Below are 56724 nucleotides of genomic sequence, written 5' to 3'. Positions count from 1 at the left end.
CGCTGCGGCGCGAGCTGGCGGCGCACGGCTTCGCCAACATCCGCGACTGGACCCGCGGCGTCGACGTCGGGCTGTTCCACCCGCGCCCGTCGATCCTCGACTTGCCGCGGCCGGTGCTGATGTATGTCGGCCGGGTGGCGGTCGAGAAGAACGTCGGGGCGTTCCTGGCGCTCGACCGGCCCGGCACCAAGGTGGTGGTCGGCGACGGCCCGCAGCGCGCCGAGCTGGAGCGCCGGCACCCGGAAGCGGTGTTCCTGGGCGCCAGGCAGGGGGAGGATCTCGCCGCCCACTACGCGTCGGCCGACGTGTTCGTGTTCCCGAGCCGGACCGACACCTTCGGCCTCGTGCTGATCGAGGCGCTGGCCAGCGGGGTGCCGGTCGCCGCCTACCCGGTGCCGGGGCCGCTCGACGTGATCGGCGACTCCGGGGCGGGCGCGCTGGACGAGGATCTGGGCCTGGCGGTCGACCGCGCGCTCGGCATCGACCGGGAACTGGCGCGGGCGCACGCCCTGAACTTCACCTGGCGGCGCTGCGCCGAGGCGTTCGTGCACAACCTGCAGCCGTTCGACAGCGACCTCGCCGGCACCGTCGCGGCCTGAGGCCCGCGGGGGCGGTCGCGCGCGTACCCATGCCGGATGCGGCGTGATAGGTTCCGGCCGTCCGAAACCTGCCGACCGCTTCCGGTGACCGTCCAGACCGCGCGTCCATGCTGAAACGACTGCTCAAGAGCGATGCCGGGCTGTGGGTCGCCGGGGTTCTCGCCGGACTGATCGTGCGGGCGGTCAGCGCGACCACGCGCTGGGAGTGGGTCGCCGATCCGGAGTCGCTGGCGCTGCTGCGCGGCAAGGACCAGATCATCGGCGCGTTCTGGCACAACCGGCTGATGCTGATCCTGGTCACCTGGCCGAAGCCCAAGCCGATGGCCATGGTGATGTCGGAGCACGGCGACAGCCGGCTGCTCGGCATCGCGGTCCGCGACTACATCACCCGGCCGATCTGGGGCTCGACCCGGCGCAACCCGACGGCGGCGCTGAAGGGCATGCTGCGGGCCCTGAACGACGGCATGAGCGTGGCGATCACCCCGGACGGCCCGCGCGGGCCGCGCATGCGGTGCCGGCCCGGGCTGGTCGAGGCGGCGAAACAGAGCGGCGCGCCGATCCTGCCGGCGGCCTGGAGCGTGACCCGACGCAGGGTGCTGCGGTCGTGGGACCGGTTCATCGTCGCCTGGCCGTTCGGCCGCGGCGTGGTCGTGCTGGGGCCGCCGATCCGGGTGCCGCCGGACGCCGACGACGCGGCCCTGGAGGCGAGCCGGCTGGCGGTCGAGGCGGCCCTCAACGCGGTCGCCGCCGAGGCCGACCGACTGACCGGCCACGCGCCGATCGAGCCGGCGCCCGAGCGAGCGGAGAAGCGGTGATGCTCGCCCTGTATCGCGGCGCCGCGACCGCCCTCGGTCCGCTGATCGACGCCTATCTGCGCCGCCGCATCGGCCGCGGCAAGGAGGACCCGGCCCGGCTGGAGGAGCGCCGCGGGGTGCCCGGCCGGGCGCGCCCGAACGCCCCGCTGGTCTGGCTGCACGCCGCCAGCGTCGGCGAGTCGGTGGCGCTGCTGCCGCTGATCGAGCGGCTGCGGACCGAGCGGCCGGGCCTCGCGGTCCTGGTGACCACCGGCACCGTCACCTCGGCGGCGACCATGGCCCGGCGGCTGCCGGACGGCGCGATCCACCAGTTCGTGCCGGTCGACCGGCCGGCCTGGGTCCGGCGGTTCCTGGCGCATTGGCGGCCGGAGGTCGGGATCTGGGTGGAGTCCGATCTGTGGCCGAGCCTGGTGACCGAGGCGGCGGCCGCCGGCGTGCGGCTGGCGCTGGTCGACGCCCGCATGTCGGACGGGGCGTTCCGGCGCTGGCACCGGTTCCGCCGGCTGGCCCGGCCGCTGTTCGCGGCGTTCGAGCGGGTGCTGGCCTCGAGCCCGGCCCAGGCCGAGCGGTTCCGGGCGCTCGGCTTTCGCGACGTCCGGTTCGTCGGCAACCTGAAGGCGGCAGGCGCGCCGCCGCCGGTCGACGCGACTGTGGTCGCAGCACTGACCGGGGCGATCGCCGGCCGGCCGGTCTGGCTCGCCGCCAACACCCACCCCGGCGAGGACGAGGTGGTGTTCGACGCCCATTCCCGGCTGGCGGCGTCGCGGCCCCGGTTGCTAACCGTCGTCGCCCCGCGCCACCCGGACCGCGGCAAGGCGATCGCGGAACTCGCCGCCGGCCGCGGCCTGGCGGTGGCGCGGCGCTCGCTCGATGAGCTGCCGAGCCCCGACACCGCGGTCTACGTGGCCGACACGCTGGGCGAGATGGGGGCGCTGTACGCCAGCGTGCCGATCACCTTCCTGGCCGGCTCGCTGGTGCCGGTCGGCGGTCACAACCCGATCGAGCCGGCGCATGCCGGCACCGCCCTGCTGCTCGGCCCGCTGATGCCGAACAACCGCGACTCGGCCGACGCGCTGATCGCCGCCGGAGCGGCCCGGCCGGTCGCGGACGCGGCCTCCATCGCCGCCGCCGTCGGCGCCCTGCTGGACGACCCCGACGCGGTCCGGGCGATGGCAGAGGCGGCCCGCCGGGTCGCCGTCGAGGGCCGCCGCGGGCTGGACCACATCGTCGACGCCCTGGCGCCCTTGCTCCCTGGAGGGCCGGACCGGTGAGGGCGCCCGGCTTCTGGGCGGTCGACGGCCGGATGGCCCGCCTGCTGGCGCCGTTGTCGACCGTGTGGACGGCGGCCGGGCGGGCTCGCCGGCGATATGCGTCGCCGTACCGGCCGGCGGTGCCGCTGATCTGCGTCGGCAACGCGGTCGCCGGCGGTGCCGGCAAGACCCCGGTGGCCCTGGCGCTCGCCGCCGAGCTCAAGGATCTCGGCCTCAGGGTCGGCTTCCTGTCGCGCGGTCACGGCGGGTCGGAGCGCGGTCCGTTGCGGGTCGACCCGGCCGTGCACGACGCCGCGGCCGTCGGCGACGAGCCGCTGCTGTTGGCCCGCTCGGCGGTGACGGTGATCGCGCGCGACCGCGCTGTCGGCGCCCGGTTCCTGGAAGGCGAGGGGGCGGACGTCATCGTCATGGACGACGGCCTGCAGAACCCGACGGTGGCGCCGACCGCGTCGCTGCTGGTGGTCGACGGCGGGGCCGGGTTCGGCAACGGCCGGGTGATGCCGGCCGGGCCGCTGCGCGAGCCGCTGGACGACGCGCTGGCGCGGGTCGACGCGGTCGCCGTGGTCGGTGAGGACCGGGCCGGGGTGGCGGATGCGCTGGCCGGTGCCCGGCCGGTGATGCGCGGTCTGCTGGAGCCGCTGCCCGGCACCGAGCGGTTCGCCGGCACCCGGGTGCTCGGCTTCGCCGGGATCGGCCGGCCGGCGAAGTTCGCCGAGACCCTGCGCGAGGTCGGGGCCGAGGTGGTCGAGTTCGTCGAGTTCCCCGACCATCACCGCTGGGACGCCGACGAGGTCATGGAGCTGGTCGAGCGCGCCCGCGAACTGGACGCGACGCCGGTCACCACCGAGAAGGACGCGGTCCGGCTGCCGGCCGCTGCCCGCGACATGGTCGAGGTGTTCCCGGTGGCGCTGGTCTGGCGCGACCCGGCGCCGGTGACGGCATGGTTGCGGCGGGTGGTGGGGCTTTAGCTCCCCGGCATCGGCGGCACCAGCAGCTGCGGGTCGATGCGTTCCTCGAACCAGTTCATCCGCCAGTCCAGGTGCGGGCCTGTGGCCCGGCCGGTGGCGCCGAGCTTGCCGAGCACCTCGCCCTGGCGCAGCCGGTCGCCGACCTTCACGGTCACCGCGCTCAGGTGCAGGAAGGCGCTGGACAGGCCGTGGCCGTGGTCGAGGATCACGGTGCCGCCGGTGTAGTACAGGTCGTTCGCGGCCAGCACGACGACGCCGTCGGCCGGCGCCTTGACCGGGGTGCCGACCGGGGCGGCGATGTCGACGCCGTAGTGCGGCTGCCTGGGTTCGCCGTTGAGGATGCGCTGGCTGCCGTACACCCCGCTGATCCGGCCGGTCGCCGGCCAGGCGAAGCCGGAGCGGAACAGCGCTTCCGGCCGGTCGATCCTGCGCACCGCGGCGATCTCGGCGTTCTCCCGGCGGATCCGCTCCAGCACCTCGGGTGGCGGCGTCACCATCGTCTTCGGCAGGCCGTCGATCCGCTGGATGTTCCATTCGCGCGGCGCGATCGCCAAGGTCCGGCGCTCGACCTTGCCGTCCGGCCCGGTGACCGTCAGCTCGGCGGTCGCCGCGGCGTCGCGGTGGAAACCGAGGACGAACAGCCCGTCGGCGTCGACCCGGACGGTGCGGCCGTCGAGCACCACGGTCGAGCCGGGCTCGGCATGGCCGATCACCAGCCCGCCCTGGACGAGATTGCCGTCCAGGCTGGTCTTCGCATGGGCATGGGACAGGCCGGCGAGAAGCGTCAGAAGGAACGCGAGGCCGCGCATCAGAACAGGCTTTCCTGGGTGGGAGGGGGTGTTGCCGGCCTCGGCTTCGGCCGGGAGCCGCCGGACCCTGCCGAGGCGGAGCCGATCATCGCCGCCCGCTCGCCGTCGCGGAAGCGCAACGAGACCGGCTGGCCGTCGCTGGTGTCCGCGGCCGCGGTGACCGGCGCGCCGTCGGCGTCGCGGACCAGCACGAAGCCGCGGTCCAGCACGCGCTCGAAGGAGTTGGCCTCCAGCACCCGCTCGAGCCCCTTCAGGCGGTCGGTCTCCAGCTTGATGACACGGTCGATCGCGGAGTCGGCGGCCCTGGCCAGGCGGTCCATGTCGCGCCCGCCCTGGTCCATGCGCTGGACGATCGGCTCGATCCGCAGGCCGCGCAGCAGGGCGGTCAGCCGGCCCTCGGTCCGGGCCAGCATCTCCGACGGGGTCGGCAGCCGCCGGGCGACCCGGTCGGACAGCCGCTCCAGGGTCCGCCGCAGGCTGGAATCGCCGGTCTGGGCGGCGTAGTCGAGCCGCTGCTGGGCCTGCTCGATGCGGGCCGCCGGATCGCCGAGGCCGCGGGCCAGGCCGGTCAGGTGATTGCTGCCGTCGGTCAGCCGCCGCGCCATGGCGTGGGCGAGCCGGGCGGTGTCCTCGGCGATCCGGGCGACCAGATCGGCGCGCACCGGCACCGCCATCTCCGCCGCCGCCGTCGGGGTCGGGGCGCGGCGGTCGCTGGCGAAGTCGATGAGGGTGGTGTCGGTCTCGTGCCCGACCGCCGAGATCAGCGGGATGTCCGAGGCGGCGGCGGCCCGCACCACGATCTCCTCGTTGAACGCCCACAGATCCTCCAGGCTGCCGCCGCCGCGGGCCACGATCAGAAGGTCCGGGCGCGCCACCTTGCCGCCGGACGCCGGCAGGGCGTTGAACCCCTGGATCGCCCGGGCTATCTGCTCCTTGGCACCCTCGCCCTGGACCAGCACCGGCCAGACGATCACGTGCACCGGGAAGCGGTCGGTCAGGCGGTGCAGGATGTCCCGGATCACCGCCCCGGTCGGCGAGGTGACGACACCGATGACCTTCGGCAGGAACGGGATCGGCCGCTTGCGCTCGGCGTCGAACAGGCCCTCGGCGGCGAGCCGGCGGCGTCGGTCCTCCAGCAGCTTCAGCAGCGCGCCCTCGCCGGCCAGCTCGAGCTGCTCGATCACCATCTGGTACTTCGAGCGCCCGGGATAGGTGGTCAGCTTGCCGGTGGCGATGACTTCCATGCCCTCCTCGGGCTGGACCGACAGCCGTTGCGCGGTGCCGCGCCAGCACACCGCCTCCAGCACCGCCTGCTCGTCCTTCAGGCTGAGATAGACGTGACCGGAGCCGGCGCGGGTCGGGCGCGAGACCTCGCCGCGCACGCGCACCCGCTCGAACGACGATTCAATGGTGCGCTTCACCGCCCCGGAGATCTCGGTGACGGTGAACTCGGGGAGGTTGCCGGGGGCGGCGATGTCGGGGGAAGCGGCGTCTTGCATGACGCCAATCTATGCTACACACCGGCAGCTGTGAACGGCCGCGCCGGACAAGAATCGCCCGGGCGCGTGCGGTACCGGAGGCAGGAGGACTGGCATGCGGGTTCTGGTCGTCGGATCGGGCGGGCGCGAGCACGCGCTGTGCTGGGCGATCGCCGCCTCGCCGCTGGTCGACGCGCTGTACTGCGCGCCGGGCAATGCCGGAATCGCCCGCGAGGCGACCTGCGTGCCGATCCCGGTCGACGACCTCGACGGCATCGTCGGCTTCGCCCGCGACCAGCGCATCGACTTCGTCGTCGTCGGCCCCGAGGGACCGCTGGTCGCCGGCCTTGTCGACAAGCTCGATGCCGCCGGCATCAAGGCGTTCGGCCCGAACGCGGCGGCCGCGGTGCTGGAGGGTTCCAAGGCCTTCACCAAGGATTTCTGCGCCCGCCACGGCATTCCGACCGCGGCCTACGGCCGGTTCACCGAGGCCGAGGCCGCCAAGGCCTACATCCGCCGGCAGGGCGCGCCGATCGTCGTGAAGGCCGACGGGCTGGCCGCCGGCAAGGGCGTGATCATCGCCGAGACGGTGGACGACGCGCTTGCCGCGGTCGACGCGATGATGGCCGACAAGGCGTTCGGCGACGCCGGCGCCGAGATCGTGGTCGAGGAGTTCATGACCGGCGAGGAGGCCAGCTTCTTCGCGCTGACCGACGGCTCGACGGTGCTGGCCCTGGCCGGCGCCCAGGACCACAAGCGGGTCGGCGACGGCGATACCGGGCCGAACACCGGCGGCATGGGCGCGTACTCGCCGGCGCCGGTGGTCGACGACGCGATGGCCGACCGGATCATGGCCGAGATCGTCGAGCCGACGGTCGCCGGCATGAAGGCCGAGGGCCGCCCCTTCAGGGGCGTGCTGTTCGCCGGGCTGATGATCACGGCCGAGGGGCCGAAGCTGATCGAGTACAACGTCCGCTTCGGCGACCCGGAGACCCAGGCGCTGATGCTGCGGCTGAAGAGCGACCTGCTGCCGGCGCTGATCGCGGTCGCCGACGGTCAGCTCGCCCATGTCGACCTGCGCTGGCGCGACGAGTTCGCCCTGTGCGTCGTCATGGCGGCCGCCGGCTATCCGGGCAGCTACGCCAAGAACACCGAGATCCGGGGTGCGGACGCGGCGGAAACCGACGATGTCGTGGTGTTCCACGCCGGCACCGCGCGGGACGGCGACGGCCGGCTGCTGGCGACCGGCGGCCGGGTGCTCGGGGTCACCGCCCTCGGCGCCGGCGCGGCCGAGGCCCGGGACCGCGCCTATGCCGCGGTCGACCGGATCGACTGGCCGGACGGCTTCTGCCGGCGCGACATCGGGTGGCGGGCAGTGGATCGCGGATAGGCCGGTGGCGGCGCGGCTACATCACCAGCTTCTTGAGGGCACCCCAGTCCCAGCCCACCACCGCCGACTTGTGCAGCCCTTGCGGCAGCTGGGTGTGGGCGGTCGAGCCGGCGATCAGCAGGCCGGCGACATGCAGGTTGGCGTGCTTGGCATACCGGACCTCCTCGACGACGTTGCGGCTGGTCGACGCCATCGGCGTGACCAGAACCAGGGCTACCTGGGCCCGACGCATGGTCTCGACCATGACCAGCTCGCGGTGCGCCGCGTCCAGGTCCTGGCGCTTGGAGGCGCCGGTCACCTGCACCGGCCAGTTCTGCTCCGAGAGCTCGCGCAGGAAGTCGCGGGCCACCAGGCGGCCGCGTTCCAGGTCGAAGATCAGATGCAGCCGGCGGACGGTGGCGGGGGCGGAATCGGTCATGAAAACTTCATCGTGCATTAAGATCCGGGTAGGAGTTGTGGGCGAGGCTTGCGCCCGAGGTCAAGGTCTGCGGGTGGGGCTCGCGTGACGAAGGACAAGGACGCGACCGTCGTCCGCCTGGACGATGCACGGTCCGGCGCGTTCGCGTCGCTCGAGAGCTTTCTGGCCGCCGTCGATTCCGCGACCGCCTACGCGTTCCAGCCGATCGTCCATGTCGACACCGGCATCGCCCATGGCTACGAGGCGCTGCTGCGCGGGGTCGACCGGCTCGGCCTGACCCCGATCGGGGCGCTGTTCGACCTCGCCCATCACCGCGGCTGGCTCGGCCCGCTGGAGCGCCTGCTGCAGGGCAAGGCGATCGACGCGTTCGCCGAAATCCCGTCCGACACCGCCCGGCTGTTCCTGAACGTCGACGCCCGCCGGGTGGCGGCGGCCGAAGCGGTGGCCGAGGAGATCGCCGAGCGCCTCGACGCCCGCGGCATCGCCCGCGACCGGTTCTGCCTGGAGATCCCGGAGACCCAGGACCTGGCGACCGGCGACGGCGCGCTCGGGGTGTTCCGGCGCCTGAAAGAGGCCGGCGGGCACCTGGCGCTCGACGATTTCGGGCAGGGCTATTCCCGGCTGCGTCTGCTGCACGAGCACCAGCCGGACTACGTGAAGATCGACCGCTACTTCATCTCCGGGGTCTCGGCGGAGCCGAAGAAGCGGCTGTTCCTGTCGCGCATCCTCGACGTCATGCACGTGTTCGGCATCCGCATGGTCGCTGAGGGCGTGGAGACCGAGGCCGAGTTCCGGACCTGCAAGGACCTCGGCTTCGACCTGGCGCAGGGCTTCCTGATCCAGCACCCGACCACCGACCGCTCGGCCCTGCGCACCGTCTATCCGGTGGTCGAACGCATCGTGCAGACCGAGCGCCGCAACCGCTCCGGCGACGTCGGGCTGGTGCGCGAGCAGATCGACCGGCTGCCGCCGCTGTTCGCCGACATCGACATGGTCGAGGTGTTCGAGGCGTTCCGGCGGCATGGCGAGCTGACGCTGTTCCCGGTGGTCGATCGCGACGGGGTGCCGCTGGGGGTGATCCGCGAGGTCGACCTGAAGACCTACGTCTACTCGCCGTTCGGCCGCGACCTGATGGCCAACAAGACCTACGGCAAGCAGCTCCGCGACCTGGTCCGGCCGTGCCCGGTGGCGGCGGTCGAGACCCCGGTCGAGAAGATCCTGGAGCTGTTCGCCCACCACGCCGAGACCCCCGGCGTGCTGATGGTCGAGCAGGGGCGCTATGCCGGCTTCATGGGCTCGATCGCGATCCTGCGGGCGGTCCACGAGAAGAACCTGGCGGCGGCCCGCGACCAGAACCCGCTGACCCGGCTACCGGGCAACCTGTCGATCGGCGACTGGGTGGCCGAGGCGCTGGCCGACACCGGTACCGGCCGCGTCCTGGCGTATTTCGACTTCGACAACTTCAAGCCGTTCAACGACTCCTACGGCTTCCGCCAGGGCGACCGGGCGATCCAGCTGTTCGCCGAGCTGATGCAGAAGGCGTTCGGCGGTGGCGACACCTTCCTCGGCCATGTCGGCGGCGACGACTTCTTCGCCGGGTTCACCGGGCCCGCCGCGGCCGACGTCCAGGCCGAGGTGGGCGCGTTGCTCGACCGGTTCCGCCACGAGGTCGAGAGCTTCTACGAGCCGGAGGCGCGGCGGCGCGGCTTCCTCGAGGCGACCGGACGCGACGGGCTGGCCCGCCGCTTCGGTCTGCTGACCTGCAGCGCCGGCCTGCTGGTGCTGCCGGCCGGCCGCCCGGCGGTCGCGGTCGACCGGGCGATGGCCGAGATCGCCCGGCTCAAGAAGACCGCCAAGGCGGGCGGGCGCCGGCTGGCGGTGTCGGAGCTGGCGGGGTAGGGGCCCCGAGCCGTCACCCCGAGCCGTCACCCCGGGCCGTCACCCCGGGCCGTCGGCGGCTTGCTCGGCGGAGCCCGGCTCAGGGCGTCGGCCGGCCGTGGGTCGTGCGACCGGCGCCCGCCTGGGGGCCGCCCCTGCGCATATAGGCCTTGGCGACGAGATTCGCCGAGACCGGCGCGGTGAGGAACAGGAACAACGTGATCAGCAGTTCGTGGATCGACAGCGTGCCCTCGGCCAGCAGGAAGTAGAGCATCGAGGCGATCAGCACGCCGCCGATGCCGAGCGTCGTCGACTTCGTCGGCCCGTGCAGGCGCTGCATCGTGTCGGGCAGCCTGGCCAGCGCGTAGGAGCCGACCAGCAGAAAGATCCCGCCGGCCACGAGCAGGGCGCTGACCGCCAGTTCGGCAACCAGATTCATCTCAGCGGGGGTCATCGCCTCACTCCATGACGTTGCCGCGCATGAGGTACTTGCAGAACGCCACGGTGGTCAGAAACCCGACCATGGCGAACAGCATCGCCGCCTCGAAGTACAGCGGCGTCGACCAGAGAATGCCTGCCAGGACGATCATCGCGATGGCGTTGATCGCCAGCGTGTCGAGCGCCAGGATCCGGTCGACCGCGGCGGGCCCGAGGACAAGGCGCCAGAGGGTGAGCATGGTGGCGGCGGCGGCCGCCGCCAGAGCGAATGCCAGGGCGTATCCGATCATCTGAAGATGCTCCGCAGGCGGCGCTCGTACCGCTCCTTGATGGTGGCGACTACCTCGTCCGGGTCCGGCGCGTGCAGGCAGTGCACCTTCAGCGTGTGACCGTCCGGGTCGTAGTCGGCGGTCAGGGTGCCCGGCGTCATGGTGATGGTGCCGGCCAGCACGGTGATGGCCTCCGGCGAATCCAGGTCGAGGGCGATGGTGACGAAGCGGGAGCGCAGCGTCTCCGGCCGCCGGAACAGCACCAGCCGCGCCACCTGGACATTGGACACGACGATGTCCCACAGCACGATCAGCGTATACTCGACGATCATCCGCGGGTTCCGCACGCGGGGCCGGCCGGGCCAGTAGACGCTGGTGAACTTGGGGATCGCCACGCCGACGATCGCGGCGAGCACGATCGCCCCGGGCGTGGGCTCGTTGGCCAGCAGGATCCAGACGGTCGCTATGGCGGCACTCAGCAGCGGATGCGGGAACAGCGCGGCGGTCACGTCACGACTCCGGAGGGAACGCGGCGGGGGCTACCGCGCGGATATAGAGCTGGCGGTCGAGAAGCTCGGCGGCGGTCGCGTCGGTGGCCTCCAGCACCGGGCCGCCGAAAGCGCTGAGGACGGCGGTGCCGGCGAGCAGCAGTGCGACCACCAGGCCGGCCCGCCGTGGCGCCGGTCGCATCGCTTCGGGCCGTCCGCCGGCAGACCGCAATGCCATGGTCCCGGCCTTCCAGAACACCGTGCTGCCGGCGCGGGCGAAGCCGACGAGCAGCAGCAGGCTGGCAGCCAGGATGACGGTCCAGGCCAGCACCGCATTCTCGCTGCCGCGCAGGCCGTCGAGGATCGCCACCTTGCCGACGAAACCGGACAGCGGCGGCATGCCGACCATCGCCATGCCGCACAGGAAGAATAGGCCCCCCAGCATCAGCGCCTGCGGCACCGGCACCTCGGGCAGCAGGCGGTCGGCGACCGGACCGCGGCCAGCGGCCACCAGGTCGACGAGCAGGAACAGGGCGGCGCCGATCAGGCAGCTGTGCAGCAGGTAGTACAGCGCGGCGGAGATCTGTGCCGCACCGAGCCCGGCCGCCGCCAGCAGCAGCGTCCCCATCGACGCGACCGTCGAGTAGGACGCGAGCTGCAGCATGCTGCGGCTGCCGAACACCCCGACGGCCCCGAGGGCGAGCGTGACCGCCGCCGCCGGTACCAGAAGCTCCTGCAAGGTTCCGGAGATGCCCGCGGCGTCGTCGGCGAATACCAGGGTGTGCATGCGGATGATGGCGTATGCGCCGACCTTGGTCAGCACCGCGAACAGCGCCACCGCCGGCGCCGAGCCCGCCGAATACGCGCTCGGCAGCCACCAGTGGAACGGCACCAGGGCGCACTTCACCGCGAAGACGATGAACAGCAGCAGCGCGGCGACTCGCAGCAGCGCGTGGTCGGCGGCCGGCAGCGCCGCCACCCGGACCGCGAGGTCGGCCATGTTGAGGGTGCCGGTGACGCCGTACAGCAGGCCCACCGCGAACAGAAAGATGGTCGACGCGATCAGGTTGACCGCGGCGTACTGGAAGCCGCTCTTGAGGCGCCAGGCACCGCCGCCGTGCAGCACCAGGCCGTAGGAGGCGATCAGCAGGACCTCGAAGAACACGAACAGGTTGAAGACGTCACCGGTCAGGAACGCACCGTTGATCCCGAGCAGCTGGAAGTGGAAGAGCGTATGGAAGTGCGCGCCGCGACGATCCCATCCGATGATCGCGTAGAGGACGGCGGCGAGGCCGATGGCGGCGGCGGCCAGCAGCATGAGGGCGGACAGCCGGTCGAGCACCACCACGATGCCGAACGGCGCCGGCCAGTCGCCGACGGCATAGGCCTGCGGCCCGTTCTGCGCCATGCCCCAGAGCACGACGCAGATCGCCGACAGCGCCACCACCGAAGCGACCGAGACCGCGCGCCGCGCCTGCATCCAGCCGCGCGGCACGAACAGCAGGGCGACGGCCGTCATGGCCGGCAGCACCACCGGCGCGATGATCCAGTGGTTCACCATGCGTCCCTCCGCGCCTGCGGATCGAGCGGGTGGTGGCCGAGGTTCTGCGGCCCGAAGTCGCGCACCATGTCGGACTGCCGGATGGCGACATCGTCGGTTCCGGTGTCGAGGTAGCCGCGCAGGGCCAGGACCACCACGAGGGCGGTCATGCCGAAGGAGATGACGATCGCGGTCAGGACCAGTGCCTGCGGCAGCGGGTCGGTGTAGGCCGCGACGCCGTCGCCGAGGATCGGCGGGCGGTCGAGCGTGAGCCGGCCCATGGCGAACAGGAACAGGTTGACGCCGTAGGACAGCAGCGTCAGGCCGACGATCACCGGCAACGTGCGCCGCCGCAGCAGCAGGTAGACCCCCGCGCCGGTAAGAATGCCGATCCCGGAGGCGACGAGCGACTCCATCAGACGTGCTCCTCCTGCTCGATCCGGACCCGGCTTGCGGGGCTCGGCTTGGGTTCGTCGGCCGGGGTGCGGGCGTCAGCCGGCTTCTGGTCGCCAATGCTCTCGACGGCGGCGATCGTGGCGAGCGCCAGCAGCACCGTCCCGACGACCACCAGGAACACGCCGAGATCGAAGAGGATGACCGATGCGAGTTCGACGTCGCCGATCAGCGGGATGTCGATGTGCCCGTGCGTGCTGGTCAGGAAGGGATAGCCGAAGGCCCAGGAACCGATCCCGGTCAGTCCGGCCAGCAGCACCCCGGCCCCGATCATGCGTTGCGGGTCGAAGCGGAAGCGTTCGTCGGCCCAGGAATACCCGCTGGCGATGTACTGCATGATGAAGGCGATGCCGACCATGATGCCGGCGATGAAGCCGCCGCCCGGCAGGTTGTGGCCACGCAGGAAGATGTAGACCCCGGCCGTCAGGGCCAACGGCAGGAGCAGCCGGGTGGTGACGACCAGCATGATCGGATGGGCGTCACCGGTCCGGAAGGCGGGCGCGCGCGCCGCCCGGCCCGCCGCCTGGCGTGCCCGGGCGCTCAACTCCAGCAGCGCGAAGATCACCAGGGCCGCGATGCCGAGCACGATGATCTCCCCGAACGTGTCGTAGCCGCGGAAGTCGACCAGGATGACGTTGACGACGTTGGTCCCGCCGCCCCCCGGCTTGGCCTGCGCGATGTGGTAGCCGGAGATCGGCAGGTAGTCGCGCGTCAGCACCGCGAAGGCGAGCAGCCCGGCCCCCAGGCCGGATGCCCCGGCGAGGGCCGCCTGCGCGAAGCGCAGAGGCCTGGCCGTCTCGCGCGGCGACGTCTTCGGCAGCAGGTTCAGGGCCAGCAGCATCAGGATCGTCGCCACCACCTCCACGGAGATCTGGGTCAGCGCCAGGTCCGGGGCCGAGAAATGCAGGAAGGCGAGCGAGACCATGAGGCCGACGACGGCGGTGACCAGGAGCAGCAGCAGCCGGTCCTGGTGGCGGAGCACGGCGATGACGCAGGCGACCGCGAGGGCCCCCCAGCCGACGACCGCGGGAAGGCTGGCCTCGAGGGTGGCGCGCGTGCCGGGCGCGTGCGAGCCCGTGACGAAGCCGAACGTGCCGATGCCGACGGTGGCGAGCACAATGACCAGGGCGTAGCGGGTCAGATCCTCGGTGTGCAGCGCGCGCACCACAGCGTGCGCGGCCGCCGCGCCGCCGCGCACGGCAGCCTCGTACATCGCCTTTGCATCGGGCCGCGGCAGCGCGTCGCGGATGCGCTCGATCGGTGCGAAGACCAGCAGCATGGCGAGGCCGCCGGCCATCGCCGCCAGGCTCATTCCGAGGGCCGGGGTGAGCCCGTGCCAGAGCGCCAGCTGGAACTCCGGCAGGGCGCTCCCGACCACCGCCGCGGCCACCACCTCCACCAGCGGCTGCGCCAACCCCGGCAGCAGTCCGATGGCGATGACCGGCGCCACCAGCACGGCGACCGGCGCCCACATGCCGGCGGGCGGGTCATGGGGGTGCGATCCGGTCGGATGGGTCTCTTTGCCGAAGAACACGACCGCGGCGAGCCGGGCCGAGTAGGCGACGGAGAACAGGGCGCCGGCGGTGGCCAGCAGCGGGAACAGCCAGGGCTGGCCGGCATAGGTGGCGTGCCACGCCGACTCCAGCATCATCTCCTTGGAGACGAAGCCGTTCAGCAGCGGCACCCCGGCCATCGCCGCCGTGGCGGTGAGCGCCAGAGCGGCGGTGATCGGCATTGCGCGCCGCAGGCCGCCGAGCCGCGCCATGCTGCGGGTGCCGGTCTCGTGATCGACGATGCCGGCGCTCATGAACAGGGCGGCCTTGAACAGGGCGTGGTTGAGGATGTGGAGCACGGCGGCCACGGCGGCCATCTTGGTGCCGAGGCCGAGCAGCATGGTGATCAGCCCGAGATGGCTGACCGTCGAGTACGCCAGAACGGCCTTGAGGTCGTCCTTGAAGATCGCGATCCAGGCGCCGATGACCATGGTGGCGAGGCCGATCGGGGCGACCGTCAGGAACCACGCCTCGGTCGCGCCGAACACCGGCCAGAGCCGGGCCAGCAGGAAGATCCCGGCCTTCACCATGGTCGCGGAATGCAGGTAGGCGGAAACCGGTGTCGGCGCCGCCATGGCGTGCGGCAGCCAGAAGTGGAACGGGAACTGCGCCGACTTGGTGAACGCGCCGAGCAGGATCAGCGCCAGGGTCGGGCCGAACAGCGGCGAGGCCTGCACGACCTCGGCGCGCCGGATGATCGTGCTGAGCTCGTAGCTGCCGGCGATGTCGCCGAGCAGCAGGGCACCGGCGAACAGGGCGAGGCCGCCCCCGCCGGTGATCGCGAGCGCCATCCGCGCGCCTTGCCGGGACTCCGCGAGGTGGCTCCAGTAGCCGATCAGCAGGAACGACGACAGGCTCGTCAGTTCCCAGAACACCAGCATCAGGATGATGTTGTCGCTCAGCACGATGCCGAGCATCGCGCCCTGGAACAGCAGCAGGGAGGCGAAGAACCGGCCGGGCGGGTCGGCCGGAGCGAGGTAGTACCGTGCGTAGACGATGACCAGCAGGCCCATCGCCAGGATCAACCCGGCGAAGAACAGGCCGAGGCCGTCGACAAAGAACGAGAAGGCGAGCCCGAGCCCGGGGATCCAGGGCAGATGCAAAGCGACGGGCTCGCCGCGCAGCACCGCCGGTGCCAGCGACAGCAGCACCGCCAGGGCGGAAAGGCTGACCGCCGCGGCAACGGCCGCGCAGCCTGCCCGGCCCAGTCGGCCGGCGAGCGCCGGGGCAATCGCCCCGAGCGTCGGGATCAACACGACCAGTGGCACATACATGCGTTTTGCTGCTCGCCCTGTGGAAATCCACACTCACCCGGGCACCCCGACCCTGCACCGCTGCCGGCCGCCGGCGCGGTCTCGGATCTATTGGAGTGCCGAGATCAGAAAGATGGCGCCCAGTACGAGGGCCGCCGGGAATGTCCAGTTTCGTTCCAGTCGATCGATGAGCGTAAGAACAACAGGGGATTCCTCGTCAGCCTGTCTGTCTTGGTCCGCAACGCCGGCACCAGTCCCGGCCGATCTGTCCCGATACCGGGGGGCATCTGACGCGTATCTCGCTTGATCCACCATTCCAGATCATCCGCCGGTCATGTCGTGACGACCGCCTGGCTTGCGATCAACCTTCAAAGTCAGTTCGAAGACGGTGGCGGACAAGCTGTGGCGGCCACCCACGTAGACGGGCCTCGGTGGGGAAACGACGGGGCTACCCCCTCCGTAGAAACCCGATAGTGAATTACCTTCGGGATCGTCCGATATGCGGGGGGAACGAGTTGCTGAAGTGGGACCGGGATTTCGTGCGAATGGCCATCGCCTGGCCGCTGTGGATCGCGGCGTACGTGGCGCTCGACTATGTCAGCTTCATCGACTCCTATCGCGGGCTGGCGATCACGCCCTGGAACCCGTCGGCCGGACTGGCGGTCGCCCTGGTGATGCTGCGCGGGCTCCCGAGCGCACCGGTCGTCCTGGTGGCTCCGGTGCTGGCCGGGATCCTGGTGCGCGGCGGCATGGTGCCGGCCTCGGTGCATCTCGTGGAGGGGGTGCTGTTCGGCGGCAGCTACCTGGTCGTGGGGCTCCTGGCGCGGCGCAGCGTGGCGTTCGACAGCCGTCTCCTGACGCCGCGTCACACGTTGCTGCTCATGGCGGCGGCGTTCGGCGCCAGCGCGATGGCGGCGTTCAGCTACGACGCGGTGCTGATCCTGGCCGGCATCCTGCAGCCCGCGGAGATCCCCGATGCGTTTCTGCGCTTCTTCGTCGGCGATCTGATCGGCATGCTCATCGTCACCCCGGCGCTGCTCCTGCTGTGGCACAGGCGGATGCCGGCTCCCGGCTGGGAGATGATCCCGCAGGTCGCGACGATGGTGCTGGCGTTCGGTGCGATCTTCGCGCTGCCGCATGCCCGCGAGTTCCAGCTCTTCTACCTGCTGTTCGTGCCGTTGCTGTGGTTCTCCTTCCGCGGCGGCGTCGCCGGAGCGGCGGCGGCGCTGTGCCTGATCCAGGTCGGCCTGGTGGTTGCGGTCTCCCTGCGCCAGGACGCGCTCGCCGACCTCGTCTCCTTCCAGATGCTGATGGTCTCCCTGGCGGCGACCGGCCTGGTCTTCGGCAGCCTCATCGATCAGCAGCGCGCCGCGTCCCTGCGGCTGCGTCAGCAGCAGGTGGCGCTCGGACGGGCGCTGCGCCTGCGGTCGATGGGCGAGATCGCGACATCGATCGCGCACCAGATCAACCAGCCGATCACCTCGATCAGGACCTACGCCGGCATCGCCCGCGAGGCGCTGCAGGCCGGCAAGGTCGACGACGCCGTCGCGACCGTCGTTCGGATCCGCTCCGAGTGCGACCGCGCGAGCGCCATCATCCGCGCGACCCGGGACGTCGTGCGCCAGGAGGCCGTCCGCCCCCAGCCGGTGCGCGCGGAGGAACTGCTGGAGAACGTGCGCGAGCTGCTGGTCGACCGGCTCGGCAGCGTGCAGTTCGTGGTCGGTGTGGCTCCGGACGTCAGGACCGTGGTGTGCGACCCGGTCCAGGTGGAGCAGGCCCTCTACAACATCCTCGACAACGCCATCGATGCGATCGAGACGACCGGGTCGCCCGGTACCGTTTCCATCGACGTGGCGAGCGACGGGCAGTCCGTCGAGTTCACGGTCACCGATTCCGGTCCGGGATTCGCACCGGAAATGCTTGACTATGGGGTGACCCCCCTGGTCACCACAAAGGCCAAGGGTACCGGCATCGGCCTGTCGATCGCGCGATCCGTGGCGGAAGTGCACGGCGGGTCGCTGTCGATCGCGAGCGATGCCGGAGGAACGACTGTGAAGCTTAGGATCGCCCAAACCGGAACGACGGCAGATGAGCACGGTAGCACTGGTTGACGACGACCCCGGCGTATTGGATGCGGTGGGCCAGCTGCTTGCCAGTAGAGGCTATGCCGTGGAGCGCTATGCCAGCGCGGCCGAGTTCCTGTCGGCGCCGGCGGCTGGCGGATGCGTCGTCAGCGACCTCCGCATGCCCGGGATGAACGGGCTCGCCCTGGTGGCGGCGCTGCAGGAAGCCCACGACCCGCGGCCGGTGATCCTGCTGACCGCGCATGGCGATGTCGAACTGGCGGTCCGCGCACTCAAGCAGGGGGCGTTCGACTTCATCGAGAAGCCCTTCGAGGAGGAGCGCTTGCTCTCCGCCGTCGCCCAGGCCGTCGAGGTCGGACAGGCCACGGTGGTTCGGTTGACCGAGCTTACGGATCTGCGTCAGCGCTACGCGAGCCTCTCGGTTCGTCAGCGTGAGGTGATGTGGCTGGTGGTCGCCGGCTGCGCCAACAAGGAGATATCCGCCCGACTTGGGATCAGCATCCGCACCGTCGAGACCTATCGTGCCTGGGTGTTCGAGAAGATGGGGGCCAAGACCTTGGCCGAACTGGTCCGTCACGGCATCCTTCTGAAGGAGGCGTTGGACACTCAGGAAGAACCCTGAGGAGAGGCCGGAAGGCAAGGGATCCCCGGGGGGCGAGGCCCGGGCCGAAGCCCGGCCTCCCTCTGGGCGCCGGCCTCCCTCTGGGCGACGGTCGCGCGCCCACGCATGGGCCGCAGGGCCGACCGCTCCCGCCGGTGAGGCCAGTTCGTTCCGCGCCGCCGCTTGCGCCCCGTCCGACGCACAAATTCCGGTCCCCGCCCGTCGCGTGCTCGGCTAGGCTCGCTTCCGCCAATTGAACGGGAGCCCTCCCGGCCATGCCGAACTTCAAGCAGATCCACAACGCCGAGGACCTCCGTCGGGCGGCGGCGCGCTACCTGCCGAAACCGGTGTTCGACTTCATCGACGGCGGCGCCGAGGACGAGGTCGCACTGCGCAACAATCGCGCGGTGTTCGAGCGGGTGCGGTTCCGGCCGCGCACCATGGCGGACGTATCGAGCCGCAGCCTGGCCACCACCCTGCTAGGCCAGCCCTCGGCCGCGCCGATCGCCATCGCGCCGATGGGCGGGCTGTCGAACTTCGCGCCCGCCGCCGAGCTGGCGATGGCGCGGGCCTGCGCCGCCGCCGGCATCCCGTACTGCCTCAGCACCGCCGCCGGCATCTCGATCGAGGACCTGCGCGCCGCCGTGCCGGACGCCCGGCTGTGGTACCAGCTCTACGTCTTCAAGGACGACCGGGTGAACGAGGGCATCGTGCGGCGCGCCCAGGCGGCGGGCTACGAGGCCCTGATGGTCACCACCGACACCCATGTCGGCCCGAAGCGCGAGCGCGACCGCCGCAATGGCTTCACGCTGACCCTGGAGCGCACGCCGCGCAACGTCGCCCGGGTGCTGGCCCGGCCGCGCTGGGTGTGGGACGTGCTGATTCGCGCCGGGCTGCCGAGCATGCCGAACCTGACGCCCTACGCCCCGGAGGTCGTCGACAGCCTGTCGGCCACCAAATACTTCATCGAGAACCGCCGCTACGCCTTCGACTACGACCACCTGCGGGCGGTGCGGAAACTCTGGAACGGCAAGCTGCTGGTCAAAGGGGTGCTGCGCCCGGACGAGGCGGTGCGGATCATGGAGTGCGGCGGCGACGGGGTCGTGCTGTCGAACCACGGTGGGCGCAACCTGGAGAGTTCGGCGGCGCCGCTGGAGATGCTGCCCGAGGTTGTCGACGCGGTCGGCAGGAAAATGCACGTGCTGATCGACAGCGGCTTCCGGCGCGGCACCGACGTGGTCAAGGCGCTGGCGCTCGGCGCCGAGGGCGTGCTGATGGGCCGGCCCGCGGCGTTCGCGGCCGCCGCCGGCGGCGAGGCCGGGGTGGCGCACCTGATCGGGCTGATGAAGGACGAGATCGACCGCACCCTCGGCTATCTCGGCTGCACCGCGATCGACCAGATCGAGCGCGACCACGTGCTGATCGACCACGGCTTCCCGGGCCGCAACGCGCCGGGGCTCTAGGTCGCACTCAGCGCCGCTCGGCGAAGAAGTCCCTGAGCAGCGCCCCGGCCTGGGTCTCCTCGACGCCGCCGACGACCTCGGGCCGGTGGTGGCAGGTCGGCTGCTCGAACACCCGGGATCCGTGCTCGACGCCGCCGCCCTTGGGGTCGTAGGCGCCGAACACCAGCCGGCGGATGCGGGCGTGGGCGATCGCCTGGGCGCACATCGCGCACGGCTCGAGCGTGACGTACAGGTCGCAGTCGACCAGCCGCGGCGCGCCGATCGCGCGCGCCGCCGCCCGGATCGCCAGCATCTCGGCATGGGCGGTCGGGTCGCGGTCGGTCTCGACCCGGTTGCCGGCCTCGGCCAGCACCCGGCCGGTCGGGGCGTGCACCACAACCGCGCCGACCGGCACCTCGCCGGCCTCGGCCGCCTTGCGCGCCGCCGCCAGCGCCCGCGCCATGTAACCCGATCCAGCCATGGCGCGGGCATACGCCGTCGCACGGCGATTGTCACGCCGGGCGGCGCGCGGTACATCGCATCGCCATGGCCCCTCGATCCAAAGCGCCCCGCCGCACGCCCACCGACCTCGCTCCGCTGTTCGAGGAGAGCCGCGGCCCCGAGCGCATCGCCAAGCGCCTGGCACGGGCCGGCCTGTGCTCGCGCCGCGACGCCGAGCGCTGGGTCGCCGACGGCCGGGTCAAGGTCGACGGCACGGTGCTGACCTCGCCGGCGGTCAACGTCGACGACGCCAGCGTCATCCTGGTCGACGACAAGCCGTTGCCGGTCATCGAGCCGCCGCGGCTGTGGCGCTACCACAAGCCGGCCGGGCTGGTGACCAGCAACCGCGACCCCGAGGGCCGGCCGACGGTGTTCGAGAGGCTGCCGAAGGACCTGCCGCGGGTGGTTACGGTCGGCCGCCTCGACCTGGATTCCGAGGGCCTGCTGCTGCTGACCAACGACGGCGCGCTGGCCCGTTATCTGGAACTGCCGGCGACCGGCTGGGTGCGCCGCTACCGGGTCCGGGTGTTCGGCCCGCTCGACGAGGCAAGGCTGGCGAACCTCAGGAAGGGCGTCACGGTCGACGGCGTCGAGTACGGGCCGATCGAGGTGACCATCGACAAGGCGTCGCGCACCAACTCCTGGCTGACCGTCGGCCTGCGCGAGGGCAAGAACCGCGAGATCCGCCGGGTCATGGAGCACCTCGGGCTCACCGTCAGCCGGCTGATCCGGATCACCTACGGCCCGTTCCAGCTCGGCGATATCGAGCCGGGCGGGGTCGAGGAGGTCAAGCGCCGGGTGCTGAAGGACCAGCTCGGCCTCGAGAAGGGCGACGACAGCGGCTACGCCAGGGCCAAGCCGAAGCGCACCGGCACGCCGCCGCCGTCGCGCAAGCCGGCTCCCCGGTCCGGGGCAAAGCAGCCGACCAGGGCCGGTGGCGACCAGCCGACCCGGCCCGGAACCCTGCGGTTGAAGCCGAAGTCCGCCGGCGGGGATGCTCCCGGCCCACGCAGCAAGGGGGGGAGTGCCGGTGCGGATCGTCGCCGGAAAGCACCGCGGGGCTAAGCTCACCGCGCCGGAAGGGCTGGAGGTCCGCCCGACGTCGGAGCGGGCGCGCGAGGCGCTGTTCAACATCCTGGAGGGCGGCCGGTTCGGTCTGACCCTGCGCGGGGCGCGGGTGCTCGACCTGTTCGCCGGCTCCGGCGCGCTCGGCCTGGAGGCGCTGTCGCGCGGCGCCGCCCAGGTGGTGTTCGTGGAGAACGCGCCGACGGCGCTGGCCGCCCTGCGCGCCAACATCGCCAAGCTGCGGGCCGCCGGCCTCACCCACATCCGCGAGACCGACGCCACCCGGTTCCTGGAGCGCAGCCCGATGCCGGCCGACCTGGTGCTGATGGACCCGCCCTACGGCTCCGGCCTGTGGGCCGAGTCGCTCGACACCATCACCCGCGGCGGCTGGGTCGGACCGGAGACGGTGGTCGCGGTCGAGGTCGGCAAGAAGGAGAAGGTGGCGGCCCCGACCGGCTACGCCCTGGTCGACGACCGCCGCTACGGCGCCGCCCGGCTGATCCTGCTGCAGAAGGCGCCGGCCGAGGGCTGACCGTTCTATCCGGTCAGCGCCCTTCCATGTCGGCGTGCGCCTTCTCGAACTCCCAGACCTGCTGGAAGCCCATGGCCTTGGAGAATTCCATGAAGTCGGCCAGCGGCGCGGTCACGCCGGTCGAGGCGCCGGTCTGCTTGAGCGTGCCGTAGACCGAGTCGAGGGCGGCGCCCATGGCCAGGAACCCGACCGCCGGGAAGATCGCGATCTGGTAACCCAGCGCGACGTACTCCTCGGCGCTCAGCACCGGGGTCTTGCCGCCCTCGACCACGTTGACCAGCAGCGGCAGGTCGAAGCTGCGGCCGATCTTCTCCATCTCCTCGACGGTCTCGGGCGACTCCACGAACAGGATGTCGGCGCCTGCCTCGGCGAACGCCTCGGCCCGGCGCAGCGCTTCGTCCAGGCCGTGGGCGGTGCGGGCGTCGGTGCGGGCGACGATCAGGAAGTCGCGGCTGTCGCGGGCCTCGGCGGCGACCCTGATCTTGGCGGCGGCCTGCTCGATCGGGATCACCCGGCGGCCGGGCGTGTGGCCGCATTTCTTCGGGAACTCCTGGTCCTCGAGCTGGATCGCGGCGGCGCCGGCGGCCTCGTAGCCGCGGACCGTGTGCTCGACGTTCAGCAGCCCGCCATAGCCGGTGTCGCCGTCCGCGAACAGCGGCGTGGTGGCGAGTCCGGCGAAGGTGCGGACCCGCTCGACCATGTCGCGGTACGAGGCCAGCCCGGCGTCCGGCAGCCCGAGATGCGAGGCGACGGTGCCGTAGCCGGTCATGTACAGGCACTCGAACCCCATGCGGTCGGCCAGCCGCAGCGAGATGCCGTCGAACACGCCGGGCGCGGTCAGCAGCTTGCCGGGACGCAGCTTGTCACGCAGGGATGCCATGGGGTTCCTCCGGGTCGGGGTCGTTGTCCGGCCGGAGAGTGGCACAGCCCGTAGCCATCTGTCGCCAGGGCAGCGTGGGTCCCGGATCGCCGCTGACGCGCCGTCCGGGATGAGGGAGGGTGAATAACCTCCCCACCTCACCTCATCCCGGCCGAACCCTCGACCAGATCGAGGGGAAGAGCCGGGACCTATCGGGTACACCCTGGAGAGTCGCCCTGGCCCTGCCTTATGACGTGCATGCCCGAACCGATCCGACCCTGCGTGTACATCCTCGCGTCTCGACCCCGGGGTACGCTCTACGTCGGAGTCACTCGCGACCTCTTCCGTCGGATGCACATGCACCGGACGCAGCCGTCGGGCTTCTGCGCCCGCTACAGTGTGACCAGGCTGGTGTGGTTCGGCCCGTATGCTGGGATGGCGGAAGCGATCGAGCAGGAGAAACGCCTGAAGCGCTGGCGTCGGCAGTGGAAGATCGAACTGATCGAAGCGGCAAACCCGGAGTGGATTGACCTCTACCCCGGGCTGAATCACGCAACGGACGCTGCTGGGTCCCGGCTCTGCGCTTCGCTACGGCCGGGATGAGGAAGGACAATATGTCCCCACCCCAACTCCCTCATCCCGGACGACCCTCGACTTGATCGAGGGGAGATCCGGGACCCAGGCCGCAGCCGCGAAGGATCAGAAATCCGTGCAGCGGCCCTTGTGCTCCCAGTCGCCGAAGCGGGTCGGCTCGGGGCCGGCGTAGCCGCCGCGCTCGGGCGGCAGGTCGGCGGCGGCGGCGCGCGGGTCCAGGCGTGGCGGGACCGCGAGCGGCTTCGGGGCGGTCGCCGGCGACGCCGTGTCGGCCTTCGACTGCGGGGTGCGGACGTCGCGGAACGGGCTGCGCGGCTGGCTCATGACCACAGCATATAGGCCGGCCGCGCGCCTGCCGCCAGTCCTTGAACGCGGCCGCGTCGCGGGCCATTTCTGCGAGGTTCCCGGGATTCCTCGGACAACGGAGACATGAACACTTTCCGCACGGGATTGCTGCTGGCGGCGCTGGTCGCGCTGTTCGGCGTCGCCGGTTACGCGATGGGCGGCGAGGGCGGCATGCTGATCGCGCTGGCGATCGCCGTCGCCATGAACTTCTTCGCCTACTGGAACGCCGACTCGATCGTGCTGCGGATGTACGGCGCGCGCGAGATCGGGCGCGGCGACCTGCCGTGGTTCCACGACATGATAGCCCAGCTGGCGCAGCGCGCCGAGCTGCCGATGCCGCGGGTCTACCTGATCGACCAGGACCAGCCGAACGCCTTCGCCACCGGCCGCAACCCGGAGAACGCCGCGGTTGCCGCTACCACCGGCCTGCTGCGCCGGCTGAGCCCGGAGGAGGTCGCCGGGGTCATGGCCCACGAGCTGGCGCACGTGAAGAACCGCGACACCCTGATCATGACGATCACCGCGACCATCGCCGGTGCAATGTCGATGCTGGCCAACCTAGCGATGTTCTCGGCGATGTTCGGCGGCTCGAACGACAGGAACAACCCGCTCGGCGGCATCGGCCTGCTGCTGATGGCGATCATCGCGCCGCTGGCCGCCACGGTCGTGCAGCTGGCGATCAGCCGGACCCGCGAGTACGGGGCCGACGCGCTCGGCGCGCAGATCTGCGGCCGGCCGTTGTGGCTGGCCTCGGCGCTGGAGCGGCTGGAAACCGCGGCGCACCGGATCGACAACGACGCCGCCGAGGCCAACCCGGCGACCGCGCACCTGTTCATCGTCAACCCGCTGCACGCGCGCTCGGTCGACTCGCTGTTCTCCACCCACCCGCCGATGCGCGAGCGCATCGCGCGGCTGCGCGCGATGGCCGGCGAGCCGGATTCGCGGCGCGGTCCCTGGGGTTAACGAGAGGGCTTGAGGACCGGGCCGGCGCGTGGTCAAACGGCGCCATTATGGCCGATACCCGCACCGCCCCCGAAGCCAAGGTCTCCGCGTCGCGCAGCGTCGCGTTCGACCTGTTGCGCGGCGTCCTCGCCAAGCGCACCCCCCTGGACGAGGCGCTGGCCGCCCATGACGGGCTGGCCAAGCTGCCCGACCGCGACCGCGGGTTCGCCCGGCTGCTGGTCGCCACGACCTTGCGTCGCCTCGGCCATGTCGACCGGCTGATCGACAAGTGCCTGGACAAGCCGCTGCCGACCAAGGCCGCGGTGGTCCGCGACATCCTGCGGCTGGCCGCCACCGAGCTGCTGGTGCTGGGCGTGGCGCCGCACGCCGCGGTCGACAGCGCGGTCACCCTTGTGCGATCGCGCGGTTTCGAGCCGTTCGTGAAGCTGACCAACGCCGTGCTGCGCCGGCTCGACCGCGAAGGCCGCGGCGAGATCATCAGCATGCCCGCGCTCGCCGCGCTGCCGGACTGGCTGGCCGACGGCTGGCGGGCGGCCTATGGCGAGGCGACGGCCGAGGCGATGGCGGCGGCCGGCTTCGTCGAGCCGCCGCTCGACATCTCGGTAAAGGCGGATCCTGAGGGCTGGGCCGGCAAGCTCGGCGCGACGGTGCTGCCGACCGGCACCCTGCGGCGCGGCTTCGACGGCCGGGTCGAGGCGCTTGCCGGGTTCTCTGAAGGGGCATGGTGGGTGCAGGACATGGCGGCGGCGCTGCCGGCCCGGCTGTTCGGCCCGGTCGCCGGCCGGCGCATCGTCGACCTGTGCGCGGCGCCCGGCGGCAAGACGGCGCAGCTCGTGGCGGCCGGCGCGCAGGTGCTGGCGGTCGACCGCTCGAAGCCGCGCCTGCAGCGCCTGGAGCGCAACCTCGGCCGACTCGGACTGAGCGCCGCCACCCGGGTCGCCGACGCCGCCGAGATGAGCCTGGAGAACCCGGCCGAGGCGATCCTGCTGGACGCCCCGTGCTCGGCCACCGGCACGATCCGCCGGCATCCCGACGTGCCGTGGCTGAAGCACCCGGAGGACCCGGCAAAGCTCGCCGTCCTGCAGGACCGGCTGATCGCCAACGCCGTGCGCCTGCTCGCCCCGGGCGGGACCCTGATGTTCTGCACCTGCTCGCTGGAGCCGGTCGAGGGGCCGGAGCGGGTGGCGGCGGCGCTGGCGTCGATTCCGGGGCTGCGGCGCGAGCCGATTCGGCCGGAGGAGGTCGGCGGGCTGGCCGAGCTGATCAGCGCCGACGGCGATCTGCGCAGCCGGCCCGACCAGCTCGCGAACCTCGGCGGGATCGACGGGTTCTACGCCTGCCGCCTCGTCCGAACCTGAGGCTGGGATCGCCGCCGCTTGAAGCCGTCCGAGCAACCTGATAACGACCGGTCCATGTCCCGCGACATCCTGATTGCTCCGTCGATCCTGTCCGCCGATTTCGCGCGGCTGGGCGAGGAAGTCCGTGCCGTCGACGCCGCCGGCGCCGACTGGATCCACATCGACGTCATGGACGGGCACTTCGTCCCGAACCTGACGATCGGCCCGGCGGTGGTGCAGGCCCTGCGCCCGCATACCGAACGCACCTTCGACGTGCACCTGATGATCGCCCCGGTCGACCCGTTCGTGGCGGCATTCGTCGAGGCCGGGGCCGAAGTGGTGACCGTGCATCCGGAGGCCGGGCCGCACGTCCACCGCACCTTGCAGCTCATCCGGTCGCTCGGCGCCAAGGCCGGCGTGGCCCTGAACCCCGGGACCCCGGTGGAGGCGCTCGACAACCTGATGGACATGGTCGACCTGATCCTGGTGATGACGGTCAACCCGGGCTTCGGCGGCCAGGCCTTCATCGAGAGCCAGCTCGCCAAGATCGCCGCCGCCCGGGCCCGCATCGACGCCACCGGGCGCGACATCCGCCTGCAGGTCGACGGCGGCGTCAGCGTCGAGACCGCACCGCGGGTGGCGGCGGCCGGCGCGGACGTGCTGGTGGCCGGCACCGCGACCTTCCGCGGCGGCCCGTCGGCTTACGCCGACAACATCGCCCGACTCAAGGCAGCGGCCCGGCAGAAGGCACCGGCATGACCGGAGACGGCGGTATCGGCCGGCGGCTCCGCGAGGCCTGGTACGCGTCTCCCCTGCACGCCTGGCGGATCAGTGGCGAGGCGCCCCAGGGGCTGGCGGTCGCTCTCACCGACCCGTGGCCGGGCGACGCCGATTCCGGCCGCGAGATCCTGGAGGGCGCGTTCCCGGTCGCCGGACAGCTGGTTCACGTCGGCGCCGACCCCTGGCGCAACGACGGCCTGACCGACGGGGCCACCGAGATCCTGCACCGCTTCGAGTGGCTGCGCGACCTGCGCGACCTCGGCGGCGACGCCGCCCGCCGCAAGGCCCGCGACCTGGTCGGCGGCTGGATCGAGAGCTTCGACCGCTGGGACCGGCTGGCCTGGCGGGCGGATGTGCTGGCCGCGCGCCTGGCGGCCTGGGTCGCGACCTTCGGTTTCTTCGCCGAGTCCGCCGAGGAGGGCTTCCGGGACGCCGTGCTCGCCAGCCTGGCCCGCCAGCACCGCCACCTGCTGGGCGCGCTGTCGAGCGGGCCGACCGGGATCGCCCGCATCGAGGCGCTGCGCGGGGCGATCGTCACCAGCGTGGCGCTCGGCCAGGACGGCGACCGGCTGCAGTCCCTGCTGGACCGGCTGGAAGCCGCCCTGCGCGACCAGGTGCTGGCCGACGGCGGCCACCGGGCGCGCTCGCCGCGGGCCCAGATGGCGGTGCTGGCGTGCCTGGTGGACTCGCGGGCGGCGCTGCGGGCGGCCGGGCGGGAATCCACCGGCGGGCTCGACGACGCGATCGGCCGGATGACCGGCGTGCTGCGGATGCTGCGGCACGGCGACGGCGGGCTGGCGCTGTTCAACGGCGCAACCGAGGGCGCGGTGTGGCGGATCGACTCGCTGCTGGCGCGCACCGAGTCGAAGGTGCGGGCGGTGGCGTCGGCGTCGGACACCGGGTTCGAGCGGCTGTCGGCCGGGCGGGCGGTGGCGATCATGGACACCGGGGTACCGACCGAGAGCGAAGGCCTGGTGCATGCCGGCACGCTGTCCTTCGAGCTGTCGGTCGGCAAGGAGCGCCTGATCGTCAACTGCGGGGCGGCGCCGGCCGATCCGCGCTGGGAGGGCGCGCTGCGGGCGACGGCGGCGCACTCCACCCTGATCATCGACGACACCAACTCGACCGAGATCGACGCCCGCGGTGCGATCGGCCGCTGCCCGAGCCGGGTCCGGGTCGAGCGCTGGGAAGCCGACGGCGCCGTCTGGGTCGAGGCCGAGCACGACGGCTATGCCGAGAGCCACGGCGTCTCGCACCGGCGGCGGCTGTACATGGCGGCCGGCGGCGACGATCTGCGCGGCGAGGACGTGCTGACCTATTCCGGCGGACCGGGCGTGCGGCCGTCCGAGGCGGTCATCCGCTTCCACCTGCACCCGCGGGTCGCAGCCTCGGTGGTCCAGAACGGTGGGGCGGCGCTGCTGCGGACCGCGTCGGGCGCCGGCTGGCGGCTGCGCTCGGCCGGCGGGGCCCTGCAGTTGCACGAAAGCGTCTATTTCGGCGACCGCGGGATCCTGCAGCGCTGCCGGCAGCTGGTGCTGACCGTGCCGGCCGGCGCGGTCCGCGACGACGGCACGCTCACCATCAAGTGGGCGTTGCGGCGCGAGGACCGGCGGGCCGCGTAGCGTGCGCCGGCGCTGATCCCTATCTACCGTCCGGCCACTTCGGTATAAGCGCGATCATGGTCGACCTACCCGCCCTCGCGGCGCCAGCCCTGGCGTTCCTGCTCGCCTGTCTCGGGACCCGCGTGCTGGTCGGCGTGCTGACCCGGCGGGCGATCCTCGACCGGCCGAACGAGCGCTCCAGCCACAGCGTGCCGGTGCCGCGCGGCGGCGGCCTGGCGGTGGTCGCGGCGATCGCCGCCGGCTGGATCTGGCTGCTGGCGGTCGACGGGGCGGGCCACGGGGCGGGCGACGCCGATCCGGGAGCCGATCTCTGGCGCCGGCTGGTGCCGTTGGCGGCGGCCCTGGCGCTCGGCGCGATCTCGTTCGTCGACGACCTGCGCAGCCTCGGCGCCGGGGTCCGGCTCGGCGTGCAGGCCCTGGCGGTCGCGGCCGGGTTGTGGGCGCTCGACGGCCGTGGCGCGCTGGCGGCGGTGGCGCCGGCCTGGATCGATCTGCCGCTGACCGCGCTCGGCTGGTTGTGGTTCGTCAACCTGTACAACTTCATGGACGGCATCGACGGCATCACCGGCACCGAGACGGTGTCGATCGGGGTCGGGCTGGTCGGGCTGGCGCTGCTCGGCATCGCGCCGGCTAGCGTCGCGCCGGTGGCGGCGCTGCTGGTGGCCGCCGCCCTCGGCTTCCTGGTGTGGAACTGGCACCCGGCGCGGATTTTCCTCGGCGACGTCGGCAGCGTGCCGCTCGGCTATCTGCTCGGCTTCCTGCTGGTCGGTCTGGCCGGCACCGGGATCGTCGGGCTGGCCGCCGCCCTGCTGCTGCCGCTGGTCTACGTGGTCGACGCCACCCTGACCCTCGGCCGGCGCGTCGCCCGCGGCGAGAACCCGGCGCAGGCGCACCGCGAGCACGTCTACCAGCGCGCGGTGATCGGCGGCGCCAGCCATTCGGCGGTGTGCCTGCGGATCGCGGTCGCGAACGCCGCCCTGGTTGCGCTCGCCTGGCTCGCCGCTCCGCGGGAGCCGGTGATCGCGCTGGCCGCCGGCGCGGTGGTGGTGGCCCTGCTGTTCGTGGTGCTGCGGCCGGCCCCGGCGCCCCGCAGGGTGAAACGGGCATGAAGGTCCTGGTGACCGGCGCCAACGGCTATGTCGGGCGGGCCGCCCGGCTGGCGCTGGAGAGTGCCGGCCACCGGGTGGTGGCGGCGGTCCGGTCGCTCGACCGGCTGCCGACGCATCGCCGGGCCGGCGCGCTGGCGGTCGGGGAGGTCGACGCCGGGACCGGCTGGGACGCCGCGCTCGATGGCGTGGAAGCGGTACTGCACACGGTGTCGCCGCCGTTGAGCGAGGGCGACGAGGCGTCCCGGCGGGCCGAGGCCAGGCGGGTGATCGTCGAGGGCACCGGCCGGCTGATCGACCGGGCGCGGACCGCCGGCGTGCGCCGGTTCGTCTACGTCAGTTCGCTGAAGGCGATGGGCGAGGAGTCCGGCGCCCGGCCGCTGACCGAGGCCGACGAACCGCACCCCAACGACGCCTATGCCGAGGCCAAGCTGGCGGCCGAGCGTCTGGTGCTCGCCGACGCGCCAGGACCGATCGTGGTGCGCAGCCCGGCGGTCTACGGCCGGGCCAGCGGCGGCAACGTCCGGCAGATGATCGAGTTCCTGCGGCGTGCCCCGGCGGTGCTGCCGCTCGGGTATTCGGGCAACCGGCGGTCGTTCATCCACCGCGACAACCTGGTGTCGGCGCTGGTCCGCTGCGTCGAGGCGCCGGACGACGTTGCCGGGACTTTCCTGGTGTCCGATGGCGAGGCGGTCTCGACGGCCGAGCTGGTCCGGCGCGTGCTGCGGGCGCTGGAGCGCCGGGCCCTGGTGCTGCCGGTGCCGCGGGCGGTGCTGTCGGCCCTGGTCTCGGCCCGGCTCGGCCCGGAGGCGGCGCGCCGGCTGGTGCAGTCCTACGCGGTCGACGACCGGGCGATCCGCGCCGCCCTCGGCTGGGCGCCCCCGCTTGATCCGGAGCGGGCGATGGCAGACGCCGTGGCCGAGGGGCCGGACCCATGCCTGTGAGCGAGATGAGCGCCCGTCGCATGGTGGGTCCCGGATGCACGCCGCCTGTGGCGACGCGCTCCGGGATGACGACAGAAGAGGGACGCCGCGTCCCGGTGTATTCTCCCCGCCGTCATCCCGAACTTGATCCGGGACCCACCCATCACTCCGCGTTCATTCGGAGGAGGCAGCCGTGACCGGACGGGCGCTTCGACGATCGGCCGCGATCCTGGTCCACGACGTCGCCATGGCGGCGGTCTCGTTCCTGCTGTCGCTTTACCTGCGGCTGGGCGAGGGCATCTGGTGGTGGCCGCGGCAGGTGGTCGAGACCGGGCTGGCCGCCTTCACCCTGACCGCGCTGGCGGTGCTGCTGGTGGTCCGGCTCGACACCGCGGTGTGGCGCTACACCTCGATCGGCGACCTGGTGCGGATCGTGCGGGCGGTGGTGTTCATCCTGGCCGGCTTCCTGGTGGTGCAGTTCGCGCTGACCCGGCTCGACGACTTCCCGCGCTCGTTCCTGGTGATCGAGGCGTTCGTGCTGACGGTGCTGCTGGCGGCGCCGCGCTTCGCTTACCGGCTGCTGAAGGACGGCACTCTGTCGGCACTGCTCGAGCGCGACGCCCAGTCCCGTATCCCGGTGCTGCTGGTCGGCGCCGGCGACGGGGCCGACCTGTTCATCCGCGAGATGGCGCGCGGCGGCGAGGCGACCTACCGGGTCGTCGGCATCGTCGACGACCGCGACGCCCGGACCGGCCGGCAGATCCGTGGCGTCCGGGTGATGGGCGGGCTCGACGACCTGGCCGCCGTGGTCGAGCGGCTGACCGGCGGCGGCCTGCGCCCGCAGCGCCTGGTGCTGACCCGCTCGCGCATGGACGGTGCGACGGTGCGCCGGCTGTTCGAGCAGGGCGACGCGCTCGGCATCCCGGTCAGCCGGATGCCGCGGGTCGGGGCGCTGGAGGCCGCCGACGGCGGCACCGTCACGCTGCGGCCGATCAACGTCGAGGACGTGCTGGGCCGGCCGCAGGCGACCCTGGACCGCGACGCCATGCGGGCGCTGATCGCCGGCCGCCGGGTGTTGGTGACCGGCGCCGGCGGCACCATCGGCTCGGAGCTGGTGCGCCAGGTCGCCGGCTTCGGCCCGGCGGCGCTGACCCTGGTCGACAGCTCGGAATACGCGCTCTATCTGATCGACCGCGAGATGGGCGAAGGGTTCCCGGAGCTGGAGCGCCGGGCGATGATCGGCGACGTGCGCGACCGCGCCCGGGTCGCCGAGATCATGCGCCTCGCCGCGCCCGAGATCGTGTTCCACGCCGCCGCCCTGAAGCACGTGCCGCTGATGGAGGCCAACGTCGACGACGCGGTGCTGACCAACGCCATCGGCAGCCGGATCGTCGCCGACGCCGCCCGGGCCGCCGGGGTGCGGGCGGTGGTGCTGATCTCGACCGACAAGGCGGTTAACCCGACCAACGTGATGGGCGCGACCAAGCGGCTGGCCGAGGCCTATGCCCAGGCCCTCGACCTGGCAGACGGCACCGCGACCCGGTTCGTGACCACCCGGTTCGGCAACGTGCTCGGCTCGACCGGCTCGGTGGTGCCGCTGTTCCAGCGCCAGCTCGAGCGGGGCGGGCCGCTGACGGTCACCCACCCGGAGATGACCCGCTACTTCATGACCGTGCGCGAGGCGGTCGAACTGGTGCTGCAGGCCGCCGCCCTGGAGGTCGCGACCGAGGGCGGGCGCGGCGGCATCACCGTGCTCGACATGGGCGAGCCGGTGAAGATCGTCGACCTCGCCCGCCAGATGATCCGGCTGGCCGGGCTGGTGCCCGACGAGGACGTGCGGATCGAGTTCACCGGCCTGCGCCCCGGCGAGAAGCTGTACGAGGAGCTGTTCCACGACGCCGAGGCGCTGGAGCCGACCCCCGTGCCGGCGCTGCGCCGGGCCCGGCCGCGCACCACCGACATCGCCCTGCTGGGGCGCGGCCTGGACGAGCTGGAGGCGGCGGCCCGCGACCGCGACACCGCGGCGACCCTGCGCATCCTGTCGCAGCTGGTTCCCGAGTACGCCCCGCCCGCCGACGCGCCGGAGGTGCGGGCGACCGGGGACTGAGGCGGCTGTCTGGCGACGGAGCGGCGGGTGGGTCCCGGCTCGGCCGCTGCGCGACCGTCCGGGATGAGGGTGTGGGGGGCGTTCAAGAGTCCTCATCCCGGCCGACCCCGGCCCTGAGCCGGGGGAGAGCCGGGACCTACGGTGCGACGGGCGCTTGCCACCCAGCCCCGCCCGGCCGCAGACTCGCCCTGCCATACCAGGGAGGAAGCCGATGAAGGCGGTGGTGCTGCGGGCGGCCGAGGATCTGCGGGTCGAGCCGCGCGAGGAGCGGGCGCTCGGCCCCGGCGAGGTGCGGGTGAGGGTCGAATCCGGCGGCATCTGCGGCTCCGACCTGCACTATTTCCATCACTACCGGATGGGCGACTTCCCGGTGCGCGAGCCGTTCGTGCTCGGCCACGAGGCCGCCGGCACGATCGCCGAGACCGGCCCCGGCGTCACCCGGGTGGCGGTCGGCGACCGGGTGGCGATCAACCCGAGCCACCCCTGCGGCCAGTGCGAGTTCTGCCGGTCCGACCGCGAGAACCTGTGCGGCGACATGATCTTCCTCGGCTCGTCGCGGCGGTTCCCGCACGCCCAGGGCCTGTTCGCCGAGAGCTTCGCGACCCACGAGCGGCAATGCGTGAAGGTGCCGGCCGACACCCCGGCGCGGGTCGCGGCCCTGGCCGAGCCGCTGTCGGTGGTGCTGCACGCTTTGTCGCACGCAGGACCGCTGCTCGGACGCGAGGTGCTGGTGACCGGGGCCGGGCCGATCGGCTCGCTGGTGCTGATGATGGCGCGGTTCGCCGGCGCGGCGGCAGTCGAGATCACCGACGTGACGCCGGAGCCGCTGAAGGTCGCCGAGGCGCTCGGCGCCGACCGCACCCACGACGTCGCGGGCAATCCCGACAGCCTCGCCGACCCGGCGCATCCGCGCGGCCGGTTCGACGTCGCGGTCGAGTGCTCGGGCCACCCGGCGGCGCTGGCCACCTGCCTGGCCCAGCTCGCCCCCGGCGGCACCCTGGTGCAGGTCGGCATGTACGCCAACACCCAGGTGACGGTCCCGATGGACCAGGTGATGGTCAAGGAACTGACCCTGAAGAGCTCGATGCGGTTCGCCCGCGAGTTCCCGGTGGCGGTCGACCTGCTGGCCAGCGGCCGCCTGAACGTCGGCCCGGTGCTGTCCCACGAGTTCGCCGCGGCCGACGCCATGGAGGCGTTCCGCACGGCCAGCGACCGGCGGCGGTCGATGAAGGTGCATCTCAGGTTCTGAGGGGCCGATTCTCGCGGCGGCCTCCCCCTCCTGACGTCATTCCGGACCGGTCCGCCGTAGGCGGGCGGAGCCGGAACCCAACCGCCAGTCGGATGGCCGCTGGCACCCGTGGCACCGTGGGTTCCGGATGCGTCTCGCCGATGGCAATCCGCTCCGGAATGACGTCGGATAGGGGGGCGTGCGCTTCCCCTACCGCCCCGCCGCCCGGCGCTGGAACTCCCCCGGGGTCACCTGGAAGGCGTGGCGGAACGCCGCCACGAAGGCGCTGGTCCCGGCGTAGCCGGTCTCGAACGCCACGTCGGTCACGGTGCCGCCGGCCAGCAGCCGCTCGGCGGCGACGGTCAGGCCGAGGATGCGGCGCCAGTCGCGGTAGCTGAGGCCGGTCTCGGCCTGGACCCGGCGGCGCAGGGTGCGGGCGGAGACGCCCAGGCGCTCGGCCCAGTCCTCGAGGCTGGTGTCCTCCGACGGGTCGGCCTGCACCGCGTCGGCGATGGCGGCGAGGCCGGGGTCCTTGGGTGCCGCCAGGCGGATGTGCACGCCCGGCGCCGGGCGCACCAGGGCGAGGGCCGCCCCGGCCACGGTCGACCACGCCCGGTCGAGCCGGTCGCTGTCGTAGGTCTCGGCCAGCCAGGTCACCATGTCGGCCAGCGGCGTGCCCTGCTCGACGGCTGTCGGGGCGTCCGGCAGCGCGTCGGCGGCACCAGGGCGGACGTACAGGCTGCGCATCAGCCGCTCCTCCGGTGCCAGGCTGCGGTGCGGAGTGCCGGCCGGCAGCCACAGCACCGAGCCGCGCGGCACCAGCCAGACCCTGTCGGGGGTCTCGACCCGCATCACCCGCGCCAGGGTCAGGGCGAGCTGGCCGCGGCGGTGGCGGTGCCACGGCACGCTGGCGCCGGGCGCGAAGCTGGCGGCATGGCCGATCACCGCCGCGTCGCTCTCGACATGGCCGCTGACCGGGTCGCGCTGGCCCGTCTCGTCCTTGTTCCGGTCCTTCCGGTCGTGTCCGCTCGGCGACATCCGCTGTCCGCTGGTCCGGTATCGGTCCTGCCCGTTCGCGCGTAGTCTAGCAGGCGTTGGAGGGAGTGAGACCATGACGGCTGCTGCTGCCCGCATCGGGGATTCGGCGCTCGCCGCGCGCCTCGGCCGCGAGCTCGAGGGCGAGGTGCTGTTCGACGCGTTCTCGCGCGGCCGCTACGCCACCGACGCCTCGATCTACCAGGTCGAGCCGATCGGCGTGGTGGTCCCGAGGACCGAGCAGGACCTGAGGGTCGCCATCCAGATCGCCGCCGACGAGGGGATCCCGGTGCTGCCGCGCGGCGGCGGCACCTCGCAGTGCGGCCAGACTGTCAACACCGCGCTGGTCCTCGATTGCACCAAGTTCCTGAACGGCGTCGTCGACTACGACGAGGACAGCCAGGAAGTCACGGTGCAGCCGGGTATCGTGCTCGACCACCTGAACGCCTGGTTGAAGCCGAAGGGCAGGCTGTTCCCGGTCGACGTCTCGACCGCGTCGCGCGCCACCATCGGCGGCATGACCGCCAACAACTCCTGCGGCGGCCGGTCGATCCACTACGGCATCATGGTCGACAACGTCGAGGCGATCGACGCGATCCTGATGGACGGGACCGAGGCCAATTTCGGCTACGTCCCCGGAAACATCGGCGAGCTGGCGGGGCCGGCGCGCTACCGCGACCTGGTGCAGACGATCCGCGCCATCGCCGACCGCGAGACCGCCGAGATCGACGCCCGCATCCCCAAGCTGATGCGCAAGGTCGGCGGCTACAACCTGGATCGCGTGGTCGCCCGCGACGGCCGGGGCGGCCACAACATGGCGTCGCTGCTGGTCGGCTCCGAGGGCACGCTGGCGCTGTCGCGGCGCATCCGCCTCAAGACCCACGCGATCCCCAGGCACCGGGTCATGGGGGTCTGCCACTTCCCGACCTTCTGGGACGCGATGGACTCGGCGCGCCATCTCGTCACCCTGCAGCCCTACGCGGTCGAACTGATCGACCGCACGATGGTCGACCTGGCGCGCGAGATCGCCATGTTCCGGCCGATCGTCGACCGCTTCGTACGCGGCGAGCCGCAGGCCCTGCTGGTGGTCGAGTTCGCCGGCGACGAGCGCGACCCGCTGCTGCGCCGGCTCGCCGACCTGGAAGCCATGATGGGCGACCTCGGCTTCCCGGACGCCGTGGTGCGGGCCGAGGACGCGGCGTTCCAGGCGCAGATCACCGAGGTCCGGACCTCCGGCCTGAACATCATGATGTCGATGAAAGGCGACGGGAAACCGGTGTCGTTCATCGAGGACTGCGCGGTGCCGCTGGAGGACCTGGCGGAATACACCGGCCGCCTCACGCAAGTGTTCCACAAGCACGGCACCGAGGGCACCTGGTACGCCCACGCCAGCGTCGGCACCCTGCACGTCCGGCCGGTCCTGAACATGAAGGACGGCACCGACGTGAAGAAGATGCGGGCGATCGCCGAGGAGGCGTTCGCCATGGTGCGCGAGTACAAGGGCTCGCACTCCGGCGAGCACGGCGACGGCATCGTGCGCTCGGAGTTCCACCGCGAGATGTTCGGCGACCGCGTCGTCGACGCCTTCGGCGAGGTGAAGCGGGCGTTCGACCCCAGGGGCCTGATGAACCCCGGCCGCATCGTCGACCCGCCGAAGATGGACGACCGCAGCCTGTTCCGCTACCGGCCGGACTACAGGCCGGCGAACCCGGCGACCCGCTTCGACTGGTCGGCCTGGGGCGGGCTCTCGGGCGCGGTCGAGATGTGCAACAACAACGGCACCTGCCGCAAGCGCAACCCGGCGGTGATGTGCCCGAGCTTCCGGGTGACCGGCGACGAGCAGCACGTCACCCGCGGCCGCGCCAACACCCTGCGCCTCGCGCTGTCCGGCCAACTCGGCCCCGAGGGCCTGACTGACCCGGCGATGAAGGCGTCGCTGGATCTCTGCGTCGGCTGCAAGGGCTGCCGGCGCGAGTGCCCGACCGGCGTCGACATGGCCAAGATGAAGACCGAGGTGCTGGGCCAGTATGTCCGGCGCCACGGGCTGTCGCTGAAGGACCGGCTGATCGCCACCCTGCCGCGCTGGGCCGAGGCGGCCTCGCGCTTCCACTACCTCGCCAATCTGCGCGACGCGGTGCCGGGCCTGCCCTGGCTGTCGCAGGTGCTGATGGGCTTCGCCCGGCAGCGCAGCCTGCCGGCGTTCGCGGCCGAGCCGTTCCGCGCCTCCGAGGTGCCGGAGCGCGCGGTCGCCGACGGCCGCGAGGTCGTGCTGTTCGCCGACACCTTCAACAGCTACTTCGAGCCGGAGAACCTGCGGGCGGCGGTGAAGGTGCTGGACGCCGCCGGCTACACGGTCCACGTGGTCGACCCGTCCGAGAGCGGCGACGGCCGGCGCCTGTGCTGCGGCCGGACCTATCTCGCCAGCGGCCTGATCGAGCAGGCCGAGGCCGAGATGCGCAACCTGGTCGCGGCCCTGGCGCCCTATGCCGAGCGCGGCGTGCCGATCGTCGGGCTGGAGCCGTCCTGCCTGTTCACCCTGAACGACGAGCTGCCGTCGCTGCTGCGCGACGCCGCCGGCGCGGTGCCGGCGCAGGCCATGCTGTTCGAGGCGTTCCTGGCGCGCGAGGCCAAGGCGGGCAGGCTGGACGGTCTGAAGCTGAAGCCGATTGCCGACAAGGCCCTGGTGCACGGCCACTGTCACCAGAAGGCGTTCGCCGCCATGGGCGACGTGACCGCGGCGCTGAAGCTGATCCCCGGGCTCGAGGTCTCGGTGATCGAGTCCAGCTGCTGCGGCATGGCCGGCGCCTTCGGCTACGAGGCCGAGCACTACGAGGTCTCGATGAAGATGGCCGAGCTCAGCCTGCTGCCGGCGGTCCGTCAGGCCGAGCCGGGCACGCTGCTGGTCGCCGACGGCACCAGCTGCCGCCACCAGATCCACGACGGTGCCGGCCGCGAAGCCGAGCATGTCGCCGTGGTGCTGGCCCGGAGCCTGGCGTCGTGACCGGTGTCGCGACCGGGCCGTCTTGCGGCCGCTCAGGTCGCCGGGACGTAGGCCAGGTAGGAGAACATGCCGGCCTCCATGTGGTAGAGGTTGTGGCAGTGGTAGGCCCAGTTGCCCGGGTTGTCGGCGTCGAAGGCGATCATGACGTTCGACATCGGCGGCACCAGGACGGTGTCGCGCACCGCGCCGTCCACCGGCAGGCCGCCGATCTCGATGACCTGGAAGACGTGCCCGTGCAGGTGCATCGGGTGCGACATGCCGGTCTCGTTCCTGATCCGCACGGCGGTGCGCTGTCCGGTGGTGACCACCAGCGGCTTGTTCCGCGGGTACGGTGCGCCGTCGATGATCCAGACGTAGCGCTGCATGTTGCCGGTCAGGGAGGAGGTCAGCTCCGCACTGATCGGCCGCGGCGGCAGCGGTGCTGCGGTGACCAGGCGCGTCTCCAGTTCCACCCCCATGGCGCCGGCCGCCTTGTCGGCGTTGTCGGAGACCTTGGCGACGGATGCGCCGGGGGCGGCCAGGATCAGACCGGTCCGGGCGGTGTCGCCTTCGCGCTGGGCCAGGATCGGCACCGCCGCCCCGGCCGGGACGTCGACCAGCAGGTCGAGGCGCTGGGCGATCGAGATCGGGAACACGGTGTCGTCGATCGGCGCGACCGGTTCGCCGTCGACCGCGATCAGCCGGGCCGTCCGGCCGCCGGCGGATATGTGGAAGTTGGTCGACGCGCCGCCGTTGATGATGCGGACCCGGACCTTGGCGTTCGCCTCGACCTTGACGACCTCGGGGTCCTGCAGGGTGCGCGAGTTCGCCAGGTAGGCGTCGTAGTCGACGTCGTTCAGGTCGGGCTTGGACGGGTCCATCTTGCCGCCGCCCATTTTCATCTTCTCGGCGGCCAACTTCATGCTCTCGGCCATGCTGTGGGCATGACCCTTCATGGTGTGGTCGTGCTGATGCTCCATCGCCATCATGCCGCCGAGCCGCAGCGTCTTGAGGATCTCGTAGGGGTCCTTGAAGGTGAAGTCCTCGAGGAACAGCACGACCTCCTGCAGGTCGCGCAGCGGATCGTCCGGGTCCTCGAGGATCAGCGGCATCGCCAGGCCGAGCTGCTCCTGCAGGCCGACATGCGAGTGCATCCAGTAGGTGCCGGCCTGGACCAGCGGGAAGTCGTACTCGGCGGATCCGCCCGGCGGGATCGGCGGCGCCGAAATCCCCGGCACGCCGTCCTGCGACGGCGGCAGGATCAGGCCGTGCCAGTGGATCAGGGTCTCTTCCGAGAGCCTGTTGGTCAGGCGGACCGCGAAGTCGTCGCCCTTCTTCATCCGCAGGCCGTCCATGCCCTGCGGGCCCTTGAGCGCCAGGCGCTTGACCAGCTTGCCGCCGACCTCGATCTCGCGGGTCGTGGCCTCGATCTCGATCTTCGGCTTGCGGGCGAAGGCGCCGGTCGGCAGACCGGCCAGGGCGGTGGTTGCGGCGATGCCGGTCAGGACGTTTCGTCGCGTCGCGAGTCCGTGAGTCATCGGTCGGCCCTCCCTCGATCGCGTCGCGGCGACCTTAGCTTGCATCTCCCCTCCCGGAAGGGTAGCCGAACCCGGGGTGGGTGGCAAAAACCGCCGGCTTTCGCCGGTCGAACCGTTCTCAGAAATCACGAAAGGTAGGCAACGCCATGAGCGGACATCGCGCCGGCCCGCATTTCCTGCAGATCCCCGGTCCCTCGAACGTGCCGGGCCGGATCCTGCGCGCCATCGAGCGGCCGACCATCGACCACCGCGGCCCGGAGTTCCAGGCGCTCGCCAAGGAGGTGCTGGAGAAGGTCAAGCCGGTGTTCAAGACCAAGAACCCGGTGATCATCTTCCCGTCCTCGGGCACCGGAGCGTGGGAGGCGGCGCTGGTCAACACCATGTCGCCGGGCGACACGGTGCTGATGTACGAGACCGGGCAGTTCTCGACCCTGTGGTCCGAGCTGGCGACCCGCATCGGCCTGAAGCCGGAGGTGATCACCGGCGACTGGCGCCATGGGGTCGACGCCGCCGCCATCGAGGACCGGCTGAGCAAGGACAAGGAGCACAGGATCCGGGCGGTCTGCGTGGTCCACAACGAGACCTCGACCGGCGTGACCTCGCGGATCGCCGAGGTCCGCAAGGCAATCGACGCCGCCGGGCATCCGGCGCTGTTCATGGTCGACACCATCTCCGGCCTGGCGTCGGCCGATTTCCGGCACGACGAGTGGGGGATCGACGTCACCGTCACCGGCTCGCAGAAGGGGCTGATGCTGCCGCCGGGCCTGGGCTTCAACGCGCTGTCGCCGAAGGCGATCGAGGCGTCGAAGTCGGCCAAGATGACCCGTTCCTACTGGGACTGGGCCTCCCAGCTCGGCCAGAACCCGTCCGGCAACTTCCCCTACACCCCGGCCACCAACCTGCTGTACGGCCTCAAGGAGGCCTGCGACATGCTGATGGAGGAGGGGCTCGACAACGTGTTCGCCCGGCACGAGCGGCATGCCGAGGCGACCCGCCGGGCGGTGCGGGCCTGGGGGCTGGAGATCCAGTGCCTTGAGCCGAAGGAGTACTCGCCGGTGCTGACCGGCGTGGTGATGCCGGACGGCCACGACGCCGACGCGGTGCGCAAGGTGATCCTGGAGAAGTTCGACATGTCACTCGGCGCCGGCCTCGGCAAGGTCAAGGGCAGGATGTTCCGGATCGGCCACCTCGGCGACTTCAACGACCTGATGCTGGCCGGCACGCTGGCCGGCTGCGAGATGGGCCTGCGGATCGCCGGCGTGCCGATCAAGCCGGGCGGGGTGCAGGCGGCGATGGACTACCTGTCGGGCAACGCCTGAGGGGCGGGCGCCGGTCGTGGCCTGGGTCCCGGCTCTGCGCTGCGCTTCGGCCGGGATGAGGGACAGGGGGTGATCCGCCGTTCTTCCCTCATCCCGGACGTCGCGACGCGGCGATCCGGGACCCACCAAGCGACATGCGACGGGCGCGCCCTCAATCCACGATGAACAGCGTCGCCCCCTTCTCGGTCACCGAGCGGTGGGGCGAGTCGCCCCGATCGGAGACCTGGTAGCTCATGCCTGGGGTCAGGGTGAACCTGCGGCCGTCCTTGAGCTCCGACACCAGCTCGCCAGCGACCACGTAGAGGATGTGGCCGCGCTCGCACCAGTGGTCGGCGACGTAGCCGGGCGAGTAGGTCACCTGGCGCACCCGGATGTCGCCGATGTTGAGGGTGCGCCATTCGGCGGTCCCGCTGTCGCCGGGATGGATGGTCGGCTCGACCGCCGACCAGTCGGTGACGGTGAAGGGCAGGGCAGGGATCTGCATGACGGCACCCGGGTTGCGGCGATGATCCCGGACCGTAGCGCCGCGCTTAGCCGCCCGCCAGCCACAGCGCGGCGGCCACGATGCAGGCGCTGCCGGACAGCACCGCCGGCAGCACCCGGCGCCGGCTCAGCCACCACACCCCGAGGGTCACGGCGACGGCCGCCAGCCGGATCGCCAGGGGGATCCCGGCCAGCGAGCCGGTCGGCAGGGCGACCAGCCGGACCACCAGGGCGGCCAGCAGGGCGTAGGAGGTCAGCGTGAACCAGCGCACCACCGGCCCTTCCGGATCGACTCGCCCGACCAGCACCGCGCCCAGCGCCCGCCACACGAAGGTCGCGGCCGCCGCCGCCAGCAGCACCAGGTAGCCGGCGTGCTCGCCCCCCGTCATGACCGGAGCCTGTCGCCGAACAGGAAGGCGCCGGTGCCGCCCAGCACCCCGGCCAGCAGCATCGAGGCCTCCGGCAGCACGGCGTGGATCGGCGGGCACAGGATCACGCCGAGCGCGACCGCCAGCAGCACCTGCCGGTTCCGCGATTCCGCCAGCAGGACCATGAAGAAGGCGGCGTTCATGAACAGCAGCCCGAGCGCCAGCGGCTTCGGCAGGGCGGCCGCCCCCAGCCAGCCGGCGAAAGCGGCGACCGCGGCGGCGGCGATGCAGGTCAGGGTGAATGCGGTATGGAAGGCGAGCCGTTCACGGGGCTCGCGCGGGGCGCTGGGGCGCATCACGAAGGCCCAGCTGGTCGCTGACATCAGGTGCGCCTGCAGCAGCCGGGACAGCAGACCGCCGGCCCGGAAGGTCGGCAGCAGGGCGACCGCCATCGGGAAGAACCGCATGCTGGTCAGCGCCGCCGCCAGCGCGATCGCCACCAGGTCGGCCCCGGCGGCGTGCAGCTCGGCCGCCACCACCTGGGCCGGCAGGGCCCAGACCACGACCGGCGCCATCACCGCCTCCCAGGCCGCGAAGCCGATGTCGTGGGCGAGGGCGCCGAAGCCGGCCATGCCGCCGCTGACCAGCAGTAACGGAACGCCTGCGGCGGTGCGCAGGCCGGCGAGGGCGGCGGAACGGGTGTCGACTTCGGGCACGTCGCCTCTCCTGGCTCGTGACCGGGGCAATCGCCCCGGGCTGCCGGCTCAGGCCGCCTCGATCGCCCGTTGATAGGCCGGCCGTGCGGTCAGGCGATCGACGTAGGCCTCGACGTGCGGCTTGTCGGCGAGGTCGGCTTTGATGCGCCTGGCCGCGATGCAGGCGTGGCCGGTCATGATGTCGGCCCCGGAGAACCCGCCCGCCAGATACTCCCTGCCGTCGGCCAGATGCGCCTCGACCGCCGTCAGCATTCGGTTGAGCAGCTTCATGGCCCGCGTCACGTTCTCGGCGTTGCGGCGTTCCGGCGGCAGGAACAGGGTCTCCACCACGATGATGTTGACCTGCGGCATCATCATGCCCTCGGCGTAGTGCAGCCATTGCAGGTAGGTCGGGAAGTCGGGCGAGTCGATCGCCGGACGCAGACGGCCGTCGCCGTAGCGGGCGAGCACATACTCGACGATCGCGCCGCTCTCGTAGACCGTGACGTCGCCGTCCTCCAGTGCCGGCACCCGTCCCATGGGGTGCAGCTTCAGATACTCCGGCGAGCGCATGGCCGGGTCGCCGAGCTTGTAGACCTGGAGCTCGTAGGGCAGGCCGAGTTCCTCGAACAGCCACACGATGCGCACGGAGCGGGAGTTCGGAGCGTGATGGATCCTCATGGGCGGGGGCGCCTTTCTGTCGTTCGCCGTTCAGCCTGCCGGGGAGGCGGGCGGACGCTCAAGCGGTTTCCGTGCCCTGGCGATCGGCGCTGTGCATTGTATGCAATATTTTGATGGTAACGGTTGTCGACAGGCGCCGGCATCCGCAAAATGCCCCCGCCGCAGCGACCGGCCATGGAGCGGGAGAGAAGGTACGATGGACGAGAAGCGCCTGATCGAGGTCGAGGACCTCCGGATCCACTTCCCGCTCGAGGACCGGACGGTCAAGGCCGTGGACGGCGTGTCCTGGCACATCGACCGCGGCGAGACCCTGGCGGTGGTGGGCGAGTCCGGCTCCGGCAAGTCGGTCACGGCCATGGGCCTGATGCGGCTGACCGACAACGCCGGCGGCCGGATCCCGAGCGGCAGGATCAATTTCCGCAAGCCGGACGGCAAGGTCATCGACATCGTGAAGCAGACCCCCGAGCAGATGCGCTCGATCCGCGGCAACGACATCTCGATGATCTTCCAGGAGCCGATGACCTCGCTGAACCCGGTGTTCACGGTCGGCTTCCAGATCGCCGAGGCGATCATGCTGCACCAGGGCAAGAGCGAGGACGAGGCCCTGAAGCAGGCGCTCGAGATGCTGAAGCTGGTCCGGATTCCCGAGCCGGAGAAGCAGCTGCAGCAGTATCCCCACCAGCTGTCCGGCGGCATGCGCCAGCGCGTTATGATCGCGATGGCGCTGTCGTGCCGGCCGAGCCTGCTGATCGCCGACGAGCCGACCACCGCGCTCGACGTGACGATCCAGGCGCAGATCCTCGATCTGATCAAGATGCTGCAGAACGAGATCGGCATGTCGGTGATGTTCATCACCCACGACATGGGCGTGGTCGCGGAGGTCGCCGACCGCGTCGTCGTCATGCTGCGCGGCAAGAAGGTCGAGGAGGGTCCGGCCGAGCAGATCTTCAAGAGCCCGCAGCATCCGTATACCCGGGCGCTGCTCGACGCGGTGCCGCGGCTCGGGTCGATGCGCGGCCACAAGCTGCCGATGAAGTTCGCCAACGTCGACGTCAAGCGCGCCGAGGGCGAAGAGATCAAGGAGGGCGCCGGCGAGACGGAGGTCGAGCTCGAGATCAAGGACACCGTGCGGCGGGACGCGCCACCGCTCCTGAGCGTGAAGGGGCTGACCACCCGGTTCGACATCCGGGCCGGCGTGTTCGGCCGGACCACCGGGCGGATCCATGCGGTCGAGAACATTTCGTTCGACCTGCAGCCGGGCGAGACGCTGGCGATGGTCGGCGAATCCGGCTGCGGCAAGTCGACGACCGGCCGCAGCATCATCCGCCTGGTCGAGCCGACCCGCGGCTCGGTGGTGTTCGAGGGCAAGGAGGTCGTCGGGCTGTCGGCCAGCGAGATGCGGCCGCTGCGGCGCGACATGCAGATGATCTTCCAGGACCCGTTCGCCTCGCTGAACCCGCGCATGACGGCGGGCGCCGCGATCGCCGAGCCGATGGTCGTGCACGGCCTGGCCCGCGGCAAGGAGGCCGAGGACCGGGTGATCGAACTGCTGCGCCGGGTCGGCCTCGACGAGGAGCACGCCAGCCGCTACCCGCACGAGTTCTCCGGCGGCCAGCGCCAGCGCCTGTGCATCGCCCGGGCCCTCGGCCTGAACCCGAAGCTGATCATCGCCGACGAGGCGGTGTCGGCGCTCGACGTGTCGATCCAGGCGCAGGTCATCAACCTGATGATGGAACTGCAGGAGGAGCTGGGGCTCGCCTACCTGTTCATCAGTCACGACATGGCGGTGGTCGAGCGCATCGCGCACCGGGTGGCCGTCATGTATCTCGGCGAGATCGTCGAGATCGGGCCGCGCCAGGCGGTGTTCGAGGATCCGCAGCACCCGTACACCCGCAAGCTTATGGCGGCGGTGCCGATCGCCGACCCGACCAAGCGCAAGACCGAGCTGCGGCTGATGACCGACGAGATCCCGAGCCCGTTGAAGCCGGCCGGTTACGAGCCGCCGGCGCGCCACTACCGCGAGGTGTCGCCCGGGCACTTCGTCCAGGAGATCACGGCGACGGCGGTCGCTGCGGAGTAGTCGTGGAGGAGCCGTGAACCAGGCACTCGGATTCCGTGGGGCCCTTGCCGATCCCGGACTGGCAGGACTGTACGATCTCTGGGTGCGCCTGGGTCGCGAGCTGGGACGGCTGCCGTACCGGCAGGAGATCGATCCGCTCGACCTGCCGCCTCACGTCCTGCCGACGATGCTGGTCCTGGAACGCGAGGCGTCCGGCCGGTTCCACTGCCGGTTGGCCGGAACCGCGATGGCCGAGTACTTCGGCTTCGATCCGACCGGGGCCTACTTGGACGAGGTGATGCCGCCGGAGGCGGCACGTGTTCGCGCGCGGTTGTACGAGCGCGTGCTCGACGAGCGGCGGCCGGTCGTCTGCCGATTTCGGTTCGCGGTTCCGGGGCGGGAGTTCATCGCGAACGACCGCCTCTACGTGCCGGCTCTCGGCACCGCGCCGGACCATCCGTCCGTGCTGTTCAGCGCCCAGCGCTTCCTGACGTCGGCCGAGGTCGTCGGGCAACCCGATCGGAACGGCGTCTATCACGTTCGGTTCGACGACTCGCCGCTTGCGTAGCCGGCGGTCGGCCGGATACGAAAAGGGCCCCTCGCCGGGGCCCTTCCCGTGACAGCCGAAATCCGGCGGCCTACTGCGAGCGCAGCTTGGGATCCAGCATGTCGCGGACTGCGTCGCCGAACAGGTTGAAGCCGAACACCGCCAGCGTGATCGCCAGGCCCGGGAAGATCGCCACCCAGGGTGCGCTCTCGGCGTACAGCTCGGCGCCGCCCTGCAGCATCAGTCCCCAGGCCGGGGTCGGCTCCTGCACGCCGAGGCCGAGATACGACAGCGAGGCCTCCAGCAGGATCGCCTGCCCGACGAAGGCGGTGATCATGATCAGGAACGGCGCCATCACGTTCGGCACCATGTGCCGCAGGATGATCCGGGTGTGGCTGTAGCCGATCGACCGGGCGGCATCGACGTAGGGCATCTCGCGCACCGACAGGGCGGTCGACCGCACGACCCGGGCGCAGCGCGGGATGAACGGGATGGTGATCGCGACGATCACCTTGTCGACGCCGGTGCCGAAGATCGCCACCATCGCCAGCGCCATGATGATCAGCGGGAACGACATGAAGATGTCCATCACCCGCTGGAACACCAGATCGATCTTGCCGCCGAAATAGGCGCTGCCGACCCCGAGGACGAGGCCGATGCCGGCGCCGACGATACTGGCGACGAAGCCGACGAACACCGCGGTCCGGGCGCCGTGCACGATGCGCGAGAACACGTCCCGGCCCATCTGGTCGGTACCCAGCCAGAACTCGGTGCCCGGCGGAGCGGTGAACGCGCTGTAGTTCATCGCCGTCGGGTCGTACGGGGCGATGACGTCCGCGAAGATCGCCATCAGGATCATCAGGATCACGATCGCGCCGCCGGCGACGCCGAGCGGCTGGCGGCGTGCGACCCGCTTGAACTGCTGCCACGCGGTCCGTCGCCGCGGGGCGGCGGTCTCGACCGACGTCGGGAGCTCCGAAATCGCCATGGTCACGGTCTCCCTCAGCTGTAGCGAATGCGCGGATCGAGCCACGCATAGAACAGGTCGACGACGAAGTTCGTCAGCACGAAGATCAGCGCCACCAGCATGACCAGCGCCTGCGTCATCGTGTAGTCGTGGTTGCTGACCGACTCGACGAACAGCTTGCCGAGGCCGTTCAGGTTGAAGACCTGCTCGGTCACCACCAGCCCGCCCATCAGGAACGCGAACTCGATGCCGATCACCGTGACGACCGGCAGCAGGGCGTTCTTGAGCGCGTGCCGGTTGACGATCACGCTTTCCACCAGGCCCTTGGCGCGGGCGGTACGGACGTAGTCCTCGCGCAGCACCTCAAGCATCGCCGAGCGGGTCATGCGGGTGGCGACCGCGGAGTACCGGTAGCCGGTCGCCAGCGCCGGCCAGATCAGCATCGCCAGGTTCTCGGCCGGATCGACCCATATCGGCACGTAGTTGATCGGCGGCATCCACGGTTCGCCGTAGAGGGCCTGGCTGCCGACCAGCAGGCCGAGGATGATCAGGATGCCCAGCCAGAACGACGGCATCGCGATGCCGGCGATCGAGAAGCCGCGGACGCAGTAGTCGACCCAGGTGTTGCGCTTGACCGCGGAGATGATGCCCATCGGGATCGAGATCACGATCGAGACCAGGGTCGCCATCAGGGCGATCTGCATGGACACCTGGAAGCGCAGCGAGATCTCGCTGACGATCGGCTGGTTGGTCCACATGGACGTGCCGAAGTCGCCGACGAAGAAGCCGCCGATCCAGCTGAAGAACTGAAGGAAGATCGGCTCGTTGAGGCCCAGTTCCTGCTGGCAGATTCTCAGGGCGTCGGGATCGAAGGTCGCCCCGGTGCCGGCAAGTCGGAGTTCGCACACGTCCCCGGGGATCGCGCGCATGAGGAAGAACACGAGAACTGCTGCCCCGAACAACGTCGGGATCATCATCAGGATGCGCTTGATGATGTACTGGTGCATGAGCGGCGGCCTTCCGTCGCGGGCGGTCTGAGCGTTTGGTGAACCGGGCCGCCGCCCGCCGGAAACCGGCGGGCGGCGGTCTGCACAGCGGCGGTTACTGGTCGAGCCAGACGTCGGCCAGCTGCTGGTTCAGGTAGTGGCTGGGGCTGACGTTCCAGCCCTTCACGTAGGACCGGTGCGGGATGATCCGGTACCACCACATGGTGATGAAGCCGAGCGCCTCCTCGTCGAGGACGATCTTCTCCATCCGGCGCATCTTCTCGCGCTGCGCGGCCTGGTCGTCGGTCTGGTTCATCGCGTTGAACAGCTCGTCGACCTCACGGTTCGTGTAGCCGCCGTACTGGCTGCCCGAGGTGTCCTCGGAGATGAACTTCGAGACGTCCAGCAGCGGGTTGACGACCGACTGGCAGTTGAAGTCGATCGACACGTCGAAGTCCTGCTTCTTGCGCAGGGTGTCGTAGAACGGCCCGGTCGGCTGCACCTGCTGCTCGACGGCGAGGCCGATCTGCTTCCACTGGTCGATCAGCCAGGTGCCGACGATCTTGTACGGCTGGTCGACCGCCCGGTTGTTCAGCACGAACTTGAAGCCCTCGGGGATGCCGGCTTCCTTGAGCAGCCGCTTGGCCTCGGCCCGGCTCTTGGCGAGGTCGGGCCAGTAGCCGGCGAGCTGCTGCAGCTCTTCCTTGTTGGCCGCCAGCGGGTGGCCCGGGAACACGATGCCGCCGACCGTCTTCACGATGGCGATCTTCGACAGGTACTGCGAGCCGCCCCAGCGGTCGACCGCCAGCGTCAGCGCCCGGCGGACGCGGACGTCGTCGAACGGCTTCTTGCGATGGTTCGGCGTGATCAGCAGCACGCAGTTCCAGTCGCTCTCCTGGACGGTGATGTCCTTGCCCAGCGCCTTGACCAGATCGTCGCGGCTCTGCGGCGGGAAGCCGCGGAACTCGATGGCGGCACGGTCGCCACGGATCGCCTGGACGCGCAGCGATTCCTTCTTGGCGAAGATCGCCTCGAAGCCGTCGAGGTAGGGCTTGCCCTTCTCGTAGTAGTTCGGGTTGGCGGTGCCCTTGATGAACGCGCCGGCCTGGCGCTCGGCCTTCTGGAACGGGCCGCTGCCGAGAATGTTCTTCTCGTACCAGTGCATGTCCTGGGCGAGCTTGGCGTCGTCGTAGATGAAGTTGAACGGCATGGCCAGCGCCGGGATGAAGGCCGACGACGGGTACTTCAGCTTGAAGACCACGGTCTCGTCGTCAGGCGTCTCGACCGACTCGACCATGACGAAGTAGGCCTTGCGGGCCGAGCTGATGTCGGCCGGCGGGAAGATGATCTTGTCGTAGGTCGCCTTCACGTCGGCGGCGGTCAGCGGCGCGCCGTCCTCGAAGGTGACGCCCTTGCGGAGCTTGAAGGTGTAGGTCTTGCCGCCGTCGGTCGGCTTCGGCATCTCCGTGCACAGGTCGCAGATGATGTCCGTCGGGTCCATCGAGTTCTGCGGGTTCTGCTTGACCAGCAGGCTGTAGAACGGTGCGATCGGATGGACCAGGGCGAAGGTGGTCTCGCGGTGGCCGTCGAAGCTCGGCGGCTCGGCCGGCACCACGAATTTCAGCACACCACCCTTCTTCGGGGTCTCCGCCGCGATCGCCCCGCCCAGCCCGAGGCTGAGCGCGGCGCCGACCGCGAGCGAGGCCGCCAGTGTCTTGAGTCCTGAATTCATTTGGACGTCTCCTTCCCAATCGACGCGGCTCGGGCTCGTCCCGATCCGATCGGTCCTGCAGTCCGCCTTGAACCCGATACCCTCGGGCCGCCGCGGACGGATGTACGGATAGGGGCAACTCTCCGGTTGCCGGCCTCCCCGTTCCCTGCGTTCGTTTTCACCGGCGTTGTTGAGACCGCCGGTTGCCGCGCCCTGGAGCGCTTGTATACATTTTCACGCCCCGTACCGGGGGTCAAGAAAGAGCCCGCGCGGCGGGCGGGAGGAGAGCGTGGCCGAATCCGACTTGAAGCCGGAAGTTAAGGCGCTGGTGTTCGACGTGTTCGGCACCGTCGTCGACTGGCGCAACAGCATCGCCCGCGAGGTCGAGGCGGTGGCCCGGGTCAAGGGCTGGGCGGTCGATCCGTACGAGTTCGCGGATCGCTGGCGGGCCAAGTACCAGCCGTCGATGGAGCCGGTGCGGCGCGGCGAGAAGCCGTACGTGCGGCTGGACGACCTGCATCGAACGAGCCTGCTCGCCCTGCTGGAGGAGTTCGGCCTCGATCCGCTGCCGGCCGACGAGCTCGAGCACCTGAACCGAGCCTGGCACCGGCTCGACCCCTGGCCCGACTGCGTGCCCGGCCTGACCCGCCTGAAGAAGCGATTCATCCTGGCGACCATGTCGAACGGCAACGTCGCGCTGATGGTGAACATGGCCAAGCACGCCGGCCTGCCCTGGGACACCATCCTCGGAGCCGAGCCGGCCCGGAACTACAAGCCGGTTCCCACCGTCTACCTGACCGGCGCCGACTGGCTCGGCCTGCGGCCCGAGGAGGTGATGATGACGGCCGCCCACAACGGCGACCTGCGAGCGGCGCGCGACCTCGGGTTCCGGACCGCGTTCATCCTGCGTCCCGACGAATACGGCCCGAACCAGACCAAGGACCTGAAAGCCGAGGAGGCCTGGGACCAGGTCGTCGGCGGCATGGAAGAACTCGCCGACAGGCTCGGTTGCTGAGGAGGAAACGATGGCCACGGTACTCGAGCGCTTCGGTGCGTTCTCGGCGGGGCTGCCCGCCGCCGGCCTCGACGACAGGGTTCGGCACCATGCCCGGCGGGCGGTGATCGACTGGTTCGCGGCGACCCTGCCGGGCGGCGTGCTGCCGCCGGCGACGCTGGTGGCAAAGGCGCTCGCCGACCAGGTCGGGCAGGGCGGCGCCACCCTGCTGCCGGCGGGCACGCCGGCAGGCGGGCAGGCGGCCGCGCTGATCAACGGCACAGCCGCCCACACCGTCGAGTTCGACGACATCTACCGCGACGGCCTGTACCACCCGGGCGCCCCGACCATCGCGGCGGCGCTGGCGGCGGCCGAACTGGCCGGGGCCGACGGCGAGACCCTGCTGGCCGGCGTGGTGGCCGGCTACGAGGTCTCCAACCGGATCGCGGTCGCGGTCAATCCGCGGCACTACGACTTCTGGCATACCACCGCGACCGTCGGCTGCTTCGGCGCCGCCGCGGCGGCCGCCGTGGTCTTCGGGCTGGACGACCGGCAGACCTCGCACGCGCTGGCCACGGTGACCACCATGGCGGCCGGCCTGCAGCAGGCGTTCCTGGCCGACGCCATGAGCAAGCCGCTGCATTCCGGGCGGGCGGCCGAGGCCGGGCTGCTGGCGGCGCGGCTGGCGGCCGAGGGGGTGACCGGCGCGCTCGACGCGCTCGAGGGGCCGCGCGGCTTCGCCGTGGCGATGAGCCGCGACACCGTGATCGACTGGGACGCGGTCACCGCCGATCTCGGGGCGGACTGGACCATCACCCGCATGACCTTCAAGAACCACGCCGCCTGCGGCCACGTCCACGCCGCGGTCGACGCGGTGCGGGCGCTGGCCGACGAGCACGGGCTCGGCGAGGCCGATGTCGAGCGCATCGAGGTCGGCTCCTACGCCAAGTCCAAGGAGATCTGCGGCAACCCGACCCCGGCGACCGTGTTCGAGGCCAAGTTCAGCCTGCCGTACTGCGTCGGCGCCGCCCTGGTGCTGGGCTCGGTGCGACGGGCCGCCTTCGAGGACGCGGCGATGGCCGACCCGGCGGTCCGCTCGGTCGCGGCCCGGGTGGTGCACACCGTCGACCCGGACTGCCAGGCGGCGTTCCCGAAGGCGCGCTCGGCCCGGGTCGCCGTCGTCACCCGCGACGGCCGCCGGCTCGAGCGGTTCGCGCCGACCCGCAAGGGCGACCCCGACAACCCGCTGACCGACGCCGACCTGGCCGACAAGTTCCGCGAGCTGGCTGAGCCGGTGCTGGGGCCGGCGCGGGCGGCCGAACTGCTGGCGTCCCTGCAGGGGCTCGGCGGCACGCGCCCGGTCCGCGACCTGATGGCGGGGGCGGCCCTGGCGGAGGCGGCCGAATAACCCGGCGGGTCCGCCCACTCGTCTTTCCTCCCTTCCCGTCGCCGACCGGAGACAACGGCTCATGACTTCCCTGTTCGAAGACCTGCTCACCGAGGAGCAGATCCTCTTCCGCGACTCGGTGCGCGGCTTCGCCGAGCGGCATCTGGCCGCCGGTGCCCTGGCCCGTGCGCACGAGACGGCGTTTCCGTTCGACGTCGCCAGGCTGATGGCGGAGCAGGGGCTGCTCGGCATGACCTTCGCGGAGGCGGACGGCGGCGCCGGCGGCACGCTGATGGACGCGATCCTGGCGATCGAGGCGGTGGCGTCGGTCTGCCCGCGCTCGGCCGACGTGGTTCAGGCCGGCAATTTCGGGCCGATCCGCACCTTCGCGGAGTTCGCCACGCCGGACCAGAAGCAGCGCTACCTCGGCCGGCTGCTGGCCGGCGAGATGGCGATCTCGCTCGGCATGAGCGAGCCGGAGGCCGGCTCGGCGGCGACCGACCTGACCACCACCGCGACCCCGGACGGCGACGGCTTCCGGATCAACGGCACCAAGGTGTTCTCGTCGCACAGTCCGGACGCCGAGCTGTTCCTGGTCTACGTGCGCTACGGCCGCGGGATCGACGGCATCGGCTCGGTGCTGATCGAGCGCGGCGCGCCCGGCTTCACCATGGGCAAGCCGGTGCGCTACGTCGGCGGCGACGAGTGGTGCCAGCTGTACTTCGAGGACGTCCACGTGCCGGCCGCCAACGTGCTGCTGCGCGAGGGCGGCTTCAAGAAGCAGATCGCCGCCTTCAACGTCGAGCGGCTCGGCAATTCGGCGCGCGCCCTGGCGTTCGGCCGGCACGCCTTCGACATCGCCCGCGCGCATGCCGAGACCCGCAAGCAGTTCGGCCGCACCCTCAGCGACTTCCAGGGCATCCAGTGGAAGTTCGCCGAGATGGCCGCGAGGATGGAGGCGGCCCAGCTGATGCTGTACCGGGTGGCGGCGCGGGCCGTCGACCGGCTGCCTGACGCCTACGAGACGGCGCTGGTGAAGTACCTGTGCAACGAGGCCGGGTTCTTCGCCGCCAACGAATCGATGCAGGTCCTGGGCGCGCTCGGCTATAGCGACGAGAGCCTGGTGGAATACTGCTGGCGGCGGGCGCGCGGCTGGCAGATCGCCGGCGGCAGCCTGGAGATGATGAAGAACCGCATCGCCGAGGGCGTGTTCGGCCGGCGGTTCTCGCAGCGTCCGCCGAAACCGCAGGCTTGAGGCATCCGATGTCCGATCCGATCGCCCCGTGGCTGCAGGCGTTGCTGCGGCCCAAGGTCGTCGCCGTCGTCGGGGCCTCCGACGATCCCAGGAAGGACGCCGCCCGGCCGGTGCGGTTCCTGCGCAAGCACGGCTACGCCGGCTCGTTGTATCCGGTGAACCCGCGGCGCGAGACGGTGCTGGGCGAGAAGGCCTGGCCGTCGCTGTCGGCGCTGCCGGAGGTCCCGGACCACGTCTACATCGTGACCGGCACCGACCGGGTCGAGGAGGCGGTGGTGGAGGCCGCCGGACTCGGGGTCAAGGTCGCCACGATTCTGGCCGACGGCTTCGCCGAGACCGGCCCCGAGGGCCGCGCGCACCAGGACCGGCTGGTCGCGCGGGCCCGGGCCGGGGGCATGCGCCTGCTGGGGCCGAACTCCATGGGGGCGGCGAACATCGTCGACCGGGTGCCGTTCACCACCAACGCGGCCCTGGAGACCGATTCGCTGGTGCCCGGGCGGCTGATGGCGCTGTCGCAGTCAGGGTCGCTGATCGGCACCCTGCTGTCGCGCGGGGCGGCCCGGGGGATCGGCTTCGCGCACCTGGTGTCGCTCGGCAACGAGGCCGACCTCGACGTCGGCGCGATCGGCGAGGCGGCGGCGGCGCTGCCGGAGGTCGACGCGTTCCTGCTGTTTCTGGAGACCCTGCGCCGGCCGGAGCGGCTGGCCGCCTTCGCGCGGGCCGCGCACGCCGCCGGCAAGCCGATCGTCGCCTACAAGCTGGGGCGGTCGCCGGAGGCCCAGGCGCTGGCGGTGTCGCACACCGGGGCGCTGCTCGGCTCCGACCTCGCGGCCGACGCGTTCTTCCGCGACCACGGCATCCTGCGGGTCGACCAGTTCGAGGCGCTGCTGGAGCTGCCGGCACTGCTGAACGGCCGGCAGCCGGACCCGGGCCGGGCCGGGCGTCCGGTGGCGGTCGTCACTACCACCGGCGGCGGCGGCGCCATGGCGGTCGACCGGCTGGGCGGCGCCGGGGTGGCGCTGGCGGGGGCCAGCCCGGCCCTGCGCGAGGCCGTGAAGGCGGCGCACGGGCTGGAGGTGAAGGGCGGCCGGCTGATCGACGTGACGCTGGCCGGCGCCCGCTACGAGGTCATGAAGGCGGTGCTCGACGGGCTGCTCGACTCCGGCGAGTACGGCGCGGTGGTGGCCGCGATCGGCTCGTCAGCGCAGTTCCTGCCCGAGCGGGCGGTGCAACCGATCATCGACTGTGCGGGCCATGGGACGCCGCTGGCGGCGGTGCCGCTGCCGCAGGCCGACCGGGCGCTGGCGATGCTGGCGGCCGGCGGGGTCGCCGGGTTCCGGACCGTCGAATCGATGGCCGATGCGGTACGGGCGTTCCTGGCCTGGGCGCCGCCGCGCGACCTGACGGCCGGAATCGTGCCGCCGGACTTCGGGGCGGTGCCGGCCGGCGCCACCCTGGACGAGGCGGCCGGGCTCGACCTGCTCGACCGGCTCGGGGTGCCGACGGTCGGCCGCCGGCTGCTCGGTCCCGACGATCCGGTGCCGGACGGCCTCGACTATCCGGTGGTGCTGAAGGCGGTGTCGGCCGACCTGCCGCACAAGACCGAGGCCGGAGCGGTGGCACTCGGCCTTGCCGACCGGGCGGCGGTCGAGGCGGCCCGCGACGCGATGCGGGCCAGGCTCATGGAGACCGCACCGTCGGCGCGGCTCGAGGGCTGGCTGATCCAGTCGATGGCGCGCGGGGTCGGCGAGGCGCTGATCGGCTACCGGCTGGATCCGGAGGCCGGCCCGGTGGTCACGGTCGGGGCCGGCGGCATCTTCGCCGAGCTGTACCGCGACGTGGCGGTCCGGCTGGCGCCGGTCGACCCGGCGACCGCCCGGTCGATGATCGCCGAGGTCAAGGGGTTCGCGGCGCTCGACGGCTGGCGCGGCCGGCCGAGGGGAGACCTGGCGGCCCTGGCGGAGGCGGTGGCGGCGCTGTCGCGCCTCGGGGCCGATCCGGACCGCCGGGTCGAGGAGGCCGAGGCCAACCCGGTCATCGTCGGCGAATCCGGCGTCGTGGCGGTCGACGCGCTGGTCCGGACGGCCGGATAGCCGGCCGTCGCGCCGTCGGCGTCCTGGCGGCCCGGCTTCGGTGGCCGGGCTCCAGAGGCCGGGTTTCAGCGGCCGGGTTTCAGCGGCCGATGTTGGAGGCGAACACCTTGGTGCTGGCGTCGCGCGCCGCCGCCACCCGCAGGTCGACGTTCGGAATCAGCGCCTGCAGCTTCTTCAGGTCCTTGCCCGCGAGTTGCTCGCCGGCCGGCAGCTTGACGCTCATCGGATTGACCTGGCGGCCGCCCAGCAGCACCTCGTAGTGCAGGTGCGGGCCGGTCGAGCGGCCGGTGGTGCCGACATAGGCGACGATCTGGCCCTGCCGCACCCGGGCGCCGGGCCGGATGCCCTTGCCGAACCGCGAGGCGTGGGCGTAGGCGGTCTTGATCTCGCTGTTGTGGCGGATCCGCACGTAGTTGCCGTAGGCGCCGTTGCGGCCCGCCACCTCGACGACGCCGTCGCCGGCGGCCATGATCGGCGTGCCGGTGGGGGCGGCGAAGTCGGAGCCCTTGTGCATCTTGGTGTAGCCGAGAATCGGGTGCTTGCGCTTGCCGAAGCCCGACGACAGCCGGGCCCCGTCGATCGGGGTGCGCATCAGGGTCTTGCGGACGCTGTGGCCGTTCGGGCCGAAATAGTCGGTCAGGCCGCTGGACGGCGTGAACCGGTAGAACGACAGGGTCTTGCCGGACAGGGTCATGGCGGCGTAGCGGATCTCGCCGTTGCGCACCGGCTCGCCGAACTCGTCGTCGTACCGGTCGTACAGCACCTCGAACCGGTCGCCGGGCTGGACGTCGCGCTGGAAGTCGACGTCGAAGCTGAACACCCGGACCAGGTCCATCAGCACGTCGATCGGCATGTCGGCGTTCACCGCCGCCTCGTACAGGCTGCTCTCGATGGTCGCGCCGGCGTAGGCGTCGCGCTGGTCGAGCGGGCGCTCGGCCTCCTCGGCGACGAACCCGCCGTCGTCGTCGAGCTTGACCAGCACGTCGCGCTCCGGCGACGGGCGCAGCGCCAGCCCCAGGAACTGGTCGCCGTCGGAGCCCGGCTGGAAGGTCAGGGTGATGTCCTGGCCGATCTGCAGGCGGCGGACGTCGAACACGGTGCCGAGGCTGCGCACCGCCTCGTGCGCGCTGCCGCGGTCGACGCCGTTGCCGGTCAGGATGCCCATCAGGGTGTCGCCGCGCGACACGGTGACGATGCGGTCCTCGGGACCCGGCTTCTCGTCGATCGACGGGAAGGAATGCGCCTCGCCGAGCGACTTCGGATCGGACCGCGGGCGCTCGATGTCGCCACCGCCGGCCGGCGGCGAGGCTGCCTCGGCGAAACGGGCGTCGGAACTGTCGGGTTCACCCAGCGCAATCCAGGCGGCGGCCAGAATCCCGAGTACCACCGCGCTCGTCCATCTCATCGGCCCGCGTCTCCTCGATCCGGAATATGTCGTGCCGGCGCCCACTCCCCCGGGCGGCCGTACATATGATCCCCACTCGGTCTGTCCGTGTCAAGGAAACCGAGCGAATTCAGGTTGTTTTGTCCGTTTTCTGAGCCGGCGGTTTAATCGATCCGGCCCCTGAAGCCCCCTCACGCGTGCGAGCTATACTGGCGCGAAAGGCCGGCGCGGGGGAAGCCGAAAAAAACTTCGAAAAAGGTGTTTGACATCGGTTTTGGGGGTTCGTATAAGCCGCCTCCTCGCCGGGACACAACGGGTCGCGGCGACGGACCGGAAGCCCTCCGGGGCGCCCCTCGGGGCAGCGGTCCGCGGCTCTTGGACAAGTGAATAGGAAGGGATGCGCAGGCGGCGGTCTGGCTTTGGTTTTGGCTGGGCGTTGCTGGGTCTTTCGGGGCTTGGCTTATGAGCTTGTCTGTGCATCTTGACTGTGCGTCTGAGGGCGCTGTGGCTGCGGTTTCGGCTGTGGCTGTGGT

General features: G+C 71.5%; 50 protein-coding genes (1 of these 50 only partly in view). 28 read left to right on the top strand and 22 right to left on the bottom strand.

From position 1 onward, the window contains the following. From IE246_RS16795 to lpxK, 4 genes are all read left to right on the top strand, one after another. Positions 1-599: the 3' portion of a glycosyltransferase family 4 protein gene (locus IE246_RS16795; protein WP_189992222.1), read on the top strand. Its footprint begins 424 nt before the window's first position; the window shows 599 of its 1023 coding nt (coding positions 425-1023); the start codon falls outside the window, past its left edge; it ends in the stop codon at positions 597-599. Between the two features lie 107 nt (positions 600-706). Further along, positions 707-1414 (top strand): lysophospholipid acyltransferase family protein, encoded by a 708-nt coding sequence (locus IE246_RS16790; protein WP_189991742.1) that lies wholly within the window; start codon positions 707-709, stop codon positions 1412-1414. Next, entirely contained in the window at positions 1414-2685 is a 1272-nt protein-coding gene (locus IE246_RS16785) for a 3-deoxy-D-manno-octulosonic acid transferase (protein ID WP_229837300.1), read from the top strand. Before IE246_RS16790 ends, IE246_RS16785 begins: the two co-directional genes overlap by 1 nt. Beyond that, positions 2682-3653: a tetraacyldisaccharide 4'-kinase gene (gene lpxK, locus IE246_RS16780; protein WP_189991738.1), complete on the top strand. Its 972-nt coding sequence runs from the start codon at positions 2682-2684 to the stop codon at positions 3651-3653. The genes IE246_RS16785 and lpxK overlap by 4 nt, the downstream gene beginning before the upstream one ends. Here the strand turns inward: lpxK and IE246_RS16775 are convergent. Beyond that, entirely contained in the window at positions 3650-4462 is an 813-nt protein-coding gene (locus tag IE246_RS16775; protein ID WP_189991736.1) for a M23 family metallopeptidase, read from the bottom strand. The two genes, lpxK and IE246_RS16775, sit on opposite strands and share 4 nt — an antisense overlap. Then, entirely contained in the window at positions 4462-5961 is a 1500-nt protein-coding gene (gene xseA, locus IE246_RS16770) for an exodeoxyribonuclease VII large subunit (protein WP_189991735.1), read from the bottom strand. The genes IE246_RS16775 and xseA overlap by 1 nt, the downstream gene beginning before the upstream one ends. Before the next feature lie 94 nt (positions 5962-6055). Here xseA and purD point away from each other — a divergent pair, with 94 nt between their 5' ends. Further along, positions 6056-7330 carry a phosphoribosylamine--glycine ligase gene (gene purD / locus IE246_RS16765; RefSeq protein ID WP_189991733.1) on the top strand — a complete coding sequence of 425 codons (1275 nt, stop codon included), beginning with the start codon at positions 6056-6058 and terminating at the stop codon, positions 7328-7330. Positions 7331-7346: 16 nt separating this feature from the next. On the opposite strand, the gene IE246_RS16760 is transcribed toward purD, so the two are convergent. Next, on the bottom strand, positions 7347-7748 hold the full coding sequence (locus IE246_RS16760; protein ID WP_189991731.1) for a hypothetical protein: 402 nt from the start codon (positions 7746-7748) through the stop codon (positions 7347-7349). A gap of 84 nt (positions 7749-7832) precedes the next feature. Here IE246_RS16760 and IE246_RS16755 point away from each other — a divergent pair, with 84 nt between their 5' ends. Continuing rightward, positions 7833-9647: a bifunctional diguanylate cyclase/phosphodiesterase gene (locus IE246_RS16755; RefSeq protein WP_189991729.1), complete on the top strand. Its 1815-nt coding sequence runs from the start codon at positions 7833-7835 to the stop codon at positions 9645-9647. 79 nt (positions 9648-9726) lie between these two features. Here IE246_RS16755 and IE246_RS16750 read toward each other — a convergent pair whose 3' ends face one another. From IE246_RS16750 to IE246_RS16725, 6 genes are read right to left on the bottom strand one after another with little or no spacing between them, the layout of a single operon-like run. Beyond that, entirely contained in the window at positions 9727-10080 is a 354-nt protein-coding gene (locus IE246_RS16750) for a Na+/H+ antiporter subunit G (RefSeq protein ID WP_229837298.1), read from the bottom strand. Between the two features lie 4 nt (positions 10081-10084). Next, on the bottom strand, positions 10085-10354 hold the full coding sequence (locus IE246_RS16745) for a K+/H+ antiporter subunit F (RefSeq protein WP_189991727.1): 270 nt from the start codon (positions 10352-10354) through the stop codon (positions 10085-10087). Continuing rightward, positions 10351-10842 carry a Na+/H+ antiporter subunit E gene (locus tag IE246_RS16740; protein WP_189991725.1) on the bottom strand — a complete coding sequence of 164 codons (492 nt, stop codon included), beginning with the start codon at positions 10840-10842 and terminating at the stop codon, positions 10351-10353. The genes IE246_RS16745 and IE246_RS16740 overlap by 4 nt, the downstream gene beginning before the upstream one ends. Position 10843: 1 nt before the next feature. Continuing rightward, positions 10844-12382: a monovalent cation/H+ antiporter subunit D gene (locus IE246_RS16735; protein ID WP_229837296.1), complete on the bottom strand. Its 1539-nt coding sequence runs from the start codon at positions 12380-12382 to the stop codon at positions 10844-10846. Then, positions 12376-12777 (bottom strand): Na+/H+ antiporter subunit C, encoded by a 402-nt coding sequence (locus IE246_RS16730; RefSeq protein ID WP_189991723.1) that lies wholly within the window; start codon positions 12775-12777, stop codon positions 12376-12378. Before IE246_RS16730 ends, IE246_RS16735 begins: the two co-directional genes overlap by 7 nt. Beyond that, positions 12777-15641: a monovalent cation/H+ antiporter subunit A gene (locus IE246_RS16725; protein WP_189991721.1), complete on the bottom strand. Its 2865-nt coding sequence runs from the start codon at positions 15639-15641 to the stop codon at positions 12777-12779. Before IE246_RS16725 ends, IE246_RS16730 begins: the two co-directional genes overlap by 1 nt. 524 nt (positions 15642-16165) lie before the next feature. Between IE246_RS16725 and IE246_RS16720 the strand changes: the two genes are divergently transcribed. The 3 genes from IE246_RS16720 to IE246_RS16710 all read left to right on the top strand — a co-directional run bounded on the left by IE246_RS16720 (position 16166) and on the right by IE246_RS16710 (position 19768). Next, complete coding sequence (locus IE246_RS16720; protein WP_189991719.1) at positions 16166-17731, top strand: ATP-binding protein; 1566 nt, start codon at positions 16166-16168, stop codon at positions 17729-17731. Next, the gene (locus IE246_RS16715) at positions 17709-18326 is read left to right on the top strand and encodes a response regulator transcription factor (protein WP_189991717.1); all 618 of its coding nucleotides are present in this window, start codon (positions 17709-17711) and stop codon (positions 18324-18326) included. The genes IE246_RS16720 and IE246_RS16715 overlap by 23 nt, the downstream gene beginning before the upstream one ends. Positions 18327-18580: 254 nt before the next feature. Continuing rightward, the gene (locus tag IE246_RS16710) at positions 18581-19768 is read left to right on the top strand and encodes an alpha-hydroxy acid oxidase (protein WP_189991715.1); all 1188 of its coding nucleotides are present in this window, start codon (positions 18581-18583) and stop codon (positions 19766-19768) included. A gap of 7 nt (positions 19769-19775) precedes the next feature. Here IE246_RS16710 and IE246_RS16705 read toward each other — a convergent pair whose 3' ends face one another. Then, positions 19776-20228, bottom strand: coding sequence for a nucleoside deaminase (locus IE246_RS16705; protein ID WP_229837293.1), 453 nt, complete (start codon positions 20226-20228; stop codon positions 19776-19778). A 65-nt stretch (positions 20229-20293) separates the two neighbouring features. Between IE246_RS16705 and IE246_RS16700 the strand changes: the two genes are divergently transcribed. Next, a complete protein-coding gene (locus IE246_RS16700) occupies positions 20294-21313 on the top strand; it encodes a pseudouridine synthase (RefSeq protein WP_189991713.1) in 1020 nt (339 codons plus the stop codon). Next, positions 21279-21845: a 16S rRNA (guanine(966)-N(2))-methyltransferase RsmD gene (gene rsmD, locus IE246_RS16695; RefSeq protein ID WP_189991711.1), complete on the top strand. Its 567-nt coding sequence runs from the start codon at positions 21279-21281 to the stop codon at positions 21843-21845. Before IE246_RS16700 ends, rsmD begins: the two co-directional genes overlap by 35 nt. Before the next feature lie 13 nt (positions 21846-21858). On the opposite strand, the gene IE246_RS16690 is transcribed toward rsmD, so the two are convergent. After that, the gene (locus IE246_RS16690; protein ID WP_189991709.1) at positions 21859-22725 is read right to left on the bottom strand and encodes an isocitrate lyase/PEP mutase family protein; all 867 of its coding nucleotides are present in this window, start codon (positions 22723-22725) and stop codon (positions 21859-21861) included. Between the two features lie 228 nt (positions 22726-22953). Here IE246_RS16690 and IE246_RS28150 point away from each other — a divergent pair, with 228 nt between their 5' ends. Then, positions 22954-23307, top strand: a complete 354-nt coding sequence (locus tag IE246_RS28150) for a GIY-YIG nuclease family protein (protein ID WP_308434495.1) — start codon at positions 22954-22956, stop codon at positions 23305-23307. A gap of 96 nt (positions 23308-23403) precedes the next feature. Here IE246_RS28150 and IE246_RS16680 read toward each other — a convergent pair whose 3' ends face one another. Further along, on the bottom strand, positions 23404-23622 hold the full coding sequence (locus tag IE246_RS16680; protein ID WP_189991705.1) for a DUF1674 domain-containing protein: 219 nt from the start codon (positions 23620-23622) through the stop codon (positions 23404-23406). Between the two features lie 105 nt (positions 23623-23727). On the opposite strand from IE246_RS16680, the gene htpX reads away from it, so the two are divergent. From htpX to IE246_RS16640, 8 genes are all read left to right on the top strand, one after another. Then, the gene (gene htpX, locus IE246_RS16675; protein WP_189991703.1) at positions 23728-24606 is read left to right on the top strand and encodes a zinc metalloprotease HtpX; all 879 of its coding nucleotides are present in this window, start codon (positions 23728-23730) and stop codon (positions 24604-24606) included. 47 nt (positions 24607-24653) lie between these two features. Beyond that, positions 24654-25964, top strand: a complete 1311-nt coding sequence (locus IE246_RS16670) for an RsmB/NOP family class I SAM-dependent RNA methyltransferase (RefSeq protein WP_189991701.1) — start codon at positions 24654-24656, stop codon at positions 25962-25964. A gap of 54 nt (positions 25965-26018) precedes the next feature. Next, positions 26019-26702: a ribulose-phosphate 3-epimerase gene (gene rpe / locus IE246_RS16665; RefSeq protein WP_189991700.1), complete on the top strand. Its 684-nt coding sequence runs from the start codon at positions 26019-26021 to the stop codon at positions 26700-26702. Further along, positions 26699-28345: a heparinase II/III family protein gene (locus IE246_RS16660; RefSeq protein ID WP_189991698.1), complete on the top strand. Its 1647-nt coding sequence runs from the start codon at positions 26699-26701 to the stop codon at positions 28343-28345. Before rpe ends, IE246_RS16660 begins: the two co-directional genes overlap by 4 nt. 56 nt (positions 28346-28401) lie before the next feature. Then, positions 28402-29454 (top strand): MraY family glycosyltransferase, encoded by a 1053-nt coding sequence (locus tag IE246_RS16655; RefSeq protein ID WP_189991696.1) that lies wholly within the window; start codon positions 28402-28404, stop codon positions 29452-29454. After that, positions 29451-30395, top strand: a complete 945-nt coding sequence (locus IE246_RS16650; RefSeq protein ID WP_189991694.1) for an NAD-dependent epimerase/dehydratase family protein — start codon at positions 29451-29453, stop codon at positions 30393-30395. Before IE246_RS16655 ends, IE246_RS16650 begins: the two co-directional genes overlap by 4 nt. 172 nt (positions 30396-30567) lie before the next feature. Next, entirely contained in the window at positions 30568-32481 is a 1914-nt protein-coding gene (locus IE246_RS16645; RefSeq protein WP_189991692.1) for a polysaccharide biosynthesis protein, read from the top strand. Between the two features lie 211 nt (positions 32482-32692). Further along, entirely contained in the window at positions 32693-33730 is a 1038-nt protein-coding gene (locus tag IE246_RS16640; protein WP_189991690.1) for an L-idonate 5-dehydrogenase, read from the top strand. A 189-nt stretch (positions 33731-33919) separates the two neighbouring features. Here the strand turns inward: IE246_RS16640 and IE246_RS16635 are convergent, their stop codons facing one another. Continuing rightward, positions 33920-34747, bottom strand: a complete 828-nt coding sequence (locus tag IE246_RS16635; protein ID WP_189991688.1) for an AraC family transcriptional regulator — start codon at positions 34745-34747, stop codon at positions 33920-33922. A 73-nt stretch (positions 34748-34820) separates the two neighbouring features. On the opposite strand from IE246_RS16635, the gene IE246_RS16630 reads away from it, so the two are divergent. Further along, positions 34821-37745 (top strand): FAD-binding and (Fe-S)-binding domain-containing protein, encoded by a 2925-nt coding sequence (locus IE246_RS16630; RefSeq protein ID WP_189991686.1) that lies wholly within the window; start codon positions 34821-34823, stop codon positions 37743-37745. Between the two features lie 32 nt (positions 37746-37777). Here IE246_RS16630 and IE246_RS16625 read toward each other — a convergent pair whose 3' ends face one another. Next, positions 37778-39262 carry a multicopper oxidase family protein gene (locus IE246_RS16625; protein WP_189991685.1) on the bottom strand — a complete coding sequence of 495 codons (1485 nt, stop codon included), beginning with the start codon at positions 39260-39262 and terminating at the stop codon, positions 37778-37780. Between the two features lie 146 nt (positions 39263-39408). Here IE246_RS16625 and IE246_RS16620 point away from each other — a divergent pair, with 146 nt between their 5' ends. Next, the gene (locus tag IE246_RS16620; RefSeq protein WP_189991683.1) at positions 39409-40581 is read left to right on the top strand and encodes a pyridoxal-phosphate-dependent aminotransferase family protein; all 1173 of its coding nucleotides are present in this window, start codon (positions 39409-39411) and stop codon (positions 40579-40581) included. A 151-nt stretch (positions 40582-40732) separates the two neighbouring features. Here IE246_RS16620 and IE246_RS16615 read toward each other — a convergent pair whose 3' ends face one another. The 4 genes from IE246_RS16615 to IE246_RS16600 are packed head-to-tail and all read right to left on the bottom strand — an operon-like array spanning position 40733 to position 42808. Beyond that, complete coding sequence (locus IE246_RS16615) at positions 40733-41065, bottom strand: DHCW motif cupin fold protein (protein WP_189991681.1); 333 nt, start codon at positions 41063-41065, stop codon at positions 40733-40735. A 46-nt stretch (positions 41066-41111) separates the two neighbouring features. Beyond that, positions 41112-41453 (bottom strand): AzlD domain-containing protein, encoded by a 342-nt coding sequence (locus IE246_RS16610; protein WP_189991679.1) that lies wholly within the window; start codon positions 41451-41453, stop codon positions 41112-41114. Beyond that, positions 41450-42148, bottom strand: coding sequence for an AzlC family ABC transporter permease (locus IE246_RS16605; protein ID WP_189991677.1), 699 nt, complete (start codon positions 42146-42148; stop codon positions 41450-41452). Before IE246_RS16605 ends, IE246_RS16610 begins: the two co-directional genes overlap by 4 nt. 48 nt (positions 42149-42196) lie before the next feature. Then, positions 42197-42808, bottom strand: a complete 612-nt coding sequence (locus IE246_RS16600) for a glutathione S-transferase family protein (RefSeq protein WP_189991675.1) — start codon at positions 42806-42808, stop codon at positions 42197-42199. A 196-nt stretch (positions 42809-43004) separates the two neighbouring features. Here IE246_RS16600 and IE246_RS16595 point away from each other — a divergent pair, with 196 nt between their 5' ends. After that, a complete protein-coding gene (locus tag IE246_RS16595; RefSeq protein ID WP_189991673.1) occupies positions 43005-44888 on the top strand; it encodes an ABC transporter ATP-binding protein in 1884 nt (627 codons plus the stop codon). Between the two features lie 13 nt (positions 44889-44901). Beyond that, positions 44902-45435: a PAS domain-containing protein gene (locus IE246_RS16590; protein WP_189991671.1), complete on the top strand. Its 534-nt coding sequence runs from the start codon at positions 44902-44904 to the stop codon at positions 45433-45435. Positions 45436-45505: 70 nt separating this feature from the next. Here IE246_RS16590 and IE246_RS16585 read toward each other — a convergent pair whose 3' ends face one another. From IE246_RS16585 to IE246_RS16575, 3 genes are all read right to left on the bottom strand, one after another. Then, on the bottom strand, positions 45506-46402 hold the full coding sequence (locus IE246_RS16585; RefSeq protein ID WP_189991669.1) for an ABC transporter permease: 897 nt from the start codon (positions 46400-46402) through the stop codon (positions 45506-45508). A 14-nt stretch (positions 46403-46416) separates the two neighbouring features. Continuing rightward, the gene (locus tag IE246_RS16580) at positions 46417-47388 is read right to left on the bottom strand and encodes an ABC transporter permease (RefSeq protein WP_189991667.1); all 972 of its coding nucleotides are present in this window, start codon (positions 47386-47388) and stop codon (positions 46417-46419) included. A 94-nt stretch (positions 47389-47482) separates the two neighbouring features. Next, a complete protein-coding gene (locus IE246_RS16575) occupies positions 47483-49099 on the bottom strand; it encodes an ABC transporter substrate-binding protein (protein WP_189991665.1) in 1617 nt (538 codons plus the stop codon). A gap of 268 nt (positions 49100-49367) precedes the next feature. Here IE246_RS16575 and IE246_RS16570 point away from each other — a divergent pair, with 268 nt between their 5' ends. From IE246_RS16570 to IE246_RS16555, 4 genes are all read left to right on the top strand, one after another. Then, complete coding sequence (locus IE246_RS16570) at positions 49368-50093, top strand: haloacid dehalogenase type II (protein ID WP_189991663.1); 726 nt, start codon at positions 49368-49370, stop codon at positions 50091-50093. A 10-nt stretch (positions 50094-50103) separates the two neighbouring features. Beyond that, positions 50104-51480: an MmgE/PrpD family protein gene (locus tag IE246_RS16565; protein ID WP_189991661.1), complete on the top strand. Its 1377-nt coding sequence runs from the start codon at positions 50104-50106 to the stop codon at positions 51478-51480. Positions 51481-51541: 61 nt separating this feature from the next. Continuing rightward, positions 51542-52714 carry an acyl-CoA dehydrogenase family protein gene (locus IE246_RS16560; RefSeq protein WP_189991659.1) on the top strand — a complete coding sequence of 391 codons (1173 nt, stop codon included), beginning with the start codon at positions 51542-51544 and terminating at the stop codon, positions 52712-52714. Between the two features lie 8 nt (positions 52715-52722). Further along, entirely contained in the window at positions 52723-54807 is a 2085-nt protein-coding gene (locus IE246_RS16555; RefSeq protein WP_189991657.1) for an acetate--CoA ligase family protein, read from the top strand. A gap of 79 nt (positions 54808-54886) precedes the next feature. On the opposite strand, the gene IE246_RS16550 is transcribed toward IE246_RS16555, so the two are convergent. Then, on the bottom strand, positions 54887-56212 hold the full coding sequence (locus tag IE246_RS16550; RefSeq protein ID WP_189991655.1) for a M23 family metallopeptidase: 1326 nt from the start codon (positions 56210-56212) through the stop codon (positions 54887-54889). Between the last annotated feature and the right edge of the window lie 512 nt (positions 56213-56724).

Origin of the sequence: Thalassobaculum fulvum (genome assembly GCF_014652915.1) — a bacterium.
Lineage (GTDB): Bacteria > Pseudomonadota > Alphaproteobacteria > Thalassobaculales > Thalassobaculaceae > Thalassobaculum_A > Thalassobaculum_A fulvum.
The sequence above is the reverse complement of the archived record's forward strand: the minus strand, read 5'-3'. Positions and strand labels throughout refer to the sequence as shown.

Coding starts and splice junctions, on each gene's coding strand:
- IE246_RS16700 (WP_189991713.1), top strand. CDS start 20,294: ATGGCCCCTCGATCCAAAGCGCCCCGCCGCACGCCCACCGACCTCGCT.
- IE246_RS16710 (WP_189991715.1), top strand. CDS start 18,581: ATGCCGAACTTCAAGCAGATCCACAACGCCGAGGACCTCCGTCGGGCG.
- xseA (WP_189991735.1), bottom strand. CDS start 5,961: ATGCAAGACGCCGCTTCCCCCGACATCGCCGCCCCCGGCAACCTCCCC.
- IE246_RS16575 (WP_189991665.1), bottom strand. CDS start 49,099: ATGAATTCAGGACTCAAGACACTGGCGGCCTCGCTCGCGGTCGGCGCC.
- IE246_RS16580 (WP_189991667.1), bottom strand. CDS start 47,388: ATGCACCAGTACATCATCAAGCGCATCCTGATGATGATCCCGACGTTG.
- IE246_RS16785 (WP_229837300.1), top strand. CDS start 1,414: ATGCTCGCCCTGTATCGCGGCGCCGCGACCGCCCTCGGTCCGCTGATC.
- IE246_RS16555 (WP_189991657.1), top strand. CDS start 52,723: ATGTCCGATCCGATCGCCCCGTGGCTGCAGGCGTTGCTGCGGCCCAAG.
- rpe (WP_189991700.1), top strand. CDS start 26,019: ATGTCCCGCGACATCCTGATTGCTCCGTCGATCCTGTCCGCCGATTTC.
- IE246_RS16625 (WP_189991685.1), bottom strand. CDS start 39,262: ATGACTCACGGACTCGCGACGCGACGAAACGTCCTGACCGGCATCGCC.
- IE246_RS16725 (WP_189991721.1), bottom strand. CDS start 15,641: ATGTATGTGCCACTGGTCGTGTTGATCCCGACGCTCGGGGCGATTGCC.
- htpX (WP_189991703.1), top strand. CDS start 23,728: ATGAACACTTTCCGCACGGGATTGCTGCTGGCGGCGCTGGTCGCGCTG.
- IE246_RS16585 (WP_189991669.1), bottom strand. CDS start 46,402: ATGGCGATTTCGGAGCTCCCGACGTCGGTCGAGACCGCCGCCCCGCGG.
- purD (WP_189991733.1), top strand. CDS start 6,056: ATGCGGGTTCTGGTCGTCGGATCGGGCGGGCGCGAGCACGCGCTGTGC.
- IE246_RS16635 (WP_189991688.1), bottom strand. CDS start 34,747: ATGTCGCCGAGCGGACACGACCGGAAGGACCGGAACAAGGACGAGACG.
- IE246_RS16705 (WP_229837293.1), bottom strand. CDS start 20,228: ATGGCTGGATCGGGTTACATGGCGCGGGCGCTGGCGGCGGCGCGCAAG.
- IE246_RS16655 (WP_189991696.1), top strand. CDS start 28,402: ATGGTCGACCTACCCGCCCTCGCGGCGCCAGCCCTGGCGTTCCTGCTC.
- IE246_RS28150 (WP_308434495.1), top strand. CDS start 22,954: ATGACGTGCATGCCCGAACCGATCCGACCCTGCGTGTACATCCTCGCG.
- IE246_RS16670 (WP_189991701.1), top strand. CDS start 24,654: ATGGCCGATACCCGCACCGCCCCCGAAGCCAAGGTCTCCGCGTCGCGC.
- IE246_RS16735 (WP_229837296.1), bottom strand. CDS start 12,382: ATGGTGAACCACTGGATCATCGCGCCGGTGGTGCTGCCGGCCATGACG.
- IE246_RS16600 (WP_189991675.1), bottom strand. CDS start 42,808: ATGAGGATCCATCACGCTCCGAACTCCCGCTCCGTGCGCATCGTGTGG.
- IE246_RS16750 (WP_229837298.1), bottom strand. CDS start 10,080: ATGACCCCCGCTGAGATGAATCTGGTTGCCGAACTGGCGGTCAGCGCC.
- IE246_RS16640 (WP_189991690.1), top strand. CDS start 32,693: ATGAAGGCGGTGGTGCTGCGGGCGGCCGAGGATCTGCGGGTCGAGCCG.
- IE246_RS16715 (WP_189991717.1), top strand. CDS start 17,709: ATGAGCACGGTAGCACTGGTTGACGACGACCCCGGCGTATTGGATGCG.
- IE246_RS16650 (WP_189991694.1), top strand. CDS start 29,451: ATGAAGGTCCTGGTGACCGGCGCCAACGGCTATGTCGGGCGGGCCGCC.
- IE246_RS16550 (WP_189991655.1), bottom strand. CDS start 56,212: ATGAGATGGACGAGCGCGGTGGTACTCGGGATTCTGGCCGCCGCCTGG.
- IE246_RS16565 (WP_189991661.1), top strand. CDS start 50,104: ATGGCCACGGTACTCGAGCGCTTCGGTGCGTTCTCGGCGGGGCTGCCC.
- IE246_RS16760 (WP_189991731.1), bottom strand. CDS start 7,748: ATGACCGATTCCGCCCCCGCCACCGTCCGCCGGCTGCATCTGATCTTC.
- IE246_RS16790 (WP_189991742.1), top strand. CDS start 707: ATGCTGAAACGACTGCTCAAGAGCGATGCCGGGCTGTGGGTCGCCGGG.
- IE246_RS16660 (WP_189991698.1), top strand. CDS start 26,699: ATGACCGGAGACGGCGGTATCGGCCGGCGGCTCCGCGAGGCCTGGTAC.
- IE246_RS16595 (WP_189991673.1), top strand. CDS start 43,005: ATGGACGAGAAGCGCCTGATCGAGGTCGAGGACCTCCGGATCCACTTC.
- IE246_RS16560 (WP_189991659.1), top strand. CDS start 51,542: ATGACTTCCCTGTTCGAAGACCTGCTCACCGAGGAGCAGATCCTCTTC.
- IE246_RS16690 (WP_189991709.1), bottom strand. CDS start 22,725: ATGGCATCCCTGCGTGACAAGCTGCGTCCCGGCAAGCTGCTGACCGCG.
- IE246_RS16630 (WP_189991686.1), top strand. CDS start 34,821: ATGACGGCTGCTGCTGCCCGCATCGGGGATTCGGCGCTCGCCGCGCGC.
- IE246_RS16720 (WP_189991719.1), top strand. CDS start 16,166: ATGGCCATCGCCTGGCCGCTGTGGATCGCGGCGTACGTGGCGCTCGAC.
- IE246_RS16775 (WP_189991736.1), bottom strand. CDS start 4,462: ATGCGCGGCCTCGCGTTCCTTCTGACGCTTCTCGCCGGCCTGTCCCAT.
- IE246_RS16730 (WP_189991723.1), bottom strand. CDS start 12,777: ATGGAGTCGCTCGTCGCCTCCGGGATCGGCATTCTTACCGGCGCGGGG.
- IE246_RS16745 (WP_189991727.1), bottom strand. CDS start 10,354: ATGATCGGATACGCCCTGGCATTCGCTCTGGCGGCGGCCGCCGCCGCC.
- IE246_RS16615 (WP_189991681.1), bottom strand. CDS start 41,065: ATGCAGATCCCTGCCCTGCCCTTCACCGTCACCGACTGGTCGGCGGTC.
- IE246_RS16620 (WP_189991683.1), top strand. CDS start 39,409: ATGAGCGGACATCGCGCCGGCCCGCATTTCCTGCAGATCCCCGGTCCC.
- IE246_RS16610 (WP_189991679.1), bottom strand. CDS start 41,453: ATGACGGGGGGCGAGCACGCCGGCTACCTGGTGCTGCTGGCGGCGGCG.
- IE246_RS16680 (WP_189991705.1), bottom strand. CDS start 23,622: ATGAGCCAGCCGCGCAGCCCGTTCCGCGACGTCCGCACCCCGCAGTCG.